Annotated in this window: 57 protein-coding genes, 1 tRNA gene and 1 pseudogene (2 of these 59 running past the window's edge); 27 read left to right on the forward strand and 32 right to left on the reverse strand. The window is 63.3% G+C overall.

The annotated features are described in order from the left end of the window. From cbiE to NKJ76_RS14320, 8 genes are all read left to right on the forward strand, one after another. A protein-coding gene (cbiE, locus tag NKJ76_RS14285; protein WP_352537704.1) for a precorrin-6y C5,15-methyltransferase (decarboxylating) subunit CbiE crosses the window boundary here: on the forward strand, positions 1–118 show its final stretch. 1,109 nt of this gene lie to the left of the window's left edge; 118 of the gene's 1,227 nt are visible here — the last part of the coding sequence; its start codon lies beyond the left edge, outside the window; its stop codon occupies positions 116–118. Beyond that, the gene (locus NKJ76_RS14290; RefSeq protein WP_023822155.1) at positions 115–501 is read left to right on the forward strand and encodes a cobalamin biosynthesis protein; all 387 of its coding nucleotides are present in this window, start codon (positions 115–117) and stop codon (positions 499–501) included. The genes cbiE and NKJ76_RS14290 overlap by 4 nt, the downstream gene beginning before the upstream one ends. Then, complete coding sequence (gene cobM, locus NKJ76_RS14295; RefSeq protein ID WP_023690316.1) at positions 498–1,262, forward strand: precorrin-4 C(11)-methyltransferase; 765 nt, start codon at positions 498–500, stop codon at positions 1,260–1,262. Before NKJ76_RS14290 ends, cobM begins: the two co-directional genes overlap by 4 nt. A gap of 26 nt (positions 1,263–1,288) precedes the next feature. After that, positions 1,289–2,071 (forward strand): uroporphyrinogen-III C-methyltransferase, encoded by a 783-nt coding sequence (gene cobA / locus NKJ76_RS14300; RefSeq protein ID WP_196813900.1) that lies wholly within the window; start codon positions 1,289–1,291, stop codon positions 2,069–2,071. Beyond that, positions 2,068–3,381 carry a cobyrinic acid a,c-diamide synthase CobB gene (locus NKJ76_RS14305; RefSeq protein ID WP_352537705.1) on the forward strand — a complete coding sequence of 438 codons (1,314 nt, stop codon included), beginning with the start codon at positions 2,068–2,070 and terminating at the stop codon, positions 3,379–3,381. The genes cobA and NKJ76_RS14305 overlap by 4 nt, the downstream gene beginning before the upstream one ends. After that, positions 3,378–4,145 carry an adenosylcobinamide-GDP ribazoletransferase gene (locus NKJ76_RS14310; protein ID WP_031197312.1) on the forward strand — a complete coding sequence of 256 codons (768 nt, stop codon included), beginning with the start codon at positions 3,378–3,380 and terminating at the stop codon, positions 4,143–4,145. The genes NKJ76_RS14305 and NKJ76_RS14310 overlap by 4 nt, the downstream gene beginning before the upstream one ends. A 24-nt stretch (positions 4,146–4,169) precedes the next feature. Then, complete coding sequence (gene cobT, locus NKJ76_RS14315) at positions 4,170–5,180, forward strand: nicotinate-nucleotide--dimethylbenzimidazole phosphoribosyltransferase (protein WP_023827324.1); 1,011 nt, start codon at positions 4,170–4,172, stop codon at positions 5,178–5,180. Positions 5,181–5,430: 250 nt separating this feature from the next. Next, on the forward strand, positions 5,431–5,703 hold the full coding sequence (locus tag NKJ76_RS14320) for a hypothetical protein (RefSeq protein ID WP_155922523.1): 273 nt from the start codon (positions 5,431–5,433) through the stop codon (positions 5,701–5,703). Between the two features lie 177 nt (positions 5,704–5,880). Here the strand turns inward: NKJ76_RS14320 and NKJ76_RS14325 are convergent. Then, positions 5,881–5,956: transfer RNA gene (locus NKJ76_RS14325), tRNA-Lys, on the reverse strand. Positions 5,957–6,062: 106 nt separating this feature from the next. Next, positions 6,063–6,971: a PhzF family phenazine biosynthesis protein gene (locus NKJ76_RS14330; protein ID WP_023685176.1), complete on the reverse strand. Its 909-nt coding sequence runs from the start codon at positions 6,969–6,971 to the stop codon at positions 6,063–6,065. Between the two features lie 113 nt (positions 6,972–7,084). Between NKJ76_RS14330 and NKJ76_RS14335 the strand changes: the two genes are divergently transcribed. The 4 genes from NKJ76_RS14335 to NKJ76_RS14350 all read left to right on the forward strand — a co-directional run bounded on the left by NKJ76_RS14335 (position 7,085) and on the right by NKJ76_RS14350 (position 10,666). Then, positions 7,085–8,371: an efflux RND transporter periplasmic adaptor subunit gene (locus NKJ76_RS14335; RefSeq protein WP_352537706.1), complete on the forward strand. Its 1,287-nt coding sequence runs from the start codon at positions 7,085–7,087 to the stop codon at positions 8,369–8,371. A gap of 4 nt (positions 8,372–8,375) precedes the next feature. Continuing rightward, positions 8,376–9,080: an ABC transporter ATP-binding protein gene (locus NKJ76_RS14340; RefSeq protein WP_352537707.1), complete on the forward strand. Its 705-nt coding sequence runs from the start codon at positions 8,376–8,378 to the stop codon at positions 9,078–9,080. Next, positions 9,077–10,294, forward strand: a complete 1,218-nt coding sequence (locus NKJ76_RS14345; RefSeq protein ID WP_352537708.1) for an ABC transporter permease — start codon at positions 9,077–9,079, stop codon at positions 10,292–10,294. Before NKJ76_RS14340 ends, NKJ76_RS14345 begins: the two co-directional genes overlap by 4 nt. Positions 10,295–10,423: 129 nt before the next feature. Continuing rightward, positions 10,424–10,666, forward strand: a complete 243-nt coding sequence (locus NKJ76_RS14350) for a hypothetical protein (RefSeq protein WP_352537709.1) — start codon at positions 10,424–10,426, stop codon at positions 10,664–10,666. Here the strand turns inward: NKJ76_RS14350 and NKJ76_RS14355 are convergent. Then, positions 10,663–11,382: an NUDIX hydrolase gene (locus NKJ76_RS14355; RefSeq protein ID WP_352537769.1), complete on the reverse strand. Its 720-nt coding sequence runs from the start codon at positions 11,380–11,382 to the stop codon at positions 10,663–10,665. The two genes, NKJ76_RS14350 and NKJ76_RS14355, sit on opposite strands and share 4 nt — an antisense overlap. A 5-nt stretch (positions 11,383–11,387) precedes the next feature. Beyond that, positions 11,388–12,500, reverse strand: coding sequence for an endonuclease/exonuclease/phosphatase family protein (locus NKJ76_RS14360; RefSeq protein WP_023744652.1), 1,113 nt, complete (start codon positions 12,498–12,500; stop codon positions 11,388–11,390). Positions 12,501–12,657: 157 nt separating this feature from the next. Between NKJ76_RS14360 and NKJ76_RS14365 the strand changes: the two genes are divergently transcribed. Together NKJ76_RS14365 and NKJ76_RS14370 are read left to right on the forward strand one after the other, a co-directional pair. Continuing rightward, positions 12,658–13,251, forward strand: a complete 594-nt coding sequence (locus NKJ76_RS14365) for a BA14K family protein (RefSeq protein WP_023731252.1) — start codon at positions 12,658–12,660, stop codon at positions 13,249–13,251. Positions 13,252–13,420: 169 nt separating this feature from the next. Further along, positions 13,421–13,705 (forward strand): PilZ domain-containing protein, encoded by a 285-nt coding sequence (locus NKJ76_RS14370; RefSeq protein WP_023685169.1) that lies wholly within the window; start codon positions 13,421–13,423, stop codon positions 13,703–13,705. A gap of 80 nt (positions 13,706–13,785) precedes the next feature. On the opposite strand, the gene ilvC is transcribed toward NKJ76_RS14370, so the two are convergent. The 3 genes from ilvC to NKJ76_RS14385 form a co-directional block, all read right to left on the reverse strand. Next, positions 13,786–14,805, reverse strand: coding sequence for a ketol-acid reductoisomerase (ilvC, locus tag NKJ76_RS14375; RefSeq protein ID WP_013531065.1), 1,020 nt, complete (start codon positions 14,803–14,805; stop codon positions 13,786–13,788). 23 nt (positions 14,806–14,828) lie between these two features. Then, complete coding sequence (locus tag NKJ76_RS14380; protein ID WP_352537710.1) at positions 14,829–15,494, reverse strand: TetR/AcrR family transcriptional regulator; 666 nt, start codon at positions 15,492–15,494, stop codon at positions 14,829–14,831. Between the two features lie 142 nt (positions 15,495–15,636). Continuing rightward, entirely contained in the window at positions 15,637–16,095 is a 459-nt protein-coding gene (locus NKJ76_RS14385) for a MarR family winged helix-turn-helix transcriptional regulator (protein ID WP_023805507.1), read from the reverse strand. A 96-nt stretch (positions 16,096–16,191) separates the two neighbouring features. Here NKJ76_RS14385 and NKJ76_RS14390 point away from each other — a divergent pair, with 96 nt between their 5' ends. Next, positions 16,192–16,497 carry a Rieske (2Fe-2S) protein gene (locus tag NKJ76_RS14390; RefSeq protein ID WP_352537711.1) on the forward strand — a complete coding sequence of 102 codons (306 nt, stop codon included), beginning with the start codon at positions 16,192–16,194 and terminating at the stop codon, positions 16,495–16,497. A 1-nt stretch (position 16,498) separates the two neighbouring features. Next, on the forward strand, positions 16,499–17,257 hold the full coding sequence (locus tag NKJ76_RS14395) for a glutathione S-transferase family protein (protein WP_023756373.1): 759 nt from the start codon (positions 16,499–16,501) through the stop codon (positions 17,255–17,257). Here the strand turns inward: NKJ76_RS14395 and NKJ76_RS14400 are convergent. Continuing rightward, positions 17,220–18,455: pseudogene (locus tag NKJ76_RS14400) on the reverse strand (FAD-dependent oxidoreductase); the annotation flags it as partial. The gene NKJ76_RS14395 and the pseudogene NKJ76_RS14400 sit on opposite strands and share 38 nt — an antisense overlap. Positions 18,456–18,530: 75 nt before the next feature. Then, a complete protein-coding gene (locus NKJ76_RS14405) occupies positions 18,531–18,938 on the reverse strand; it encodes a winged helix-turn-helix transcriptional regulator (protein WP_023690335.1) in 408 nt (135 codons plus the stop codon). A 138-nt stretch (positions 18,939–19,076) separates the two neighbouring features. Here NKJ76_RS14405 and NKJ76_RS14410 point away from each other — a divergent pair, with 138 nt between their 5' ends. Beyond that, on the forward strand, positions 19,077–19,967 hold the full coding sequence (locus NKJ76_RS14410) for an SDR family oxidoreductase (protein ID WP_352537712.1): 891 nt from the start codon (positions 19,077–19,079) through the stop codon (positions 19,965–19,967). A 50-nt stretch (positions 19,968–20,017) separates the two neighbouring features. Here the strand turns inward: NKJ76_RS14410 and NKJ76_RS14415 are convergent, their stop codons facing one another. The 4 genes from NKJ76_RS14415 to NKJ76_RS14430 all read right to left on the reverse strand — a co-directional run bounded on the left by NKJ76_RS14415 (position 20,018) and on the right by NKJ76_RS14430 (position 25,884). Further along, a complete protein-coding gene (locus tag NKJ76_RS14415) occupies positions 20,018–21,058 on the reverse strand; it encodes an SDR family oxidoreductase (RefSeq protein WP_352537713.1) in 1,041 nt (346 codons plus the stop codon). 35 nt (positions 21,059–21,093) lie between these two features. Continuing rightward, positions 21,094–23,013, reverse strand: a complete 1,920-nt coding sequence (locus tag NKJ76_RS14420) for a potassium transporter Kup (protein ID WP_286459217.1) — start codon at positions 23,011–23,013, stop codon at positions 21,094–21,096. Between the two features lie 139 nt (positions 23,014–23,152). After that, positions 23,153–25,066 carry a potassium transporter Kup gene (locus NKJ76_RS14425; RefSeq protein ID WP_023823130.1) on the reverse strand — a complete coding sequence of 638 codons (1,914 nt, stop codon included), beginning with the start codon at positions 25,064–25,066 and terminating at the stop codon, positions 23,153–23,155. A 77-nt stretch (positions 25,067–25,143) separates the two neighbouring features. Further along, entirely contained in the window at positions 25,144–25,884 is a 741-nt protein-coding gene (locus tag NKJ76_RS14430; protein ID WP_352537714.1) for a pyridoxine 5'-phosphate synthase, read from the reverse strand. A 112-nt stretch (positions 25,885–25,996) separates the two neighbouring features. Between NKJ76_RS14430 and NKJ76_RS14435 the strand changes: the two genes are divergently transcribed. Then, a complete protein-coding gene (locus NKJ76_RS14435; protein ID WP_023682069.1) occupies positions 25,997–26,416 on the forward strand; it encodes a SpoIIAA family protein in 420 nt (139 codons plus the stop codon). Between the two features lie 19 nt (positions 26,417–26,435). Here NKJ76_RS14435 and NKJ76_RS14440 read toward each other — a convergent pair whose 3' ends face one another. The 10 genes from NKJ76_RS14440 to NKJ76_RS14485 all read right to left on the reverse strand — a co-directional run bounded on the left by NKJ76_RS14440 (position 26,436) and on the right by NKJ76_RS14485 (position 38,697). Next, the gene (locus NKJ76_RS14440) at positions 26,436–27,563 is read right to left on the reverse strand and encodes an ATP-dependent DNA helicase (RefSeq protein ID WP_023668361.1); all 1,128 of its coding nucleotides are present in this window, start codon (positions 27,561–27,563) and stop codon (positions 26,436–26,438) included. A gap of 340 nt (positions 27,564–27,903) precedes the next feature. Then, positions 27,904–28,257: a nitrile hydratase accessory protein gene (locus tag NKJ76_RS14445; RefSeq protein WP_352537715.1), complete on the reverse strand. Its 354-nt coding sequence runs from the start codon at positions 28,255–28,257 to the stop codon at positions 27,904–27,906. Next, positions 28,244–28,903 (reverse strand): nitrile hydratase subunit beta, encoded by a 660-nt coding sequence (gene nthB / locus NKJ76_RS14450; RefSeq protein WP_352537716.1) that lies wholly within the window; start codon positions 28,901–28,903, stop codon positions 28,244–28,246. Before nthB ends, NKJ76_RS14445 begins: the two co-directional genes overlap by 14 nt. Further along, a complete protein-coding gene (gene nthA / locus NKJ76_RS14455; RefSeq protein WP_352537717.1) occupies positions 28,900–29,523 on the reverse strand; it encodes a nitrile hydratase subunit alpha in 624 nt (207 codons plus the stop codon). Before nthA ends, nthB begins: the two co-directional genes overlap by 4 nt. 64 nt (positions 29,524–29,587) lie before the next feature. Beyond that, positions 29,588–32,746 carry an efflux RND transporter permease subunit gene (locus tag NKJ76_RS14460; protein ID WP_352537718.1) on the reverse strand — a complete coding sequence of 1,053 codons (3,159 nt, stop codon included), beginning with the start codon at positions 32,744–32,746 and terminating at the stop codon, positions 29,588–29,590. Continuing rightward, positions 32,743–34,032: an efflux RND transporter periplasmic adaptor subunit gene (locus NKJ76_RS14465; RefSeq protein WP_352537719.1), complete on the reverse strand. Its 1,290-nt coding sequence runs from the start codon at positions 34,030–34,032 to the stop codon at positions 32,743–32,745. The genes NKJ76_RS14460 and NKJ76_RS14465 overlap by 4 nt, the downstream gene beginning before the upstream one ends. Before the next feature lie 225 nt (positions 34,033–34,257). Next, positions 34,258–34,854 carry a LysE family translocator gene (locus tag NKJ76_RS14470; RefSeq protein ID WP_352537720.1) on the reverse strand — a complete coding sequence of 199 codons (597 nt, stop codon included), beginning with the start codon at positions 34,852–34,854 and terminating at the stop codon, positions 34,258–34,260. 99 nt (positions 34,855–34,953) lie between these two features. Beyond that, positions 34,954–35,526: an acetolactate synthase small subunit gene (ilvN, locus tag NKJ76_RS14475; protein ID WP_023668352.1), complete on the reverse strand. Its 573-nt coding sequence runs from the start codon at positions 35,524–35,526 to the stop codon at positions 34,954–34,956. Positions 35,527–35,607: 81 nt separating this feature from the next. Further along, positions 35,608–37,404 carry an acetolactate synthase 3 large subunit gene (locus NKJ76_RS14480; RefSeq protein WP_352537721.1) on the reverse strand — a complete coding sequence of 599 codons (1,797 nt, stop codon included), beginning with the start codon at positions 37,402–37,404 and terminating at the stop codon, positions 35,608–35,610. A gap of 330 nt (positions 37,405–37,734) precedes the next feature. Then, positions 37,735–38,697, reverse strand: coding sequence for a DUF1236 domain-containing protein (locus NKJ76_RS14485; protein ID WP_023668350.1), 963 nt, complete (start codon positions 38,695–38,697; stop codon positions 37,735–37,737). Positions 38,698–39,274: 577 nt separating this feature from the next. Between NKJ76_RS14485 and NKJ76_RS14490 the strand changes: the two genes are divergently transcribed. The 3 genes from NKJ76_RS14490 to NKJ76_RS14500 all read left to right on the forward strand — a co-directional run bounded on the left by NKJ76_RS14490 (position 39,275) and on the right by NKJ76_RS14500 (position 41,776). Continuing rightward, on the forward strand, positions 39,275–39,577 hold the full coding sequence (locus tag NKJ76_RS14490; RefSeq protein WP_023731684.1) for a DUF1236 domain-containing protein: 303 nt from the start codon (positions 39,275–39,277) through the stop codon (positions 39,575–39,577). 163 nt (positions 39,578–39,740) lie between these two features. Further along, entirely contained in the window at positions 39,741–41,132 is a 1,392-nt protein-coding gene (locus NKJ76_RS14495; protein WP_023690914.1) for a sensor histidine kinase, read from the forward strand. Further along, a complete protein-coding gene (locus NKJ76_RS14500) occupies positions 41,129–41,776 on the forward strand; it encodes a LuxR C-terminal-related transcriptional regulator (protein WP_023668347.1) in 648 nt (215 codons plus the stop codon). Before NKJ76_RS14495 ends, NKJ76_RS14500 begins: the two co-directional genes overlap by 4 nt. Positions 41,777–41,825: 49 nt before the next feature. Here the strand turns inward: NKJ76_RS14500 and NKJ76_RS14505 are convergent, their stop codons facing one another. The 3 genes from NKJ76_RS14505 to tmpA all read right to left on the reverse strand — a co-directional run bounded on the left by NKJ76_RS14505 (position 41,826) and on the right by tmpA (position 44,381). Then, a complete protein-coding gene (locus NKJ76_RS14505; protein ID WP_023731683.1) occupies positions 41,826–42,254 on the reverse strand; it encodes a hypothetical protein in 429 nt (142 codons plus the stop codon). 394 nt (positions 42,255–42,648) lie between these two features. Beyond that, a complete protein-coding gene (gene tmpB / locus NKJ76_RS14510; RefSeq protein WP_023707734.1) occupies positions 42,649–43,233 on the reverse strand; it encodes a (R)-1-hydroxy-2-trimethylaminoethylphosphonate oxygenase in 585 nt (194 codons plus the stop codon). Then, positions 43,230–44,381 carry a 2-trimethylaminoethylphosphonate dioxygenase gene (tmpA, locus tag NKJ76_RS14515; protein ID WP_352537722.1) on the reverse strand — a complete coding sequence of 384 codons (1,152 nt, stop codon included), beginning with the start codon at positions 44,379–44,381 and terminating at the stop codon, positions 43,230–43,232. The genes tmpB and tmpA overlap by 4 nt, the downstream gene beginning before the upstream one ends. 121 nt (positions 44,382–44,502) lie before the next feature. On the opposite strand from tmpA, the gene NKJ76_RS14520 reads away from it, so the two are divergent. The 3 genes from NKJ76_RS14520 to NKJ76_RS14530 all read left to right on the forward strand — a co-directional run bounded on the left by NKJ76_RS14520 (position 44,503) and on the right by NKJ76_RS14530 (position 47,333). Next, on the forward strand, positions 44,503–45,126 hold the full coding sequence (locus tag NKJ76_RS14520) for a LysR family transcriptional regulator (protein WP_352537723.1): 624 nt from the start codon (positions 44,503–44,505) through the stop codon (positions 45,124–45,126). Beyond that, entirely contained in the window at positions 45,060–45,392 is a 333-nt protein-coding gene (locus tag NKJ76_RS14525) for a LysR substrate-binding domain-containing protein (RefSeq protein WP_352537724.1), read from the forward strand. Before NKJ76_RS14520 ends, NKJ76_RS14525 begins: the two co-directional genes overlap by 67 nt. Before the next feature lie 138 nt (positions 45,393–45,530). Continuing rightward, positions 45,531–47,333, forward strand: coding sequence for an NAD(P)-binding domain-containing protein (locus tag NKJ76_RS14530; protein WP_352537725.1), 1,803 nt, complete (start codon positions 45,531–45,533; stop codon positions 47,331–47,333). Here the strand turns inward: NKJ76_RS14530 and NKJ76_RS14535 are convergent. From NKJ76_RS14535 to NKJ76_RS14545, 3 genes are read right to left on the reverse strand one after another with little or no spacing between them, the layout of a single operon-like run. Beyond that, complete coding sequence (locus tag NKJ76_RS14535) at positions 47,330–47,851, reverse strand: GNAT family N-acetyltransferase (protein ID WP_023668341.1); 522 nt, start codon at positions 47,849–47,851, stop codon at positions 47,330–47,332. The genes NKJ76_RS14530 and NKJ76_RS14535 overlap by 4 nt on opposite strands. A gap of 15 nt (positions 47,852–47,866) precedes the next feature. After that, positions 47,867–48,175: a hypothetical protein gene (locus tag NKJ76_RS14540; protein ID WP_023668340.1), complete on the reverse strand. Its 309-nt coding sequence runs from the start codon at positions 48,173–48,175 to the stop codon at positions 47,867–47,869. A 4-nt stretch (positions 48,176–48,179) separates the two neighbouring features. Next, complete coding sequence (locus NKJ76_RS14545) at positions 48,180–48,746, reverse strand: helix-turn-helix domain-containing protein (protein ID WP_023668339.1); 567 nt, start codon at positions 48,744–48,746, stop codon at positions 48,180–48,182. Between the two features lie 152 nt (positions 48,747–48,898). On the opposite strand from NKJ76_RS14545, the gene NKJ76_RS14550 reads away from it, so the two are divergent. Next, positions 48,899–50,731 carry an ATP-binding protein gene (locus NKJ76_RS14550; RefSeq protein WP_023668338.1) on the forward strand — a complete coding sequence of 611 codons (1,833 nt, stop codon included), beginning with the start codon at positions 48,899–48,901 and terminating at the stop codon, positions 50,729–50,731. A gap of 288 nt (positions 50,732–51,019) precedes the next feature. Here the strand turns inward: NKJ76_RS14550 and NKJ76_RS14555 are convergent, their stop codons facing one another. Further along, the gene (locus NKJ76_RS14555; RefSeq protein WP_023690907.1) at positions 51,020–51,811 is read right to left on the reverse strand and encodes a GGDEF domain-containing protein; all 792 of its coding nucleotides are present in this window, start codon (positions 51,809–51,811) and stop codon (positions 51,020–51,022) included. Between the two features lie 131 nt (positions 51,812–51,942). Continuing rightward, the gene (gene miaA / locus NKJ76_RS14560; protein ID WP_352537770.1) at positions 51,943–52,926 is read right to left on the reverse strand and encodes a tRNA (adenosine(37)-N6)-dimethylallyltransferase MiaA; all 984 of its coding nucleotides are present in this window, start codon (positions 52,924–52,926) and stop codon (positions 51,943–51,945) included. On the opposite strand from miaA, the gene serB reads away from it, so the two are divergent. Together serB and NKJ76_RS14570 are read left to right on the forward strand one after the other, a co-directional pair. Continuing rightward, complete coding sequence (gene serB, locus NKJ76_RS14565) at positions 52,916–53,803, forward strand: phosphoserine phosphatase SerB (protein ID WP_352537726.1); 888 nt, start codon at positions 52,916–52,918, stop codon at positions 53,801–53,803. The genes miaA and serB overlap by 11 nt on opposite strands. Then, on the forward strand, positions 53,800–54,372 hold the full coding sequence (locus NKJ76_RS14570; protein WP_023740245.1) for a GNAT family N-acetyltransferase: 573 nt from the start codon (positions 53,800–53,802) through the stop codon (positions 54,370–54,372). The genes serB and NKJ76_RS14570 overlap by 4 nt, the downstream gene beginning before the upstream one ends. Positions 54,373–54,418: 46 nt before the next feature. Here NKJ76_RS14570 and NKJ76_RS14575 read toward each other — a convergent pair whose 3' ends face one another. After that, a protein-coding gene (locus NKJ76_RS14575) for a DegQ family serine endoprotease (RefSeq protein ID WP_023753511.1) crosses the window boundary here: on the reverse strand, positions 54,419–55,179 show its 3' portion. Its footprint extends 757 nt past the window's final position; only the last 761 of its 1,518 coding nucleotides appear in the window; its start codon lies beyond the right edge, outside the window; its stop codon occupies positions 54,419–54,421.

Here is a 55,179-nt window from a genome sequence, read left to right on the forward strand (position 1 = left end):
CATCAAGCGCGGCGGCGACCTTACCCGCATCACCATTTCCCGCGCTTCTCCTGTCGGTTCGATGCAGGCCTGGCGCCCGGCCATGCCGGTCACCCAGTGGAGCTGGGTGAAGCCATGATGGTGGCGGGCATCGGCAGCCGGAAGGGCGTGAGCGTCGAAGACGTGCTCGCGGCGATCGAAACCGCCCTCGAAGCGCACGGGCTGGCGAAAACGGCGCTGTCGGCCTTGGCGACCGCCGCGCTCAAGAAAGACGAAGAACCGATCTCTGCCGCTGGCCGCACGCTCAACCTTCCCGTCATCATCGTTGATGACGCAGCACTTCAGGCCGTCTCGTCGGAGGCACTCAGCAAATCCGATCTCTCGCAGGATCTCGCCGGCACGCCCTCCGTCTCAGAAGCCTCCGCCCTTGCCGTTGCCGGCCCCGGTGCAAAGCTGCTTGGTCCACGCACCGTGCTCGGCCCGGTCACCTGCGCCATCGCCATCAGCGGAGACGCGCCATGACCGTGCATTTCATCGGCGCCGGTCCCGGCGCCGCCGACCTCATCACACTGCGCGGCGCTAAGCTGCTGGCAAGCTGCCCGGTCTGTCTGCATGCCGGCTCGATCGTCGCGCCGGAATTGCTGCAACACTGCGCACCGGGGACCAAACTGATCGATACGGCGCCGATGTCACTCGACGAAATCGAGGTCGAATATGTGACAGCCCACCAGGCCGGCCACGATGTCGCCCGCCTGCATTCCGGCGACCTCTCGGTGTGGAGCGCCGTGGCCGAGCAGATCCGCCGGCTGGAAAAACACGGCATTCCTTACACGCTGACGCCGGGCGTTCCCTCTTTCGCCGCCGCAGCCGCAGCCCTTCGCCGCGAACTGACCATTCCCGAGGTGGCGCAAAGCCTGGTGCTGACCCGCGTCTCCGGCCGCGCCTCGAAAATGCCGCCGGGCGAAACGCTGGCCGGCTTCGGCCGCACCGGCGCCACACTGGCCATTCATCTCGCCATCCACGCCATCGATCGCGTCGTCGCCGAATTGTCGCCGCATTATGGCGGCGATTGCCCGGTGGCGATCGTCTTTCGCGCTTCATGGCCGGACGAGCGCGTGCTGACCGGCACGCTAGCGACCATCGAGGCGCTGCTCGCCGCCGATCCCATGGAGCGCACGGCGATCATCTTCGTCGGCCGCTCGCTGGCAGCGGAAGGTTTTGGCGAGAGTTCATTGTACGACGCCCACTACCAGCGGCGTTTTCGCGGGCGGGACGGATTGTGAGCGGCAAGACCAAAAGCGAAAACCCGATGCTCGAACAGGCGCTTGCACGGCTGAACTTCAAGCCGCGCCGGCTTGAGCCGGGCCATGTCTGGCTGGCCGGCGCCGGTCCCGGCGATCCCGGCTGCCTGACGCTGGAAGTGCTGGCGGCATTGGCCGAGGCCGACGCTGTGGTCTATGACGCGCTGGTCTCCTCTGACGTTGTCGCCGTTGCGGACAATGCCCAGCTGTTCTTTGCGGGAAAGCGCGGCGGCAAGCCGTCGATGAAGCAGGACGACATCACCGCTTTGCTGGTGCGGCTGGCACGCGAGGGCCGCCGCGTCGTCCGGCTGAAGGGCGGCGATCCCTATATTTTCGGCCGCGGCGGCGAAGAGGCGCTGGCGCTGGCGCGCGAAAAAATCCCTTTCCGCGTCATGCCCGGCCTGACATCGGGGCTGAGCGCGCTGGCCGCCACCGGCATTCCCGCAACCATGCGCGGCATCAACAAGGCGATCATCCTGGCGACAGGTCATGCCGCCGGCACAGATGACGATCTCGACTGGGGCGCGATCGCCCGCACCGGCCAGCCGGTGGTCATCTATATGGGCATGGCCAATCTGCCTGTTATCGCCGCGTCGCTGCTCGAAGGCGGGCTGGCGCCGTCGACGCCGGCGGCTGTCATCGTTTCGGCGACGACACCGCAGGAGCGGACCGTCGTCGCGACACTCGCCACCATTTCCGAAGCGGCCGCCGCGGCGGAATTGGCCTCGCCGGCCCTCATTGTCGTCGGCGGCATCGTCGCCATGCGCGCAGCGCTGGCGGGTAACGCATGACCCGCGCCATCATCATCGGCGCGCCGCGTTCCGGCTCCGGCAAGACCAGCGTCACCATCGGCATTTTGCGCGCGCTCGCCCGGCGCGGCATCAAGGTGCGCGGCGCCAAGTCCGGCCCCGACTATATCGATCCGGGTTTTCATACCGCCGCCACTGGCCTGTCCGGCGTCAACCTGGACAGCTGGGCGATGTCGCCTGACCTGCTCAACGCGTTGGCCGGCAATGCCACCGAGGACGCCGATTTTATCTTCCTCGAAAGCGCCATGGGCCTGTTCGACGGCATCCCGGCCGGACAAGGCCGCACCGGCTCGGCCGCCGATCTGGCGCGGCTCTACCACCTGCCGGTGCTTTTGGTGCTCGACGTCTCGGGACAGTCGACGACGGCGGCCGCCGTCGCGAAGGGTTTTGCCACCTACGACCCGGATGTGCGCATGGCCGGAATCGTGCTCAACCGTCTCGGCAGCGAGCGCCACCGCAAGCTGTGCAGCGAGGCGATCGAAACGCTCGGCCTGCCGGTCGTCGGCGCCATCCTGCGCGATCCCACGCTCAATTTGCCGGAGCGCCATCTCGGCCTCGTCCAGGCCGGCGAATATGCCGACCTGATGACGCATCTCGACCGCCTCGCCGACATGGTCGAGAAATCCCTCGACCTTGACGCCATCATGGCGCTGGCCGCGCCGTTTTCGCCGGCATCAGGCAGTTTCGAACATGCCTTGCAGCCGCCCGGCCAGCGCATCGCACTCGCCGAAGATGCCGCTTTCACCTTCCTCTATCCGCACGTCGCCGCCCACTGGCGTCAGGCCGGCGCCGAGATCGTGCCGTTCTCGCCGCTCGCCGACGAAGCACCGGCGCAGGATTGCGATGTCTGCTGGCTGCCCGGCGGCTATCCCGAGCTTCACGCCGGCCGCCTCGCGGCGGCGACCAATTTCCGAGCTGGCATGGCAAGGTTTGCCGAGACCAAACCCATCCATGGCGAGTGCGGCGGCTTCATGGTGCTGGGCGAAGCGCTGGAGGACGCGGCCGGCGAGACGCACGCCATGCTTGGCCTGCTCGGCCATTCCACCAGCTTTGCCAAGCGCAAGATGAACCTCGGCTACCGCGAGGCACGCCTGCGCGCCGCCTGTCCGCTGGGGCCGCAAGGCGCGCTGATCCGTGGCCATGAATTCCACTATGCGCAGATGATCGCCACCGGCAATGATGAGCCGCTGGCCGACCTCGCCGACGGCCAGGGCAATCCACTCGGCGCCTCCGGCTATCGCCGCGGCCATGTGAGCGGCACCTTCTTCCACGCCATTGCGAGGGGCGCATGACCTCCGTGCCCTCGCCCCGGCAAGCGCTCGACGACGCCGCGCTTTGCCTCGTCTTCTTCACCCGCCTGCCGCTGCCGGTCTTCGACCTTCGTGGCCGCAGCCTGGCCGATGCGATCTGGGCGGCGCCTGTCGCCGGCCTCGCCGTCGCTTTGGTCGGCGCTGTCGTCTACGCTATCGGGATTAAGCTCGGCCTCGCCGCCGGTCCGGCGGCCGCCCTTGCGCTTGCAGCAACCCTGCTCGCCACGGGCTGCCTGCATGAGGATGGGCTGTCGGATGTCGCAGATGGCTTTGGCGGCGGCAAGACGCGCGATAAAAAACTGGAGATCATGCGCGACAGCCGCATCGGCGCCTATGGCGCAGCAGCTCTTGGCCTGTCGATGCTCATCCGCTGGAGCGCGCTGTGGCAACTGGCCAATCCGACAGGCGTGCTCTTCGCGCTGATCGCCGCCAACGCCGCATCGCGCGGCCTGCTCGGCGCGTTCATGCATCTGGCGCCGGCGGCGCGCAGTGACGGCCTGTCTGCCGGCGCCGGGACCGTCTCGACCCAGACAGCTGTTCTCGGCGCCGTGCTCGGCGCCATCCCGCTTCTGACCCTGGGGCTCGGCGGCGCCTTTGCCGCACTGATCCTGCTCGCTCTCGTGTTCAGCGCCTTGCGCGCGCTCTGCCTCAACCAGATCGGCGGCCACACCGGCGACACGATCGGCGCCCTGCAGCAGCTGGGCGAGATCACTGTCCTGCTCGTCGCTTCCGTTTCCCTGTCCTGATCCTTCCCCGGAGATTCCTTCCCCATGCCCTTCAAATCATTCGACCAACTGCGCGCCGCCTGTCTCGATCTGCCTGCCGGCAGCGATACCGCCGCCAATGCCGTCGCCCGCCGCCAGGACACGCTGACCAAGCCGCATGGCAGCCTGGGCCGGCTGGAAACCCTCGCCGCCTGGCTGGCGCGCTGGCAGGGCCGCGACATGCCGAAACTCGATCGCGTCAAAGTCTTCGTATTCGCCGGCAATCACGGCGTCACCGCGCAGGGCGTGTCGGCCTTCCCGTCGGAAGTGACCGTGCAGATGGTGGCGAATTTTGCCGGCGGCGGCGCCGCCATCAACCAGCTTGCCCGCATCGCCGGCGCGGAACTCGACGTCATCCCGCTCGATCTCGATCATCCGACCGGCGACTTCACTGACGTGCCGGCAATGGACGAAAAAAACTACCTCGCCGCCGTTTCGGCCGGCTATGACGCGGTGACGAACGACCTCGACCTCGTCTGTTTCGGCGAGATGGGCATCGGCAACACCACGCCGGCGGCCGCCATCTCGACCGCCCTGTTCGGCGGCGGCGCTGAAAAATGGACCGGGCGCGGCACCGGCGTCGACGATGCCGGGCTGAAGCGCAAGGTCACCGCCATTGAATCCGGCCTCAAGCGCCATGCCGACGCGCTGTCCGACCCGCTGAAGATCGCCGCCGCCCTTGGCGGCCGCGAACTCGCCGCCATCTTCGGCGCCACGCTCGCCGCCCGCCGCAAGAACGTCCCGGTGCTGCTCGACGGCTTCGTCTGCACGGCAGCGGCAGCGCCCCTGGCGCGACTGCACCCCTCAGGCCTCGCCCACACCATCGCCGCCCATGTCTCGGCCGAATCCGGCCACCGCCGCCTGCTCGAAGCGCTCGGCCTGCCGCCGCTGCTCGACCTCGGCATGCGGCTCGGCGAAGGCTCCGGCGCCTGCCTCGCCGTCAACATCGTCCGCTCGGCACTGGAATGCCATGCGAGGATGGCGAGTTTTGCCGAGGCTGGCGTGTCAGAGAAGTAGCTAGAGCGATTTGACGGGAGGGCGCCGGCCCGAACCTTCACTGACCATCGTCGGGCCGGTCACTGGCATTCCAGGCTGGTGGCTCGAACAGCACGGCCGCTGAAAGATTCCCCACCTGGGGGTTGGCCCGCTGCTTCTGTGGTGGGCTCTTTTTACTGGCACTATTCGCCGCCGTTGCCGACAAAATGTGATTGACGTAACGGTGACCAGGCGCAATCATTACGGATTGTGCAGGGTGAGGGCGTTTTCAATGAAACTCGTTGTCTTTGGCGTAGCAATAGTATTGGCCGCTACCGGAGCAGCTGTTGCGAAAGAGAAGAAAAAGGTGGCCACCGCTCAGGCTACAACCTCGTGTTCTACAGCTCATAAGAAGGCTGGCAGCAAGCCGACCGCGAAACCGGATTGCAAATCGACAGGCACCGTGGTTGCGCGACCGTCAAATAGGGCCGAAAACTTCCTGGATCATTATAATCCGCGCTTAGGGTATGACACCAGTCCGTGGTTTCAAACTGGCTTTAATTGATGGCGGCTTCGGCTTCCGGGCTTTTCTTAATCCAGCGCGGCCTTCACTCCTTCGCCAAATAGCGCACCGGCTTACCGGCCGCCGAGTTTAAGGCAAACCTGCCCCATGATTGAGGCATGTCGAGGCGCGTCAACGCGTCCGGCATTCCAAGGTCTTCCACCAACTCTTCTAGAAATTTGGTGGGTGCGCACAGGATTGAACTGTGGACCCGCTGATTAAGAGTCAGCTGCTCTACCAACTGAGCTACGCACCCACTCGACCGGTAAAACCGGCGTTGGCGGGCATATAGCCGCCGATACCGGTCCTGTCCAGCCCTGCCGGAATCATTTCCCGACAAATCGCTGAACTGCCGCAGGCGGTCACACGAACAGCCTGCCTTCCGCCACCTTGATGGCATGGCCGCCGATGCGCGCGGAGGCCAGTTTTCCGCCTTCGACAGTGAGTTCCAAGCGGATACGTGACGGGCGGCCCATCTCCAGCCCCTGCTCGATCCACAGCTGCGAAATGCCGTCGGTGGGCGCATCGAAATGCATGATGGCGCCGGCAAAGGCCGCCGCAGCCGACCCGGTCGCCGGGTCTTCATAGGACGGCGTGCCCGGCACGATCATGCGGACATGGAAGGCGCTGTCATGGTTCACCGTCTGGCGGCAATAGACATACGGGCTGGCGAAGGCCCATTCGCTCTTGCGCGGCGCCAGTTCCGACCAGGCCTGGTTGTCGAGCTTGATCCGGCCGGCAGCCTCCAGATTGGCAACCGGAATGGTGACGTAAGGCACGCCTGCCGACCAGAACGACACCAGGTGATTCTCGAAGCCGATCTCGTGCGGCGCCAGCCCGAGGGCGGCGCCGATCGCCTCCGGGTCGGCATCGAGCTTCAGCGGCTCCGGCAGCTTCGCCAGGTCGAACTCGGCAAAGGTGGCGCCATCGTGCCGGCTGACGGCGCAGCGCACCGGGCCGATATTCTCCTCCAGCACGAAGATGCCGGCTTCGCCCTCGCCTGTCAGTTCGGCCAGCGCGATCGCGGCGCCAACTGTCGGATGTCCGGCGAACGGCATCTCATAGTCGGGCGTGAAAATGCGGATGCGGTTGCGATGTTTTGGATTGTCCGGCGGCAGTACGAAGACCGATTCGGACAGGTTGAACTCGCGCGCAATGGCCTGCATGGCGGCTGTATCCAGCCCTTGGCTGTCGAGCACGACAGCCAGCGGATTGCCGGCCAGCCGCTCCGTCGTAAACACATCGTAGAGCAAGTAATTGCGGGTCTGCATCTTGAAAAACCTTCCGCCTCAATCCGAACATGGCCGAAATTTAATTTGATATTCGAACCACCAAGCCTGATCTGTGCACAACTAGGGACATTACGCTTTCATAGGGGTCCGGCGTGGACCAGCTTGTCAATCTGCCAAAGACGGAATCGGATTCCGCCATCGAGGCGGCGCTTGGGCTTGACCAGAGTGGTGTGCGCAAGACGCGCCGTCGTGGCTGGCTTTACGCGCTGCTGGCGCTGATCGCACTTGCCGGCGGCCTCGCCGGCTACCAATGGTATGCCGGCTCCCCGGCCAAGATCGACTACACCACAACGCCGGCCACCATTGCCGACCTCACCGTCGCGGTATCGGCGACCGGCACGCTGCAGCCCCTTACCCAGGTCGACATTTCAAGCGAACTGTCCGGCATCATCCGCTCGGTGTCGGCCGAAGAGAACCAGCAGGTCAAGAAGGGCGATGTGCTGGCGACGCTAGACACGGTGAAACTTGAGGTCCAGATCGAACGCGCCGAAGCCTCGGCCAAGGCCGCTGCCGCCAATGTCGAGGACGCCACGGTAACCCTGAAGGAGAACGAAAGCGCCCTCACCCGCGCGGCCGAACTGACCAGGCGTGGCATGGCGACCGATCAGTCGCTCGAGGCGGCGACTGCCACGCGCGACCGCTCCAAGGCGGCGCTCGATAGTGCGCAGGCCAATCTCGCCATCGCCCAGGCCGATCTCAAGGCGCAGCAGACCGACCTTGCCAAGAGCACCATCTATGCGCCGATCGACGGCATCGTTTTGACGCGTTCCGTCGACCCCGGCCAGACGGTCGCCTCCTCGCTGCAGGCGCCGGTTCTGTTCATCATCGCCGCCGATTTGAGGAACATGGAATTGGTGGCGGCGGTCGACGAGGCCGATATCGGCGCGGTCAAACCAGGCCAGCATGCACGCTTCACCGTCGATGCCTTTCCGGAGCGGCCGTTCGACGCCGAGATCCGCGACATCTCCTACGCCTCGGTCACCACCGACGGCGTCGTCACCTACAATGCACGGTTGGAAGTCAACAATAACGAGCTTTTGCTGCGGCCCGGCATGACCGCCACGGTTTCGGTCGTCACCAGGCAGGCCAAGAGCGTGCTCACGGTGCCGTCCACCGCTTTCCGCTACCGCCCGGCGCAGCAGGCCGCGCGCGCGTGGAGCCTCAGCGATCTGTTCACCGGCCGCATGGGCCGTGGCGGCAACCGCCGCCAGCCGGTGAAGGCGCCCACCGACGGCTCACGCACGCTCTATGTGCTGGAGAACGGCCGGCCGCATCCGGTCAACGTCAAGATCGGCTCTACCGACGGCGAACTGACCGAGATCACCTCCGGGCTGGACGAAGGTGCAGAGGTTATCACGGCCTCGCAGCTGCGGAGCTGACGCCATGGCCGCGGGCCTCATCGGTTTCGACACGGTCTGGAAGAGCTATGGCCAGGGCGAAGCCAAGGTCCATGCGCTGGCCGGCGTCGACCTCGCCATCCAGCGCGGCGAATTCGTCGCCATCATGGGCCCGTCCGGTTCGGGCAAATCGACTGCCATGAACATCATCGGTTGCCTCGACACACCGACGGCCGGAACGTACTCCTTCATGGGCATCGACGCCGGGCGGCTCGACCGCAACCGCCGGGCGCTGCTGCGCAATCTCTATATCGGCTTCGTCTTCCAGGGCTACAATTTGTTGCCGCGCACCACGGCGGCGGAAAATGTCGAGCTGCCGCTGATCTATCGCGGCGCGCCTGCCCGCGAGCGCCGAGGCCTTGCCATGCAGGCGCTGGCCGAGGTCGGCCTGGTCGGACGCGAGCACCACACGCCGGCCGAGCTCTCCGGCGGCCAGCAGCAGCGCGTGGCGATCGCGCGCGCCATCGTCACCAGGCCGACATTGCTCGTCGCCGACGAGCCGACCGGCAATCTCGACACCGCCCGCACGCATGAGATCATGGAACTGTTGACGCGGCTGAACTGCGAGCTTGGCCTGACCATCGCCATGGTCACCCACGAGGCCGATGTGGCCGATTATGCCGAGCGCACCATCCGCTTCCTCGACGGCCACGTCGCGTCCGACACGGCCAAGTCGGAGTTGGCGTCATGATCTGGGAAACCGTCCGCCTCTCACTGCGCTCCATCCGCCGCAATGTGCTGCGCTCGTTCCTGACGCTGCTCGGCATCGTCATCGGTGTCGCCGCCGTCATCGCCATGCTGACCATCGGCTCGGGCACCACGGCCAAGGTCAAGTCGGACATCGCCAAGCTCGGCTCGAACCTGCTCGTCGTCCGTTCCGGCCGCCCGGCAGGCAGCGGCGGACCAGGCGGGCTCGACCAGGCGGTACGGCCTCTGGCCGACAAGGATGTAGCCGCGCTCGTCGCACATCTGGCTGGGGCGCGCGCCATTGCGCCGGCGTCGCAGAAACACGTCCGCGTCATTTTCGGCACCGAGAGCCTGACCTCGGGCGTCACCGGCACCGACAGCGCCTATCTCGACGCCCGCGACTGGAAGCTGGTGTCGGGCCGCCCGTTCTCGGATTCGGAAACACGCTCCGGCACCGGCGTGTGCCTGATCGGCGAAACGGTGCGCCAGCAGTTCTTCGGCGCCGGCGAACCCGAGGGCGAGATCATCCGCGTCAACCGCACCTCGTGCAAGATCATCGGCCTGCTCGAACCCAAGGGCTATACCGGCTTCGGCCAGGACCAGGACAATGTCGTCTTGATGCCGCTTGCCGCCTATCAGCGCCGCATCGCCGGCAACCGCGACATCGACAACATCTACGTCGCCGCCGACGACCGCACCTCGACCACCGAATTGCAGCCGCGAGTCGAGGACATTTTGCGCGACACCCGCCGCATCACGCCGGACCGCGAAGACGATTTCTCGATCCGCGACATGACCCAGATCGCCGACGCCATGGCCAGCGCCACCACCACCATGACCGGCATGCTGGGCGCCGTTGCGGGCGTCAGCCTGCTGGTCGGCGGCATCGGCATCATGAACATCATGCTGGTCTCGGTCACTGAGCGCACCCGCGAGATCGGCATCAGGCTCGCCATCGGCGCGCATGAAAAGCACATCCTCATCCAGTTCCTGGTCGAGGCGACGGTGCTGTCGCTGCTCGGCGGCATTATCGGCATCCTGATCGGCCTGGCGCTGGCCGGCCTCGCCTCGGCAACGCTGGCCATACCGTTTGCGCCGAGCCCGGCGGTCATCCTGCTCGCCGTCGGTTTTTCGGCGCTGATCGGCATGGTGTTCGGCTTCTTCCCGGCGCTGCGCGGCGCCAGGCTCGACCCGATCGACGCGCTGCGCCACGAATAAGCGCCAGATCAGCTCCACCGCAACCAACCGCTATCCACAAGCATGGGTGCTTGTCGACGTCGGCAATACTTGTTGTCGTCCGGTCTGCGATGCTAATTTTAGAGCAAAGCATCTGGTCAAGGAGTGGCAATGAGCAAGAAGGCGCGGCTGATTCTGACGATGGTGATCATCGAAGGCGCCCTTGCGGGACTTTGGTGGTATCTCGCCCGCTACGGCATGACCAATCCCGATCGTGTCACCGCCGATTTTCAGGCAGTCGTCGGCCAGACGATGGGCATGGTCATTGGTGGATTGCTGGGCATCGGCGTCATCCTGTTCCTCGTCGCCGCCCGCAACGACCGCAAGGCTGCGCAGAACAATCCGCGCCGTTAGCCCCCGCCACCGCCAAAATGCCACTCGACCAGCGGCTTCATATGCGGCGCCAGCCCTTCCGGCAGGTCGGCGGCGTGGCGGATGATCACCGGCCCCTCGATCTCCGGCTCGGTCTCGGTCGCGAGGAAGGTGCCGATGCGCCGCGCAATCTCGTCGGCCGGCGCATCGACGTGGTAGCGGCGGAAGAGGACCGTGCCGGTCGAAGTCGACAGCGCATGGTAGCGCTTGCCGCGCGCGGCGCCTGTCAGGTCAAGCCCGGTCTCCTCGCGCACTTCGCGGATCATGTTGAAATCGACATCGACGCGGCCATCGCGAAAATCGATCGGCTCGAACGAGCCGGCAGCGAAGTAGACACTGCCGGCCGGGACCGTGTGCGCGCCCATGCGGATCGCCACCAGGGCGTTGTCGCCGGCGACCAGCATGGCGTGGCCATAGGCATGCTCGGCGCCCGTCCCCTGCCGGTTCTTTCGCCACAGCAGGAAGGTCGAGTACTTCACAGCGTGACAACGCCCGACGATCCGGTTGTCGCGCCAGGCGAGCGCCGAGAGCAGCACCACCGTGCCGTCGAACAACGCCGGATTGGCCGTGACCTCGCGCCGCCAGTTGTCAGTGATCGCCTGCGCGTTGTCGCGCTCGAACGGATGCGGGCCGGGGTCGAGCCGGACGTCGATTTCGTCGACGGGCAGGATGACGTTGCGCGGCAGGTCGAAGCTCACCGTGCTCAAGCCATGTCCAGGGTAATTGCGACGGGACAATGGTCCGACGCCTTCGGCCGGTCCCAGCCGGCGCGCGGAAAGCGCTCCACCGCCTGTCCCGCCGGAAAGATGGTGCGCCAGGGCTGGCCGTTGCGGATGATGTCGGGAACCGCCGTCGCATTCTTCGCCGCCAGCCCTTTCGACAGCAGGATGTAGTCGAGCTGGCACAGATGCCGCTCCTTCGGCCCGCGCGTGTGGTAGAAACTCCAGCGGTCCATCTCCGGCCGCCGCTCGACGACATTCTCGCAAAAGCCGCCGGCGGTGAGCACATCGATACAGGACTGGCTCTCGTCGATCACCTGGAAGCGGTAGCCGTCGATAGCGTCGCCCTCGATCTTCACCCGCTGGCGGTAGTCGTTCATGTCGCCGCAGATCGCCCAGTTTTTATCGGCTGCGTGCTCTTTGCCGAAGCGCTCCTCGATGATGCGGCGCACGGCTTGCGCCTCGGCGATGCGCACCGGCATCGTCGCCTCGCGTCCGTCGAGCCCGTTGCGCGGCGAGCCCATCGATTTGAAATGGACGAGGTAAAGCGTCAGCGGCACGCCGCCGACCTTGATGTCGACCTCCAGGCAGTCGCGCCGGAAGATGCGTTCATTGGCCAGGTTGCCGAGCGCCTCGAGTTCAGGCGTGTGCAATCCGAACTGCTCGAACGTGACATAGGCATGGCTGGTCATGCGCACGAACTCGATCGGCTGACCTTGCGCGGTCTCGTTGCGCATCATCACGGCAACGTCGATGCCGCGCGAATCATTGCCGGCGGTGGTGTATTTCTGCCGGTAACCCTCGCCCACCATCTTGAAGAGATAGCCGTACTCGAAGGCCTTCAGCGCCTCGATGTTGTCGACCTCCTGCATGCAGATGATGTCCGCACGGGTGGCGGCAATGGCGAGCGCGGTCAACTGGCGCGTATCGTCGGATTGCGCGATGGCGCGCGCCTGCTCCAGCATCCGGTATTCGGCTTCGCTCTGGATGTCGAAAAGCGCCAGCGTGCGGTCTTCGTTGAGCTGGTTGCGGAAGCCCGAGTAATCGAACCTGTTCATCAGGTTTTCGACATTGAAAGTGGCGAGGCGCAGCGACATGGACTGACCTTTGCCCGCAAGCGCCCATGAAAACAAGGGCTGCTCGTCATGGCTGATGGAACCTTTCCGTTCATCCTCCGTTCAGACGCCAAGGTCCATCAATAGGCCACTTCCCTGGGGTATCCGGGCGTGGGGCCTGTATCACTTGGAGAGTGCAATGAGCTCGCTCTTTTCGTCCACAGTCAAATCCGGGCTGTTAGCGCTCGGTCTTTTCTCGGGTCTCACGGCGCCATCCGCCGCGGGCCCGATCCTGCAGCCGGACTTGTCGGTGCCGGCAAGCACCGCATTGTCTGACATCACACCGGTTCGCGACAGCTGGGCGGGCGGCAATGACCGCCGCTCCTTCAACGATTGGCAGTGGCGCCGCCACGACAGCCGTCGCTTTGCCCGGTCAGGCAACTGGAACAACGGCAATTGGAATGGCGGCAACTGGAACGGCGGCGACAACTGGCGCTGGCGCCATCACCGCCACCATCGCGGCCGTGATTTTGACAGCGGCGCCGCAGCGGTTCTCGGCCTCGGCCTGGGTCTCGGCCTCGGCAGCATCTACAACAACGGCTACTACAATAACGGCTATTACAATGACGGCTACTACGTGCAGCCGGCGCCCCGGCGCTATTACCGCACGCAGCGTCTGTCCAGCGCCCATGTCCAGTGGTGCTACGACCGATATCGGTCCTATCGGGCCTGGGACAACACGTTCCAGCCCTATGGTGGCCCGCGCCAGCAATGCTGGTCGCCCTACAGCTGAACTATAAACGACAATACACGACGGCGCCGCCCCATCGCGGCGCCGTTTTCATTTGGGAAAGACGGCTGGTCTCGGTCACCGCTAACCATATGTTTATCGGCTCAGCCTATCCGTGATATCGTGCCCCATCTGACGATCGCGCCGATCCGGTCGCGAAGGACGTGCCGTCATGGCCGACAACGAATTGCGAAACAAACACCGGCAGCGCGTGCTGAAAGGCGCGACGATTCTGACCGGCCTCACCAATTCCGAGGTCAAGTGCACGGTGCGCAACATGCATGCCGGCGGCGCCGAACTGAAAGTCTCGATAGACGCGCGCGTGCCGGACGAGTTCCTGCTCTATGTGCCGGTCGACGGCATCGGCTACAAGGCCATCGTGCGCTGGCGCCGCGACGACCGCATCGGCGTCGAGTTCACCGGCACCGAGCCGAAGCCGCATTGGCACTATGGCTGAGCATCCTGATCGATAAACCGGCATAAAAAGCCGGCGGATCGCTCCGCCGGCTCTTTGCTCCCAATCCCGACGACTGCGGGTTAGTTCTTGGCCTTGTCGACCAGCTTGTTCTTGGAAATCCAGGGCATCATGGCGCGCAGCTTGGCGCCGACTTCCTCGATCTGGTGGCTGTCATTGTTGCGGCGGATGCCCTTGAAGCGCGACATGCCGGCGCGGTATTCCTGCATCCACTCCGAGGTGAATTTTCCGGTCTGGATGTCCTTCAGCACGCGCTTCATCTCGGCCTTGGTCTCGGCGGTGATAATGCGCGGGCCAGAGACATATTCGCCCCATTCGGCTGTGTTCGAGATCGAGTAGTTCATGTTGGCGATGCCCCCTTCATAGATCAGGTCGACGATCAGCTTGACCTCGTGCAGGCACTCGAAATAGGCCATTTCGGGCGCATAGCCGGCTTCCACCAGCGTCTCGAAACCGGCGCGGATCAGTTCGACCAGGCCGCCGCAGAGCACGACCTGCTCGCCGAACAGATCGGTCTCGCATTCCTCGCGGAAATTGGTCTCGATGATGCCCGAACGGCCGCCGCCGACGCCGCAGGCGTAGGACAGAGCGAGATCGAGCGCGTTGCCGGAAGCATCCTGGTTGACGGCGACCAGGCACGGCACGCCGCCGCCCTTCTGGTATTCGCCGCGCACCGTGTGGCCGGGGCCTTTCGGCGCGATCATGACGACATCGACGGTCGACTTCGGCTCGATGAGGCCGAAATGCACGTTGAGGCCGTGCGCGAAGGCAATCGCGGCGCCGTCACGAATGTTTGGCGCGATTTCGTTTTTGTAGATGTCGGCCTGCAGCTCGTCAGGCGTCGCCATCATCATCAAATCGGCCCATTTGGCAGCGTCCGCCACGCTCATCACCTTGAGCCCGTCAGCCTCGACCTTCTTGGCGGTCGCCGATCCCGCCTTGAGGCCGATGGCGATTTCCTTGGCGCCGGAATCCTTGAGGTTGAGCGCGTGCGCCCGGCCCTGGCTGCCATAGCCGATAATGGCGACCTTCTTGCCCTTGATCAGATTGAGATCGGCGTCGCGATCGTAATAGACACGCATCTTTTGCTTCCTTCCCGTAGAGATTAGAGGCCTTGCGGCCCGGTTTTTGCTCCATAAAGAGCGAGAAACTGCTGCGTCGCCCGGGCGGCATCGCCGCCGATCGCCGCTTCAGTCAATTCCAGTCTGTCGCCGAGCAGGAGACGGATCTGCACGTCGCGGGCGACCAGCCCGAAAAAGGTCCGGAACGCCATTTCGGCGTCCGTAAAGTCGAGCAGCCCGGCCTGCTTGCCGGCAAGCAGCACCGGCTTCAGCCGTCTGGCCAGCGCGAAACGGCCATTCTCCAGCACGATGGCGCCGAGATCGTCCTTTCCGGATCCGGCATGGCCGACCGCGACGCGGTTCAGCGCGATCGAGGTATCGCTCGAAATCACCTTTAGCCAGTCCGAGGCGAAGCCTTCCAGGCTTGCCGTCAGCGAGGCAAGATCGAGCCGCTCACCGTCGAGCGGCACCACGCGCACTTTCGATGCCTGCCACTGCACGGTCGCCGTCAGCAATCCGTCGCGGTCGCCGAACCATTTGTAGAGCGTTTCCTTCGAGCAGCTGGCGCGCCGCGCCACCGCCGTCATGGTCAGATTGTCGCCCTCCTCGACCAGCAGCCGCAAAGCCGCGTCCAGGACGGCCTTTTGCCGCTCTGTCAGCACTTCGCTGGTATCGATCTCGGCGCTTGCCTGCAACAATTTCCTGCCCATTCGGTGAGGTAGCCGGGCCGCCTCAAAGGCGTACCGTACGTTACGGTTCGGCATATTGCGCAATCCTGTGCTCGACGCAAGGGGCTAGGTAGAAAAATCGTTGACTTGAGAGCCGCCGAGCAAACGGCGAGGTTCTGACGGATCAATCATCGGCAGGTGGATGGCGCAACTCTCCAAGCAGGCTTGCCAGTATCTTCAGCTCCTCCGTCGAGAGTTTGTCACCGACCAATTCCGCAATCGAGCGTCCGTAGACCGCCCACATCCGCCGCCTGGTCTCACGGCCCTTGGCCGAGATGCGGATGGTCTGGCCGCGGCCGTCATCGGCAACCCTGAGCTTCTCGACCAGTCCGTCGGCCTCGAGCCGCGCCAGGAGCCGCGAGATGTTGTACTGCGCAAACAGTGTGCGCTCGGTCAGCTGGAATGGCCGCAGCCCGCCCTCACCCGCCTCGGCGAGTTCATGCAGCACGTCATACCAGTCGAGCGGCGGCAAGCCGCTGGTCTTCAAAGCCTCTTCCGCCTTTTCGATGAGCTGGCGCGAAACCCGCATCAGGCGGGCCCAGGCCTTGACGGCTTCGGGCGAAGGCGTGGTTGTTTTGGTCATGACCACATCCTAGGCAATAGATGCAATTGCATCAAGCTTGACGATCAATGCACATGCATCTATATGCATGCAATTGCATCAATCTGGGAAAAATCCATGAAACACGAAATCTGCAAAGTCGCCGACGTCCCGCAGACGGGCAGCCTGATCGCGCCATTCTTCGGCCGCGAGGTCCATGTCTGGCGCAGCGGCGAGCGGATCCGCGCCGCCGCCAATGTCTGCCTGCATTTCGGCGGGCCGCTCGACTGCAAGGACGGCAAGCTGGTCTGCCAATGGCACGGCGCCGCCTTCGACATGACATCAGGCGACCGGATCGAAGGTCCGGCGCCAAAAGCGTCGCGACTGATGTTCCTGTCGACGCGCGTCGAGGACGGCGCGTTGAACTATGTCTGGGGAGAGTGACATGCCTGAGAAGAATGAAATGCCTGAGAAGAATGAAATGACTGGCAAGCTCATTCTCGTCAGCCATCATCTGTGCCCCTATGTCCAGCGCGCCGCGATCTCGCTGGCCGAGAAAGGCGTGCCGTTCGAACGCGTCACCATCGACCTCGCCAACAAGCCGGACTGGTTCAAGGCGATTTCGCCGCTGGGCAAGGTGCCGCTGCTGATCGTCCACGCGAATGGCGAGGAGACAGTGATCTTCGAATCCGCCGTCATTCTCGAATTCCTCGAGGAGACGCAAGCCAATCCTCTGCATCCGGCCGACGCCTACGCCCGTGCCCGGCATCGCGCCTGGATCGAGTTCGGCTCGGCGACATTGAACACCATCGGCCGGTTCTACACGGCTTCGACGGAGGCCGCCTTCCTGGCAGAGTCCACGGCACTTTCGGCCATGTTCGATCGTCTGGAGGACGAACTGGCCGACCAGGCCGGACCGTGGTTCAACGGCGAGTGCTTTTGCCTCGTCGATGCCGTCTACGGCCCGGTCTTCCGCTATCTCGACGCCTTCGACCGGATCGGCAATTTCGGCATTCTGGACGGCAAGCCATTGGTCCAGGCCTGGCGCAAGGCGTTGAGCGAACGCGCCTCGATCAAGGGTGCCGTGGCGCCGGACTATCCGCAGCGGCTGCGTCTATTCCTGCGTGCGAGAAATTCGCTTCTCTCGACCCTGATCCCGCCGGATGATCTGGCCAGTGCACCTCCTCTAGCCCGATCCGCCTGAACGGATCGATCAGCGTGCCGGCCACCATCGAGGCAAGCACGCTTGGCACTGGCGGGATTTTGGCGATGGTTGCCACCAGCCTGTCGCGGAAGAAGGGCAGCATCGTGCCGTCCGACTGGTAGAACGGCGTCAGCGCCAGCGACAGCAGCTGGAAGATTCGGACATGCCATCGCCGCGCCCGGGCGTAGCTTTCCAGCGCTGCCTCGACGTTGCCCGTTTGTGCCAAGGCATGGCTGAGTGCTGCCGCGTCGAGCAACGCCATGTTGGCGCCTTGCCCGAGCTGCGGGCTGGTCGAATGCGCGGCATCGCCGATCACGGCCAGCCTGCGGCCGGCCGGCAGCTTCATCGTGTGGTGGCCGTAGCGCGCCAGCGACAGCTGGTCGAAGCTGTCGATCTGGCTGGTGAACGCCTCGCACTGCGGCCACAGCGAGACCAGTCTCGCCTTCCAGGCGTCGAGCCCTGCCGCGCGCACGTTTTCGGCATCCGCCGGCTTCAGGCTCCAGAAGAACGCCGCCATCTTTTCCCCGCCCGGTTCCGGTCGGCCGATCGGCAGGACGCCGATCATCACGCTGGCCTTGTCGTAGCGCTGCAGCAGCGCATTTTCGTCGAAGCCTTGGCGCCAGCCGAGCGAGGCCCAGAACGCGCCGTAAGTGAGCTGCCGCGGCTGGGCCGGATCGTTGAGGCACCGGCGCAGCTTCGAACGCGAGCCGCTGGCGTCGACCACGAGGTCGAACGGCCCTGCTCCGCGGCCCCCCACCGTTCGGTTCTGGTCGAAGATCAGGATTGCCCGCTCACCGACGTCCAGCGCCTCGATCTCGACACCGGTTTCGATGGCGATACCTTGGCGCTGCGCGGCGCGGAACAACACGTTGAACAACGCCGCCCGGTGCACCGCCAGCCCGAAACGGCCGCCAGGCTGCGCATCGTAGCGCACGGCGAGCACGGTGCGGCCGGTCGAGGCATCGGCGCCATGCAGACGCTCGATGCGGCTCCCGAGCGCCAGAATGTCGTCGAGCAGGCCGAGATCGGCGAGCACGCTCAGCCCGGTCGGCTGCAGGATCAGCCCGGAACCGACGGGCTTGGGTTCCTCGAAACGTTCGAAGATGGTGACGTTATGGCCCGCGCGCTTGAGATAGAGCGCGGTAGCGAGCCCCGCCGGGCCGGCGCCCGCAATCGCGATGTCGAGAGATTTTTCCATTGCCCGCCCAACCACTGGCCGGACAATCCTTCAGCGCCATTGTCAAATCAAGCCATTGCTGCATGGACCAAAATATCAGCCACCAGCGTCGAAGGCAGCGCGCGCCTTGCGCACCGCACCATGGTTGAGTTCGGCCCACAGGATCAGTTGATGCAAGGCGCCGAACATCGAACGGCCGAGATCGGTCAGGCTGTATTCGACGCTTGGCGGCTTGGTCGGGAACACTTCGCGATGAACAAAGCCGTCGCGCTGCAGATCGTGGAGCGTCTGGGTCAGCATGCGCTGCGAGATGTCGGGCACCAGGCGCCGCAACTCGCCGAAACGATAGGGCTGCTCGGCGAGCGCCGCCATCAGCAGCGAACTCCATTTGCCGTTCACACCCTGCATCACGTCGCGAACCGGGCAATCGGCAATGTTTGCGCCATCGCTGGTGGCTTTGAATATATTGAGCTTGGTTCTCAGATTGACGACCTTGCCGTCCATGGCTGCTGGTTCCCTGCCGGTGCCTACCTCCCTAAAAACTGCCTTCTTTACGGTGGCGGGTCAATCCCTATTTTAGTGCTGGTCTCTTTTTGAGACTGTCAGAAGCACCCGCCACCCGGCACAATTTCAGGATCCCCCATGACCGCAACCCTTCTCGTCACCGGCGCTTCCGGCCAGCTTGGCCGCGGCGTCATCAACCACCTGCTGGACACATTAAAGATCCCCGCAAACCGCATCATCGCCACCACCCGTACACCCGCCAACCTTGCCGATCTGGCGGTGCGCGGCGTCGTCGTCAGAGCCGCTGACTTCAACGACCCGCAATCGCTTGCCGAGGTCTTCGCGGGAGCCGACCGGGCACTCGTCATCTCGACCAACGAACTTGAGGTACAGGGGAAGCGGCGCGAGCAGCAGCTTGCGGCGGTGACGGCGGCCAAACAGGCTGGCGTCGGCCACCTGCTGTACACCTCGATGCCCAACCCCGAGCCTGGTTCGCCGGTTGTTTTCGCGCCCGACCACTACGACACCGAACAGGCGATCAAGGCGAGCGGGATCCCCTACACGATATTCCGCAATGGCTGGTATAACGAGAACCTGTTCATGGCGTTGCCGCAGGTTCTGGCGTCGGGTCAGTGGTACACCTCCGCCGGCGACGGCGCCATTTCCTACGGCACGCGCGACGATTTCGCGGCGGCGATCGCAGCGGGGCTCGCCTCGGACAGCAGCGAAAGCGCGACTTACACGCTCACCGGCCCCAGTGCGTATACGGCTGCCGAAGTGGCGGCGTTGGTCACCGAGGTCACCAGCAAGCCCATCAAGGTCATCCAGCTTTCCGACGAAGCCCTGACCGAGGGAATGAAGTCGGCCGGCCTGCCTGAACCCTTCGCCAAGGTGCTGGTTTCATTCGACGCCGCCGCCCGCGCCGGTGACCTCGGCATGGTGACCGACGCGGTCGAAAAACTCTCCGGCCGAAAGTCGGTGCCGCTGAAGCAGTTTCTGGAGACGAACAAGGCTGCACTGGCCGGCTGAAAGCTGCCATTGCGGGACGCCGAGCCCTTAAGGTTCGGCCTCCCGCACAATTACTTACGTCGCTTGACCAGTCCCAGCCGGATCACGCTTTCGCCCGTGGCAATCAAAGCATCTTCGCGCGAGCGTGGCGCCCAGCCGAGCACGCGCACCGCCTTGGCGTTGGTGGCGTTCTTGATCTTGCCCAGTTCCGTTGCGAGTTGTGCCGCTTCCGGATTGAACAGCCCGATGATGCGCACCAGCCAATCGGGAAACTCCCGCGTCGAGACGCGCGACGCCGCCGGCCCGAGCCGCGTCTTCAGGGTCTGCGCGATCTCGCGCACCGTCATGAAATCGCCGGCGATAGCCAGGAACCGCTCGCCCTTGGCGGCGGCGTGGGTCATGGCGCGAACATGCAGATCCGCCACGTCGCGCGCATCGACGACGCCGAAGGACAGGCGCGGCAGCCCAGGCACGGCGCCGTTCAGCATGCGCTGGACAAATTCGGTCGAGGTCGAATGGTCCGCGCCGAGCACCGGTCCAAAGATGCCAACGGGATTGACGACCGCAAGCTCCAGCGCGCCGCCCTGCTCGGCGATGAAATCCCAGGCCGCGCGCTCGGCGAGCGTCTTGGACTTCACATAGGCGCTGACCTTGCCTGCCGGATCGGTCCAGTTTTCCTCGTTGAAAGGCTGCCCATCCGCGCGCATCTTGCCATAGCCGACGGCCGCGAAGGATGAGGTGAGCACGACGCGCCTGACGCCGGCATCCCGCGCCGCCCGCAGCACGCGCAACGCGCCCTCGCGCGCCGGATGGATCAGGTCATCCTCATGCGTGGGCACGCCGGTGGGAAAAGGCGATGCGACATGCAGCACGTAATCGCAGCCGGCCACCGCCGCCGGCCAGCCTGCGCCGGCCATCAGATCGGCATGGGCGAATGAAAGGGCGTCACCGGGCTCCGTGCCACCTGCCTTGAGCATGGCGAGCACATCGGCTTCGCGCCTGGCCGATCGCACGGAGGTGCGGACGCGGTAGCCGGCCTTCAACAGTTCGAGGATGCAGTGAGCGCCGAGGAAGCCGGACCCGCCGGTGACCAGCACCAATTCGCCGCTCATATTAGCCTCCTCGACGATTTATCCGTTCGAGACCCTCAGATCGCCACCTGCGTGCCGATCTCGACCACACGTCCGGTCGGGATCTGGAAATACTCCGTCGCATCGGCCGCCGAGCGGGCGAGCCCGATGAACAGCTTGTCCTGCCACACCGGCATGCCGGAATTGGGCGATGCCTTGAGCGAGCGCCGCGACAGGAAGAACGACGTCGTCATGATGTCGAACTTCCAGCCCTGCTTGCGGCAGATCGCCAGCGCGCGCGGAATGTTGGGCTGCTCCATATAGCCGAAGGTCAGCGTCACCCGCATGAACAACTCGTTGACTGTCTCCATCTTGACCCGCTCGCTGTCGGGCACCAGCGGCTGCGGTGCGGTGACCACCGACAGAATGACGTTCTGCTCGTGCAGCACCTTGTAGTGCTTCAGGCTGTGCATCAGCGCTGTCGGCGCGCTTTGCGGATCGCTGGTCAGGAACACGGCGGTGCCGGACACCAGCTGCGGCTTCTTCTTCAGCAGATTGCCGGCGAGGAAATCGAGCGGGATTTCGTTGCGCCGGGTCTTGTCGAACAGATAGCGGCTGCCGCGCACCCAGGTCCACATCGCCAGAACGATGGTGAAGGCCACCGCAAGCGACGCCCAGCCGCCCTCGAACACCTTCACGATGTTGGAGGCGAAGAAGCCGATGTCGATGAAGCCGAACAGCGCCGTCATGGCGACCGCCACCCACAGCCGCCATTTCCAGATGCGGGTCATGACGACGAACAGCAGCACCGTCGTCACCAACATGTTGCCGGTCACCGAGATGCCATAGGCGGAGGCGAGCTTGCTCGATTCGCCGAAACCGACGACCAGCAACATCACCGCCAACGCCAGCAAAACATTGACGCGCGGCATGTAGATCTGGCCCGACTGCCGTTCCGACGTGTGCAGGATTTCGAGGCGCGGCAGCATATTGAGCTGCACCGCCTGCCTGGTCAGCGAGAAGGCGCCCGATATGACCGCCTGGCTGGCGATGACCGTCGCCGCGGTTGCCAATACCACCATCGGGATCAGCGTCCAGCCTTCGTTCATCTCGAAGAATGGATGGCCGACGTGACCGTTCTTCGCCAGCACGAAAGCGCCCTGCCCGGCATAGTTTAGCAGTAGGCAGGGAAACACGATGGCCAGCCAGGCGAGCACGATGGGCTTGCGGCCGAAATGGCCGAGATCGGCATAAAGCGCTTCGGCGCCGGTGACGGCGAGGAAGATGGCGCCGATGGTGACGAAGGCGACATCGGGCGAATTGATCAGGAAGGCGACGATGTAGTGCGGGCTGACCGCCCACAGGATTTCGGGATCGGCGATGATGTGGTTCAAGCCCGAAAGACCGATAGCCAGGAACCAGACCGCCGTGATCGGCCCGAAGATCAGCGCCACACCGCCGGTCCCGAAGCGCTGCACCGAAAACAGGATCGCCAGGATGACCAGCGTCAGCGGCACGACGTAGGGCTGGAAGGTCGGGGTAACGACATTCATGCCTTCAACCGCCGAAAGCACCGAGATTGCCGGCGTGATGACGGCGTCACCGAAGAACAATGACGCGCCGACAATACCGATGGCCAGGATGATCGCCGAGCGGGTCGGGAAACTGCCGCGCGCCAGCGCCATCAGCGACAGCACGCCGCCCTCGCCTCGGTTGTCGGCTCTGAGCACAAACATGATGTATTTGATGGTGACGATAATCGTCAACGACCAGATGATCAGCGACAGCACGCCCAGAATATCGCCGCGCTCGGCGATTTCGCCGCCGGAGGACGCAACAAGCGCTTCCCGGAAGGCGTAGATCGGGCTGGTGCCGATGTCGCCATAGACCACGCCGAGCGCGCCCAGCATCAGAACTTTGGTGCTGTGCTGTTCGATTTCGGGATGGCTCGATTGTTCGACGGGTTCTGCCTCAATACCAGCATTGGTAAGGGCCATGGACGACACTCCGATAAGCGCGCGGTGCTCTACGCTTGCTGCGATGCAATATCAAGTGCCGTGACGGTAGGGCTACCATGTTCCCAGCGCAGGGCTTGCCCCGCAATGACCGGTGCGTGGCGTCAAAGGCTGCCGGAACCTAGATCGCCACCTGCGTGCCGATCTCGACCACACGTCCGGTCGGGATCTGGAAATACTCCGTCGCATCGGCCGCCGAGCGGGCGAGCCCGATGAACAGCTTGTCCTGCCACACCGGCATGCCGGAATTGGGCGATGCCTTGAGCGAGCGCCGCGACAGGAAGAACGACGTCGTCATGATGTCGAACTTCCAGCCCTGCTTGCGGCAGATCGCCAGCGCGCGCGGAATGTTGGGCTGCTCCATATAGCCGAAGGTCAGCGTCACCCGCATGAACAACTCGTTGACTGTCTCCATCTTGACCCGCTCGCTGTCGGGCACCAGCGGCTGCGGTGCGGTGACCACCGACAGAATGACGTTCTGCTCGTGCAGCACCTTGTAGTGCTTCAGGCTGTGCATCAGCGCTGTCGGCGCGCTTTGCGGATCGCTGGTCAGGAACACGGCGGTGCCGGACACCAGCTGCGGCTTCTTCTTCAGCAGATTGCCGGCGAGGAAATCGAGCGGGATTTCGTTGCGCCGGGTCTTGTCGAACAGATAGCGGCTGCCGCGTATCCAGGTGGTCATGATCAGCCCCATGAGGCAGGCAACGGATATTGACACCCATCCGCCTTCCACGATCTTGACGACATTCGCCAGGAAGAAACCCATGTCGATGGTGCCGAACAGCAGCGCCAATGCCAGGGCGAGCCCAAGCTGCCATTTCCACAAATTGCGCATGACAACGAACAGCAGAATGGTTGTCATCAGCATCTCGCCGGTTACCGAAATTCCGTAAGCGGAAGCCAGCGAACTCGAGCTGCCGAAGCCGACAACCAGCAGCATCACTCCCAGGGCGATGAGCAGGTTGACGCGCGGCATATAAATCTGGCCGCTCTGCATTTCGGACGTGTGCTGCACCTCGATGCGGGGCAGCAGGTTGAGTTGCACTGCCTGACGTGCCAGCGAAAAAGCACCCGAGATCACCGCCTGACTGGCGATCACGGTGGCGGCCGTTGCCAAGCCGACCATTGGCATCAGCGCCCAATCCGGCAACATCTCGAAGAATGGATTGGTCGGCCTGCCGCCATTCGCCAAAACAAAGGCGCCCTGGCCGAAGTAGTTGAGCAGCAGGCAAGGAAACACCACGGAAAACCACGCGAGCACGATCGGCTTGCGCCCGAAATGTCCAAGGTCGACATAAAGCGCCTCGGCCCCCGTTACCGCCAGGAACACTGCACCAACGGTCACGAAAGCGGCGGTCGGCGTGCCGGCTAAGTAGGCGATCGCATAATACGGGTTGATCGCCAACAGCACCGAAGGATCATCCATCAGGTGGTAGAGCCCGGAAACGCCGATGGCCAGGAACCATAGCGCCGTCACCGGCCCGAATACTGCCGCCACCTTCCCCGTGCCGAAGCGCTGCACGGAGAACAGAAATGCCAGGATGACCAAGGTGATCGGAACGACATAGGCCTCCAGCGTCGGTGTCACCACTTCCAGGCCCTCAACTGCCGACAGCACGGAAATGGCCGGAGTTATGATAGCGTCTCCGAAAAAAAGCGACGCCCCGCAAAGTCCGATGCCGAGGATAAGCTTGGCGCCTTTTGGATAGGCGCTGCGCGCCAGCGCCATTAGGGACAGCGTGCCGCCCTCGCCCTTGTTGTCGGCGCGAAGCACGAAAGCGACGTATTTTATGGTGACGATAATCGTCAGCGCCCAGACGATCAGCGACAGCACGCCCAGGACATCTATGCGCGTGTCGGTACCAGGCGAAGCGTGAAGCGCCTCGCGGAAGGCATAGATCGGGCTGGTGCCGATATCGCCATAGACGACGCCAAGCGCGCCCAGCATCAGAACTTTGGTGCTGTGCTGTTCAGTGTGGGAGTGGTTCGGTTGTTCGACGGGTTCAGCCTCGCTACCGATGCTGGAAAGAGCCATCGACTACTCCCCGATCATCGTGCGGTGCGCCTTGCTTGCTGTCATGCGATATCACCTTCGACACGAGCCTTCCACCGCTACCAACCGCAAGCCTTCAGAAACCGCCCCACCGTGCCGGCCATGCCATACTCCAACGCATCGGCTGTCAACCCGTGTCCGATAGACACTTCGGCCAATGCCGGAATGCGCTTTGCCAATGCCGGAAGGTTGTTCACCACCAGATCGTGCCCGGCATTGACCTGGAGCCCGGCGGCGAGTGCGGCATCCGCGGTTTTTCCCAATCTTTCCAGCTCCTTCCGCGCCTTGGCGGAATCGGAATGGTAGCTGCCGTAGGGCCCGGTATAGAGCTCGATGCGGTCGGCGCCGGTATCGCGCGCGGCATTGACGCCGGTGGGATCCGGATCGGAAAACAGCGACACGCGGAAGCCCCCTTTTTTCAGACGCTTGACGATCGGGATAAGGAACGCCGCCTCGGCGGCAAAGTTCCAGCCATGGTCCGATGTCGCCTGCGCCGGATCGTCGGGCACCAGCGTCACCTGCTCCGGCTGGTGCCTTTCCACAAGCGCCAGAAAATCCTCGGTCGGGTAGCCCTCGATGTTGAACTCCGCCTTGGGAAACTGGTCGTCGATCAGCGCCCGGATCTCCGGCAGGTCGGAATGCCTGGTGTGGCGCTCGTCGGGCCGCGGATGAACCGTCAGCCCGTGCGCGCCGGCCGCCAGCGCCAGGCGGCCGAGCCCGGTGACGCTCGGCCACGGCAGGTCGCGGCGGTTGCGCAGCATGGCGATGGCGTTGAGATTGACCGAGAGTTTCGCGGGCATGGCGTGAGGTCCGGCTGTTTGTGCAGCGCATCTATACTGCCTTTGATGGGAACAGACAGGGGCTTTCGGGTGTTCCAGTGATGACATCTGCTCGCAAGGGGGAACCCAGCCAATGAATTTTCTCCAATCCGTGCCCGCGATCCGCCGCCTCGAAACCGACCGTGAGGACCTTTTCGCCATCGACGTCGTCGGCCATGTATCGGCCGCCGACGGCGAAAATCTGTTCGGATTGCTGGAGGCTGCCTACGCGCTGCACCCGAGGATCGATGTCTTGGTGCGGCTGGTTGATCATGAGGGCGTCGACTGGATCGATATGGACGACGAGACGCTGAAACAGGGCACGGTGCACGCCCTGGAGCATATCGCCCGGTGCGCGACGATCGGTGAGCCCGACTGGATAGCGGATGCGCGGAACTTCCTTCCGGCTTCGCCACCCATCGAGTTCAGGCACTTCGCGGCCGAGGATGAAGCGGATGCCTGGCAATGGCTGGGCGCGACGCCACTCAGCCCTGCTGCGCCGGCTGCTACCTGACGCCGCTATCTAACGCCAGCTATCTAACAATCGTCAGCCGCTCTGCCGCCCGCGTGATGGCAGTATAAAGCCAGCGCTGGCGGGTTTCCTTGAATGCCCAGCTCTCGTCGAATAGAACGACGTCGTTCCACTGCGAACCCTGCGCCTTGTGCACGGTCAGCGCGTAGCCATAGTCGAAATCGTCAAAGCGCTTCTTCTGCTGCCAGGGGATATCGGCGTCCGGATCCTCGAAAGCCGACTTGAGCAGCTTGATCTTGGCGACGCCGCGGTCGGGATCGTCCTCCTCGGGCGAGACCAGAAGGTTGATGCCCGGCTTCACCGTCTCGCGCGACGAGGTCATCACCTTCCACAGCGAACCGTTGAGCAGGCCCTTGGCGGGGTCGTTGCGCAGGCAGACCAGCTTGTCGCCGGCCTGCGGATAATCGGCATTGAAACCCTTCAGCTCGCGCAGGCGCTGATTGTAGCGGCGGCGTGTGCGGTTGGTGCCGACCAACACCTGGTCCGCCTTCAGCACCAGCTCCTGGGTGACGTCCTCCTTGCCGATCACCTGCGCGGTGCCGTAGTCGCCGCGCATGAACTCGCGGCCCTCGCGCACGTCGAGCGCCAGCTGGATGATCGGATTGTCGCGCGCCTGGCGGTGGATTTCGGTCAAGAGCACATCCGGCTCATGCTCGGTGAAGAAGCCGCCGCCCGAGATCGGCGGCAGCTGCGCCGGATCGCCAAGCACCAGGATCGGCGTGCCAAAACTCAGAAGGTCGCGGCCAAGCTGCTCGTCGACCATCGAGCATTCGTCGATGACCACCAGCTTCGCCCGTGAAATAGGGCTTTGCCGGTTGAGCGAGAAGGTCGGCGACATCGAGGTCTTGCCGGTCACCTCGTCCGACACCGATTCCTCGCCCTTCGGCCGGTAGATCAACGAATGGATGGTGCGGGCATTGACCGCGCCCTTGGAACGCAGCACCTGCGCCGCCTTGCCGGTGAAGGCGGCGAACTGCACCTGGCCGTCGACATGTTCGGCAAAATAGCGCGCCAGCGTGGTCTTGCCGGTGCCGGCATAGCCGAACAGCCGGAAGACCTGCGGCCGGCCCTCTTTCAGCCAGCGCGCCACCGCCTTCAACGCCTCATCCTGTTGGGGAGAGAATTCCATCAGCGCGAGAGACCGGATTCGCAAGGGAAAGACAAGGCCGCCACCATCAATGCCGGAGGCGCTCAGGCTAACAGCGCCGAAACCGAACGTAAAGGGAACAAGCATTGAGAACGGAGGGCAATCGCTTCAGATAATGACAAACCGCCAGCGCTGCCCCTCATTGCCCTGCCGGGCATTTCTCCCCGTATACTGACCGGGAGAAAAAGGCTGGCCGCAGCCTCGGCGCCATCATGAGATGCTTGAGATTGGCGAAACCATGGACGCGAGCGACCCTCTCCCCGTCGTACGGGGAGAGGATGCCGGCAGGCAGGTGAGGGGCGGCGCAAACATCGCGAGGACTTCATCCCTCACCAATCCCCGGATCGTTCTCCAACAAAATCGGCTTGCCGTGCGGGGTTGCATGCGCGGCGCGTTCCCAGGCGGCGGCGAGCGTGTCGACATCGTTTTTGCCGGCGACGCCCTTGGTCGCCAGCAGCGTTTCCAGCGCTGCCAGCCAGTGCTCGTAATAGTCGTGGCCGTCGCTTGCGGCGCCCGGCTTCTTCACTTGCGCCGACAGCGCATCGGCCCATTCGCTCCACGAAAACAAGCCCTTGTCATGCAGCGCCACCGTCATGGCGAAGGCTTCGGCCTGCCAGGGTTCGGCGAATACCGGTTCGTCCAGACCCGCCGGCAATGCACCTTCAGGCCGGCTCAAGATAGCTCTCCCAGGCATCGATCGAGACGGTCAGCGTCGAGTCGGCGCCCTCGCCCCAGATTTCCAAGCCATCGAAGACCACGGTATAGACCCATTGCGGGTTTTCACCGTTGCCACGCGCGTTGCTGTCAGGAAAGACGAAGCCGTCACGCACGGCCTCGATGATTCCGTGCTTGCCGCGCGCATAACGCGGCAGCCTTGTGTGGGCGGTGGGATTGAAATTCCTTGTCCGCACCGGATCGCCGGCCTTGAAGAGCGGCGCCGTCTCGACCGGCCGGTCGCAGGGACTGCCCTTGGCCAGCACCGCCGGCACGTTTTCGGCCTTCAGCACCCTTTTGGGAGTCGCAGCCGGATCGACCGCCCGACCCTCCGTCAGATCGCGCTCGCTGACGAAGCCATGGCGCTTCAGCAGCACCTCGAGCGCTTTGATCCATATCTGGTAGTAGCTTGAGGAATAATAGACGGCCGGATGCAGCGATTCCCTGGCGTGCCGGCTCTCGTCGATGTTCCAGGCGCCCATGGCGCCGGCGGTCAGCGTCACGCCCAGCGCCCGCCGCTCCCAGTCGGCATGGAAGTAAGGCTCGTCCTTCTCCGGCGCCACCGGCCCGAAGCCCATCTGCCCGCCGAGATCCTGCGGTCCATTCATGCCGGAACCTTCTTTGTCCCGGGTTCCTTGGCCACCGCCGTGCCGATCATCGCATCGCGGCTGACCAGTCCGGCGAGCTGGTCCTCGCTCCAGCCCTCGGTGCCTTCGGGACGCATCGGCACCACGAGATAGCGCAGTTCGGCAGTCGAATCCCAGACGCGGATCTTTTTCTCCGCCGGCAAGGTCAGCCCGAACTCCTCCAGCACGCCGCGCGGATCGATAACCGCCCGCGACCGATAGGGCGGCGCCTTGTACCAGACCGGCGGCAGCCCAAGTACCGACCACGGATAGCAGGAGCACAGCGTGCAGACGACGAGGTTGTGCGTCTCGTCCGTGTTGAACACCGCCTGCATGTGCTCGCCCTGGCGACCGCTATAGCTCAGCGACGCGATCGCTCCCGTCGCATCGCGCTTCAGCCATTCGGCATAGACCGGATCGCTCCAGGCTTTCGCCACCACCCTGGCGCCGTTGCGGGGTCCGATCTTGGTCTCATAGGTGTCGACGATGACGTCGATTGCGGCCGGATCGATCAGGCCTTTTTCGGTGAGGATGGTCTCCAGCGCGCGCACGCGCGCCGCAAACGGGTCGAGCTCATTGTCGTGGTCATGATCATGGGACATGACCTCAGATTAGGATCGGCGGCACGCGGCCGCAAGCATGACAGCTTGGGCCACGGGCTATCGCCTATTCGGCGGCGGCCTTTTGCGGCTCGAGCCGATCCTCGGGAGCGAACAGCGCCTGCTCGCCGCTCTCGACCGCATGCAGCTCCGGCCTGTTCTTTTTCGAAGAGAAGAAGCTCACCAGCCAGCCGGAGAAATTCTCGAAATAGACATAGATGACAGGGGTGACGAACAGCGTCAGCGCCTGGGAAGCGAGCAGCCCGCCAACCACCGCGACACCGAGCGGCTGGCGCAGCTCAGCACTGGCGCCGGTGCCGAGCGCGATCGGGAACGTGCCCATCAGCGCCGCCAACGTCGTCATCATGATCGGCCTGAAACGCATCAGGCACGCCTTGTGTATGGATTCCTTGGCCGACATGCCTTCTCGTCGCAGCTCCAGCGCGACGTCGACCATCATGATGCCGTTCTTCTTGACGATGCCGATCAGCATCAGGATGCCGATCACCGCGATCACCGACAGGTCCATGCCGGCAAAGCGCAGCGCGACCACCGCGCCCAGCACCGCCGAAGGCAGGCCGGTCAGAATGGTCAGCGGATGGATAAAGCTCTCATAGAGGATGCCGAGTACGATATAGATGGTCAGAATGGCGCCGCCGATCAGCAGGCCCTGATTGGCCAGCGAATCCTGGAAGGTCTTGGCGGTGCCGGCAAAGCTGGTCGAAATCGCCGGCGGCATGCCGATCTGCTCCTTCAGCGCGGCGATGCGGGCCGTGCTGTCGCCCAGCGCCACGCCTTGCGGCAGGTTGTAGGAGATGGTCACCGCCGGCAGCTGGCCGAGCTGGTTGACCGTCAGCGCGCCGGCGGTGCGGTCGACGCGGGCAAAGGCGCCGAGCGGCACCAGGCTGCCGCTTGCCGTCCTGACCTGGATGGCCAGCATGCGCTCGGGCGACCATTCGATGTTGGGATCGAGCTCCATGATGACTTCGTAGCTGTCGGCCGAGCCGAAGATCGTCGAGACCTGCTCCGTGCCGAAGCCGCCATAGAGGCTGGAGCGCAGCGTGTCGGTGTCGATGCCGAGCGACGCCGCCTTGTCGCGATCGACCACCAGCGTCGCCTGCAATGAATTGTTCTGCAAATCGCTGGTGACGTCGGTGAAATTCGCATGATCGGCCGCCATCGCATCGTTGAGCTTTTGCGCCCATGTGTCGGTCAGGCCGGTATCGAGGCCCTGAACGACGAGCTGGTAGGCGCTGGCGGAAGAACGCGCGCCAAGCCGCAGGTTCTGCACCGGCTGCATATAGGCATCGATCCCCGGCACAGTGGCCAGTTGCCGCCGCAGATCCGACAGCACCTTGTCGATGTCGGGGCGCTGGCTCTTGTCCTTCAGCTGCACATAGAGCTGGCCCTGGTTCAGCGCATTGTTGCCGCCGCCGGCTGACCAGGCGACATGCGAGACATAGGGCGAATGCGAGAAGACACTTGCCGCCTGGTTCTGCAGCTTGACCATGGCGTCGTAGGAGATGTCCTGCCTGGCGATCGTCGTAACCGAGATCTGGCCGATATCCTCTTGCGGGAAAAAGCCTTTCGGCGAGACCTCGATCAGCCAGACCGACCCTGCCGCCGTGCCGGCGAAGACGAGGAACACCAGAAAAGTGTGGCGCAGGCAGAAGGTCAAAAGCCGGTCATAGCCGCGGGTGACGATATCCTGCTTGTGGCCGGGGGCATGCTTGTCGCGATCGGCCTTGGTCACCGACAGCAAGCGCGAACACAGCATTGGCGTCAGTGTCAGCGACACGAACATCGAAGCCAGGATGGCGACCGTCACCACGACGGCGAATTCGTTGAAGATGCGGCCGATGACGCCGCCCATTAGAAGCACGGGGATGAACACCGCCACCAGCGAGATCGAGATCGAGATGATGGTGAACCCGATTTCGCGCGCGCCCTTCAGCGAGGCATCGAAGGCCGAGAGACCGTCCTCCTCAATGTGGCGAAAGATGTTTTCCAGCATGACGATGGCGTCGTCGACGACGAGGCCGACTGCGAGCGTCAGGCCCATCAGCGAGATGTTGTCGATGGAGAAGCCGAACAGGAACATGGCGCCGAGCGTCGCGATCAACGAGATCGGCACCGCCACGGCCGGAATGATGGTTGCAGTCACCCGGCGCAGGAAGACGAAGATCACCATCACCACCAAAGCGATGGTCAGAAGCAGCGTGAACTGGACGTCGTTGACGGCCTGGCGGATCGAGGTCGAACGGTCGTTGAGCAGCTTGATGTCGGCGGCGGCCGGCATTTGGTCCTTGAACGACGGCAGCATCGCCTTGACCTTGTCGACGACGTCGACCGTGTTGGCGTCGGGCTGGCGCTGCACCGCCAGGATGATGGCGCGCGTGCCGTCATACCAGCTTGCAGTCGTCGTGGTCTCGACCGAGTCGATGACGCGCGTCACCTCGCCCAGCCGCACCGGATGGCCGTTCTTGGTGGCGATGATGAGGTTGGAGAACCCGGCGGCATCGGTGAGCTGCGTATTGGCCGTGATGGTCAGCTGCTGCTTGTCGTTCTGCAAGACGCCGAGCGGCGTGTTGGAGTTGGCCGACGCGATTGCCGTCTGCAGCTGGTCGATCGAAATGCCGCGCGCCGCCAGCGCCGTCGGGTCGATCTGCACGCGCACCGCATATTTCTGCTGGCCGAAGATCGACACCTGCGCCACGCCGTCGATGGTCGACAGCGAGGGCGAGATGACGTTTTCGGCGAAGGCGTCGAGGTCGGTGAGCGGAACCGTGTCGCTGACCAGCGACATCAGAAGGATCGGCGCGTCGGCCGGATTGACCTTGCGATAGCTCGGCGGCGCTGTCATCTCGGGCGGCAGTTGCCGCTGCGTGCGCGCGATCGCCGCCTGCACGTCGGCGGCCGCCGCGTCGATATCCCGGTTGAGCACGAACTGGATGGCAATGGACGTGCGTCCCAGCGAATTGCTGGTCGAGATGGAATCGATGCCGGCAATGGTGGCGAACTGCTTGATCAGCGGCGTCGCCACCGAAGTGGCCATGGTTTCGGGTGACGCGCCGGCCAGGTTGGCCGAGACATTGACGACCGGGAATTCGGCGCTCGGCAGCGCCGCCACCGGCAGGAACTTGTAGGCAAACAGCCCGCCCAGCACGAGGGCGAACGACATCAGCAGCGTGGCGACAGGCCTTCTTATGCAGAATTCGGAAATCATTGGGCAGCCGCCTTGCCGGCTTCGGCGACCTTGGGCGCGGCCTGGTCGCCGCCTGCCGCCTTGCCTTCGTGAATGGCAGCGCCCTCCTTCAGCCTGGTCTGGCCCTCGACGACCACCTTCTCGCCTGCCTTGACGCCTTGGCTGATGGCGCTGTTTTCGCCTTCGGTCAGCGCCACCTGAACGGGGCGCATCTCGACCGTGTTGTCGGGCTTGACGACATAGACGAACGGCCCCTTCTGGCTGGGTTGCACGGCAACGGTCGGAACCGAGGTCATCTGCGGCATGATGCCGGCGTCGAGCACGACATTCACATATTGCCCGGGCCACAGTGAAAGATCGGCATTGGGGATGCTGGCCCGCGTCGCGATGGTGCCGGAGGCGGTGTCGACGCTGGAATCGACGAAGTCGAGCGTGCCCTTGCCGATCGGCGTCGGGTCGCCGTCCTTGGTCAGCGTCACCGCGCCTTGCTGCGGGTTGGCCAGCGCCTTGTGCAGCAGCGCCAGATTGCTTTCCGGCAGATTGAAATTGACCTGCAGCGGATCCATCTCGGTGATCGTCACCAGCGGCGTAGCCGTGCTCGAGTTGCCGTTGCTTAACGTGACGAGGTCGCCGACCGAAACGCTGACCGCGCCGAGCCGGCCGGCAATCGGTGCCTTGATGCTGGCGAAGCCGAGCTGGACATTGTCGGCATCGATCGTCGCCTTGTCGGCATCGACGGTCGCCGCAGCAGCCTTCTGCGCCGCCACCGCCTGATCGTAGGTCTGTTGCGTGCCCGCCTGCTTGGCAACGAGGTCCTTGGCGCGCTGGAGGTCGGAGCCCGAACTGGTGAGCAGCGCCTGGTCCTTGGCCAGCGTCGCCTGATCCTTGCCCAGCTGCGCCTTGAGCGCGCGATCGTCGAGCGAGAACAAAAGGTCGCCGGCCTTCACCATCTGGCCGTCCTTGACGTCGATCGACACGATCTGGCTGGACACGCGGGCATTGATGTTGACCACGGCCGGCGAAGACACGAAGCCGATGGCGTAACGGCGGATCGGAAAATCGGCCATTGTCGCGGTGGCCGAGACGATCGAGGCCGAACGGGCGGCATTGCCGCCGGCGCCGGATTTGCCCCCAGCCTTGTCGGCCGAAGCCTTGTACGATCCAGCCGGCTTGTCCGCTGCTGCCGTCTGCCTGGCGCCCGGCAGCATCTGCTGCAGACTGCTCATTGCCGCCGGCGAAAAATAGACCCATGCCGCGGCGACACAGGCCGCTGCCACCACCACTGCCAGAACGACTTTTCCGCGCATCGACTAAAAGCCCTATGATCCGACACGCCGAACCCGGTGGTCTCATTCTACCCAATCACGGCGCCTTGCCGCGATCTCGCCGAAGTAGATAGGACGCTCATTTGTCGGAAAAGGGCCAAAACACGGCATTACGAAGATTTAATGTGCACTGCACAATGACTATGCAGCCGGCTCAGCAGTCGGAAAACCAGCCAGGATGCGGTTGAGATTTCAGGCCGGATGCGTCTATTTCAGCATCGGCCAGAGCGTCGCCGCCAAGAGCACGCCCATGGCGATGTTGAACCATTTCAGCCGCACCGGATCCGACAGGAACCCGCGCAACGCTGTGCCGACACCGGCCCACATCGAGACGCTCGGCAGGTTGACGACGGTGAAGGCCATCGCGATCAGCGCCACCGACAGGAACGGGTGGTCCGGATTGGAGTAGACGGCCATGGCGGTGATCGCCATCACCCAGGCTTTCGCATTGACCCACTGGAATGCGGCTGCCTCGATGAAGCGCATCGGCCGTGCCTCCGTCTCACCCTTGCTGGACAGCGAGCGCGACATGGCGATCTTCCAGGCGAGATAGAGCAGATAGGCAGCGCCGGCGATCTTCAATCCGGTGTGCAAGGCCGGAAACGCCGTAAGCACCGCGCCCAGGCCAACGCCGACAGCAAGCAACAGCACCAGGAAACCCATGCTGATGCCCAGCATATGGGGAATGGTTCTGACCAGGCCGAAATTCACGCCCGACGCCAAGAGCATGAGGTTGTTCGGCCCCGGCGTGATCGAGGTCACGAAGGCGTAGACCAAAAGGGCAAGGAAAGCGTCGAGGGTCATGACGGCTCACAAAGGTCAGCAATGCTGACTTAAGTCGACAGGGCGTTGGACGCAACCTCATTCCATTGGTCCAAAGCGCCCCGCCGCGCGCATGAAGGCCTACATCCCCTGCGGGCCCCGGTTCATCGCCGCCACGCCGGTGCGGCAGATCTCGACCAGGCCGAGCGGCTTCATGATGGCGATGAACTGGTCGAGCTTCGAACCCTTGCCGGTAATCTCGAAGATGAAGTGCTCGGTGTTGGCGTCGATGACCGACGCGCGAAAAGCATCCGCCAGACGCAGCGCCTCGACGCGGGCTTCGCCAGTGCCGGCGACCTTGACCAGCGCCAGCTCGCGTTCCAGCGGCCGCTCCTGGCCGAACTCGTGCGAGCGCACGGTGAGATCGACGACGCGGTGCACCGGCACGATGCGCTCGAGCTGATGCTTGATCTGCTCCAGCACATGCGGCGTGCCGCGCGTCACGATGGTGATGCGCGACAGGTGCTTCTCGTGTTCGGTCTCGGAGACGGTGAGGCTCTCGATGTTATAACCGCGGCCGGAAAACAGGCCGATGACCCGGGCAAGCACGCCGGGCTCATTGTCGACCAGCACGGAGAGCGTGTGGTTCTCCGGCTTTTCCGTTTCCTTGGCGATGAAATAGGCGGAGCCGGTCGGTTGAAGCTGTGCGTTCATGACATGAATCTCGTTTTCAGACTTTGAGCTAATTCTCTGTTTGCGCACGGCTTCTCGCGACAGCCCTGCCCCGGCTTGGACCTAGACCAGTTCCCTGCCCTTGGCGTCGATGGCGTTGGCCACGGCTTCGTCGGTCGCCTCGTCGGGCAGGAGCATTTCATTATGCGCCTTGCCCGACGGGATCATCGGGAAGCAGTTGGCGAGCGTCGCCACCCGGCAATCGAACAGCACCGGCTTCTTCACCGCGATCATCTCCTTGATCGCATCGTCCAACTCGTCCGGCTTCTCGCAACGAATGCCGTGGCCGCCATAGGCGTCAGCCAGCTTGACGAAGTCGGGCATCGCCTCGGTGTAGGAATGCGACAGACGGTTGCCGTGCAGCAATTGCTGCCACTGGCGCACCATGCCCATATACTGGTTGTTGAGGATGAAGACCTTGATCGGCGCATTGTGCTGCACCGCCGCGCTCATCTCCTGCATCGTCATCTGCACCGAGGCATCGCCTGCGATGTCAATGACCAGCGCATCCGGGTGCGCGATCTGTACGCCGAGCGCAGCCGGCAGACCGTAGCCCATCGTGCCCAACCCGCCCGACGTCATCCAGCGGTTCGGCTTCTCGAAATGATAGTGCTGCGCCGCCCACATCTGGTGCTGGCCGACCTCGGTGGTGATGTAGGTGTCCATGTCCTTGGTCAGTTCGTAGAGCCGCTGGATGGCATATTGCGGCATGATCACATCGTGGTTCATCTTGAACGCGAGCGAGTCACGCGCGCGCCATTTGGCGATCTGCTCCCACCAGGGATGGAGCGCCTTCTTGTCGGCCTTGGCGCTCGCCCGCCACAGCCGCACCATGTCCTCCAGCACCCGGCCGACATCGCCGATGATGGGCACTTCCGTGTGCACGTTCTTGTTGATCGACGATGGATCGATGTCGATGTGGATCTTCTTCGAGTTGGGCGAGAAGGCGGTCAGCCGTCCGGTGATGCGGTCGTCGAAGCGCGCGCCGATGCAGATCATCACGTCGCAATCATGCATCGCCATATTGGCTTCATAAGTGCCGTGCATGCCCAGCATGCCCATCCAGTTCTTGCCCGATGCCGGATAGGCGCCGAGGCCCATCAGCGTCGAGGTGATCGGGAAGCCGGTGAGGTCGACCAGTTCGCGCAGCAGATGGCTGGCCTCCGGACCGGAGTTGATGACGCCGCCGCCCGAATAGATGATCGGCTTCTTGGCGCCGGCCATCAGTTCGACGGCGGCCTTGATCTTTTCCAGGTCGCCCTGGACCTTCGGCTGGTAGCTGGTGCGCGGCGCCGCCTGCGGCGGCACATAGATGCCTTTGGCGAACTGCACATCCTTCGGAATGTCGACCACCACCGGGCCGGGGCGGCCGGTCGTCGCGACATGGAAGGCCTCATGGATGGTGGCGGCCAATTCGTTGACGTCCTTCACCAGCCAGTTGTGCTTGGTGCAGGGGCGCGTGATGCCGACCGTGTCGCACTCCTGGAACGCGTCGGAGCCGATCAGCGAAGTCGGCACCTGCCCGGTCAGGCAGACCAGCGGGATCGAATCCATCAGCGCATCCTGCAGCGGCGTCACCGCATTGGTGGCGCCCGGGCCGGAGGTCACCAGCATGACGCCGGCCTTGCCGGTCGAGCGGGCATAGCCTTCGGCCGCATGCCCTGCGCCTTGCTCGTGGCGGACGAGGATGTGCTCGACCTCGTCCTGCTGGAAGATTTCGTCATAGATCGGAAGCACCGCGCCGCCGGGATAACCGAAGACATGCTTGACGCCATTGTCCTTCAGCGCCTGCACCACCATTTCGGCGCCAGTCATTTCCCTGTTTGGTATTTCGCGCCGTTCGTTCTGTCCGTTGCTCATCGGTCTGGTCCCGTACTTCTAGCCATGAGGCGATTGCTGGTCGTTTAGTCGTGTTTCGGGCAATAAAAAAGGCCCCCGATGGGAGCCTGTGTGTTGCGCATGGGAGGTTTTCGCCCGGCGGTTACACCGCCTTGCCCACGCGCTTTCCTACGAGAATGAGTGCCTTTTTCATCGTGGCGGACACTACGAGGGTGAAAGGCAAGGTGTCAACGGGAAAAACGCGCGATGCGAAAGACAAAGCAAGTGGCCCGCCGCCTCTGGTCGGCGGGCCACCGCGGCGCATACGATACCCCTAATCGCACCGCGCCGGGAACAAGAGTCACTGCCGTGTCACGTCAGGATCAGCACGATCTTGTACGTATCCGGGTCGACGATGACGATGCGCCCGTCGGCCAGCACGAAGTACTCATAGGATTCGTAGGCCGGGACGATCTTGACAATGCGCGCCGGCAGACGGTGCAGGCGCACTTTGTGCCGCGGCACCTCGATGCCGACCGAAATGTCGAAGTCGACGTTCTTCACCGGCTCAACCCTGGTCTCGTGGATGATCTGCGTGACCTGCGTCTTCTGCTCGACTGTCACGTTGTTGATCGAGGCCGTATTGCCCTGGTCGGTCTGGACGTTTGTGTTGCCCTGAGCGTTCTGCTCGGTGGTGGTCCCGGCCTTGCCCTGGGCCTGCTGGTCCGTGCTGGTGCCGGTCTGGCCCTGAGCGTTCTGCTCGGTGCTGGTCCCGGCTTTGCCCTGAGCCTGCTTCTCGGTGCTGGTGCCGGTCTGGCCCTGAGCGTTCTGCTCGGTGCTGGTCCCGGCCTTGCCTTGGGCCTGTTCATCCGTCTTGAGCTTGGCCTTGCCCTGAGCCTGCTTCTCGGTGCTGGTGCCGGTCTGGCCCTGAGCATTCTGCTCGGTGCTGGTCCCGGCCTTGCCCTGGGCCTGTTCATCCGTCTTGAGCTTGGCCTTGCCCTGAGCCTGCTGATCGGTCGTGGCGCCGGCCTGACCCTGAGCATTCTGCTCGGTACTGGTCCCGGCCTTGCCCTGTGCCTGTTCATCCGTCTTGAGCTTGGCTTTGCCCTGAGCCTGCTGATCGGTCGTGGCGCCAGCCTGGCCCTGTGCATTCTGATCGGTCTGTGACTTCATCTTGCCTTGCGCCTGTTCGCCGGCCTTGCCGCCCTTCTGGCAATCGGCCGCGCCGGCGGCGCAGTTGTCGCCACCGCTCGGCTGCACGGCCTGGGTCTGGGCGATCGCGGCGCCGCACCCGACGCCAAGCGCAATCATGCTCGTGATCAACACATGTTTCATCTGCTTTCTCCTTAAAGAGTCGGTCCCTCAGCCTAGCCAACTCTGCCAAAAATACTTTGTTCCACATTTTGTGAATAAAATCGGGCTTCTAAGAAGACCAATGAATGTTGGCAGTAATTTTGCAACAATCACCTACAAATTGCATCAAACAATTAATGCAACGCAACATTTTGTTTTTTCCTGAGCTTGTGATCCCATAGCGATGACACCAGCCTCACAAGCTTAGAAGTACTCCCGTCGTCATGACCAGGATGGCTACCCCGAAAACAGGCAAGAGCAACCATCGTGCCTGATGGACGCTGTTGTCCATTAACGCCTCCCACAAGTGCTGATCTCAACGATGCCGAGAACCCTGTGTTCCGCCCTGAGGAGGCTCTAGGACCTCTACAGCCTGGCACCAGACTTTGGTCCCTCTCCCTATAGTCCATTGGCCCGATGACGCCCGGACCGAAGCCCCACGCGGGAACGCAGCCGCGAAAAGCCCGTTCGGCTTGCGGTGTGCATCAACCTCACCAACAACCACCGTATCGGAATCGAGCTCGCGCAAGATGCATGAGCGTTGATGAAGGAGAGAATCATGACGACCATGTACCAGTCGACCGCAATTGCCGGATTCTTGCTGCTCGCGAGCGCGGGCGTAGTTGCCGCTCAAGACGTCATCATCGCGCCGGAGCAGGAAACGGTTGTGCGCGAATACGTGAAAAAGCAGCCCCTTGCGTCGGTGAAGATTCCAGGTGTCGAATTGAACGTGGGGACCGCCATTCCCGACACGGTGGAACTGCATGAAGTGCCGAGCGTCAAGTATCGCTACGTTGTGGTCGACGGGCGAACCGTGCTGGTCGACCCCGGCACGCGGAAGATCGTCAAGATCATACAGTAACGCTGATCCCACCGCCGTTCCCCGCGGGTGGCGGTGGGATCATGCCCTGAAATTGCGGTTTCCCCGGCAATTCAACCTAGCGCTTGCTCGCACCATCGACCGTTCTAGATGTAGGATGGCTTAGGCATTTTGGCGCGGCCAAAGTCGCGGGGTCGGTTGAGACGTGCGCTACATTGATAGTCTCTATCAAAACTGGAACAGGCTATCGTTGGCTTGGCAGTTCATCATAGTCGGAAGCATTGGGCTGCTGTCGCTGATGCTGGTCGTCGGCCTATGGGTCACCTCGCAAATACGAGATGGAGTGATCCGCAACTCTGCAAGCACGACCGCGCTTTACGTCGACAGTGTCATCGCGCCAATCCTGCCGGATATGCGCAAAAGCCAGCAGCTCAGCGACACCGTTAAACGGGCGCTCGATGAAACCCTGGACCAGGGTGCTCTCGGCAAAAAACTGGCGTCGTTCGTGCTTTGGCGGCGTGATGGCAAGGTGCTGTACGCCAAAGACGCGGCTCTTATCGGCCAGACCTTCGAGCCAAATGCGAACTTGCTGCATGCGTTCGGTGGAAACGTGGTGGCGCAATTCAATGATCTGGACGAAAATGAAAGGAAGGAACGGAAGAGCCCCACCGCCTCGCTGCTCGAGATCTACAATCCGGTTCGAGAGCCGTGGTCGGGCGATGTTGTGGCCGTTTCCGAGTTCTACGAGATAGCCGACGATCTTCAGGGCACTTTAAACTCGGCACTATGGTCGAGCTGGCTGCTCGTGGCTGGCGCGACCGCGGTCGCCTTGGCGATGCTCTCGGGAATCGTGCTTCGCGGCAGCAGCACTATCGAAACGCAGCGTTCAGCACTTGAGACACAAGTGGCCGAACTTCAGTTGCTTTTGGAGCAGAATTCCGCTTTGCGGGAGCGCGTCCAGCAGGCGTCGCGCCGCGCAACGGCAATCAACGAGCGTTACTTGCGTCGCATCGGGTCTGATTTGCATGACGGTCCAGCTCAGCTGGTCGCACTGGCTGCGCTGCGCATGGACAGCCCTCTGCTGCTCGATCCCGCCGCATCCCCAAGCCACCGGAAGACCGAGATCGCCGATATCCATCATACGTTGGACGAGGCGATGCGGGAGATCCGCGCCATCTGCACCGGCCTCGTGCTGCCACAGATCGAAGCTTCGACAGTCGCGGAGATATTGCGGCTTGCGGTTGCCGAACATGAACGCCGGACGGCCTCCTCCGTATCGCTTTCACTGCCATCTCGCCTGCCCGACCTGGGGACGTCCGAGAAAATAAGCATCTTTCGCTTCGCGCAGGAGGGGCTGAACAATGCCTGGCGACACGGTCTGGGCAAGGGGCAGGCTGTCAAGGCGAGAGTGACGCAGGGCAAGCTCCTCATTCAAGTGCTTGATCACGGCCCTGGATTCCAGTCGGGATCGTGTGAAGGACTTGGACTCGCCGGTATGAGGGAACGTATCGAAAGTATCGGAGGTCACTTCGAGACCTTTTCGAGCCCCAGGGGGACCCGGCTGACCATAACGCTCAACATCGAGGACCAGAAATGACCGCTCCCATAAGGATTGCCATTGTTGATGATCATCCGCTGTTTCGCGAGGGTGTGGCTCGCAGCCTCGCCGAAATCGGCGGCTTCGAAGTCGTTGGTGCGGGCGAAACCGCGACGGATGCCGAACAGCTTGCGGCCTTGGCAAATCCCGACATATTGCTGCTAGACATCAGTTTGCCGGGAGGGGGTCTGGCGGCAGCGGAAAATATTCTTGCAACTCAGCCTGACTGCAAGATCGTCATGCTCACCGTCTCGGAGGCGAACGCCGATTTGGCAACGGCGCTCAGGCTGGGCGTACGCGGATATGTGCTAAAAGGGATTGGGGCGGCATCGCTGGCCGAGGTGCTGACTTATATAGCCGCAGGAAAAAAATATGTTTCGCCGACCCTGTCAGCGCAGCTTTTGAATGAACTGATCCGGCCGGAAAAGCGCACAACCGATCTCGTTGCCAATCTCTCGGGACGCGAGCTTGGGATAATCTCCTTGGTAGGCGAAGGACTGAGCAATAAAGAAGTCGCCAAACGTCTCAACCTGCAGGAGAAAACGGTAAAACACCACATGACTCGGATATTTCAAAAGCTAAAGGTGCGAAACCGCACCGAAGCAGCCATTCTTATGCACGCGCCCAAAACGGGTCTTGTATAGGGAGATCGGGGCTTGTCTGAAGGTCGGATGCTGGTTGGCGAACCAACAGTTACAGCCCTTTCAGACGAGCAATGTCGGAGGCCCTTACGGCGCGTTCGACAATTGTCCTTCCAAGCGGATCCTTCATAGTGAAGCGGCCGGCCTCGATGCTTTCGCTGAATCCATCGCGATGCACGACCTGGATTTTGGCGCCCTGTACCGTCACCGTGTCGCCAGCGGCATTGACTTGGCTACTGGGAGCTTGGCTACCGGCGGCGTTGTCGCCGGCACCATTTTTTCCCTTTCCGTTGGCGTTGCCATTCCCGGCGTTGCCGCCTGAGCCATTACCGTTACCACTACCGTTGCCACCACCGTTACCATTGCCATTGTTTCCGCTCTTGGCGCTGGCAGCGGCGAATTCGATCTTGTAACCGTCGACATGGCTCAACCGCAGACCAAGCACCGGCATCGTCACCGCAACCGCCGCGAATACGCGCAAGCTAAAGTACGCCCGGCGACGCACGGATGAAAACAGGGGCTGCCTTTCTCCATTCATGCCACCATCACATCATGATGTGTCACGGTATTCAAGAATGAACAGCCCAAAATTGCGGCTCACAAACGCTGAGGAAACTCTCCTTTCGTGCTTGCAGCTCGATTCTCAGACCTTCGTCTGAGTCAAATATACACCGAAGTCTGACCTACTGATCTTGGGCCGCGCCGACGGATGTCGCAATAAAATCCGCGGTGACAAGGCTCGTCACCGGTAGGGATCGGCAGCGAGGCGCGAGCGCCTGCGCACGCAGACGCTCGCGGCAAGTCTGCGGCGGCATACGGTTAGCGCATGTTTGCCGTCGAAACGGTGCATATGCCGTTCCTTCCCCGGATTGCGATCAGGCGCGATTGGCGAAGTCGCGGACAACCCGCTGCAGCAGCGGCATGTAGTCGCGAAATGCCCGGGTCTTCATGTTGGCGATCTTGCCGGCCTCGTCCCAGATGCGAACCCGCACCGCTTCCTCGTGGAACGGGTTCTTGCGGAACTCGGCCACCTCTTCGGCATTCATCGGCCCGCCTTGCAGCGACAGCGTGTGGACCGAGGCCTGCGACAGCCTGCCGAAATAGGTGGGGTCGGTAGCGCAGAGGTAGCGCTTGGCCGCGACATGCAGCCTGACGCATTCGACGATCACCGGTGGAAAGAACGGCGCCAGCACCTCGCCGCCGGCTTCGTCATGATGCTTGTCCTCGACATCGTCGGGCGAATAGGTGCCGAACTCGCTGGTGTAGTGGCCGATATCGTGCAGCAGTGCTGCCGCCACCAGCACATCGGGCGCGCCGTCCTTTTCGGCGAACCAGGCGCCCTGCAACATGTGCTCCGACATGGTGACGGGTTCGCCGAGATAGGATTCAGCCCCTCGGCGTTCGAAAATATCGGCGATGAATTCGACGATGTTGCTCGCGTTCAAATCCTGGCTGCTCATTCCGCTGCTTCCTTGAATTCGTGTTCGATCGCCGACAGCGTCGACAAAAGGCCATCCTTGTCGGCGTAGCAGCCCTGCAGCCAGCGCTTGCCGGCGCCGGAGAACTGCTTGCGGGCATGCATGACGCGGGTGTTGTCGACGATGAAGGCCTGGCCCGCCTCGAGCTTGAAGGTCACTTCGAAGGACGGATCCTCGATCAGTTCGGCAAACCGGCGATAGGCGGCGTAGTAGGCCTCCATCTCCGCGAACGGCACATCGACGGTCGGCGCCAGCGAGCGGTTGTTGAAGCGGATGGCGATGAGTTCGCCATCCGGCCCGAGCTCGATCATCGGCCGCTTGGCCTGCAATCGCACGCCCGACGAGCCGGCATATTCGAAGCGCGCCCGGTATGAACTCAACAGCCGGAAGCCTTCGGGGTTTTCGGCCTGCAGCGCGGCCGCCACGGCAAAACCATCGACGACGCTGGATTCGCCGCCCTCGACCGTGTTTTCGATACACGACAGGATCTGCAAGGTCGGCACCGGATCACGATAGGGGTTGTCGGTATGCGCCTGCAGGCCAAGATTGGTGTAGGCCAGATTGGTTGGATTGACCTCGGCGCGCACCTCGAACCAGCGGCCGTAATTGGTCTCCCTGATATAGCCGAACAGATCGGACACTTTGCACAGCGCCCCGGATTCGGCCGGCAGATCGTCCATCACCGCGAAGCCGTAGGTCTTCACCGCCGACAGCCATTGCCGCAAGACGGCGCGGTCGCGGCTGGCCGCGACATAGCCGGCGCGCGGCACCGAATTCTGCATAGAGGCCCTGGTCCATCGCACGGTGCCCTCGCCTGTCCAGCCGGGCTGTCGGGCGGCATCGCGGTCATAGGCATTGGCGCTCAGCCATGCCGCAGGAAAGCGCACCGTCTTTCCCTCCGGTTCGAAACTGACTTCAAGCGCATCGCCCTTGATCGCGGCTGCGCCGATCCGCGTTTGCGCCGGAATGTCGAGAATGGTGATCAGCCGCTGGCCGTTGCCGGCGCTGCGCGTCTTGTCGTCGAGCGCATTGTCGCGCAACCACATGGCGTGAAAGCGAGTGCGCGCGCCGTCCTTCCAACCGAGGTCGATCGTTCTTCCTTCGTCGCCGATCAGCGCCTGGGTAAGCATGGAGATCCGTTCCTGTCCGCTGCGCCCCGCAGCCAACTCCGCAGGGTTTCCGGTTGCATCGTGATGATGTCGAAGGCATAACTCAAATTATCATTTTGCGGCCAAAGGCCATAAACGGTTTATGCCTCAAACAACCCTGCCCTTGCCGCCGCTCGACTGGCTGCGGAGTTTCGAGGCCGCCGCGCGGCTGTCGAATTTCACCGCCGCCGCGGCCGAGCTTGGCCTGACCCAGGCTGCGGTCAGCCAGCACATCCGTTCTCTCGAAGAGCGGTTGAAGCAGCCGCTGTTCATCCGCCTGGCGCGCGGCGTCGAATTGACGCCGGAGGGTGCCGCCTACCTGCCGCATCTGCAATCGGCCTTTGCCGTGATCGCCAACAGCACGCGCGAGCTGTTCGAACCCAAGACCGTCCAGAGCGTGACGATCCGCTCGCCGATTTCCTTTGCCGTGCTGATGATCGCGCCAAAGCTGCCGCAAATGGCCAAGGACCTGCCCTTCGTCCAGCTGCAGATCGAGACCATCCACACACCGGCCGATTACGGCGAGCGCTTTGTGGGTCTCGACATCCGATTCGGCATTGGCTCCGGCTCCTTTGCCGGACGGCAGGCCGACCGCCTCACCCGCGAAACCTTGACGCCGATGGCGTCGCCAAATGTCGCCAAGGCCAAGGATTGGACAGGATGCCGAGACTTACAGTGGTCGGCGCGCGGGAAATGTGGGGCGAGTGGTTCGCCGTCGCCCGGATGAAGCCGGCGCTCGGGCCCACGCACAAATTCGACAGTTTCGTTACCGCGTTGGAGGCGGCGAAGCACGGCGCCGGCATGGTGCTGGGATCGCGACCGTTGGCCGACGCGGCACTGCGCGAAGGATCTCTCGTTACCCTGTCCGGCTTTACGCTGTCGAGCGGTGCCGGCCACTATCTGACCGCACCTTCGGGCGCGCATCTGAGCCCGGCCGAAGAAGCGGTCCGCCGCTGGTTCGCAACGGTCTTCGGCGTCCCGATTTCCCGATAAGCCCCTGAATACGCGGCAAACTATTGAACGACGTGACGCGGCGCATAATTTGCCGCGATACTGCGCCAGGCCGGACGTCAAGCTTCGGCAGGGTTCCGCTCGCTACAGGCGGCCAAGAAAAATCGCGGAGGAAATTCAATGCTCGACAAGGCCCCCAACAAGAAGCTTTCCGACCTGCTCGATCGCTTCGGCGCGGCACTCACCGCCGGCGACACCGACAAGGCGGTCGCCTGCTTCCAGGAGGATTGTTACTGGCGCGATCTCGTCACCTTCACCTGGAACATCAAGACGATGGAAGGCCGCGATCAGGTGCGCGACATGCTGGTCAGCCAGTTGGCCAGGACCAAACCGTCGAACTGGGCGATCGCCAAGGGCGAGGATGCCACGGAAAGCGACGGCGTGCTCGACGGCTGGATCAGTTTCGAAACGTCTGTCGCGCGCGGCTTCGGCCAAATCCGGCTGAAGGACGGCAAGATCTGGACGCTGCTCACCACCATGGTCGAGCTCAAGGGCCATGAGGAGCCGGCCGGTTTCGACCGCCCGCTCGGCGCCAAGCACGGCCATGGCAAGAACCGCCCGACCTGGAAGGAGGAGCGCGAGAAGGAAGCCGCCGAACTCGGCTTCAAGACGCAGCCCTATACGCTCATCATTGGCGGCGGCCAGGGCGGCATCGCGCTCGGCGCCCGGCTGCGGCAACTCGGCGTGCCCACCATCATCGTCGAGAAGAACGAGCGTGCCGGCGACAGCTGGCGCAAGCGCTACAAGTCGCTGTGCCTGCACGACCCGGTCTGGTACGACCATCTGCCCTATATCGACTTCCCCAAGAACTGGCCGGTCTTCGCGCCCAAGGACAAGATCGGCGACTGGCTGGAAATGTACGCCAAGGTAATGGAGCTGAACTACTGGTCGTCGACCGAGGCCATGAGCGCTGTCTATGACGACAGCAAGAAGGAATGGACGGTGGTGGTGCGCCGCGACGGCAAGGACATCACGCTGAAGCCGAAACAATTGGTGCTGGCCACGGGGCAATCCGGCAAGGCCAACATGCCGAACTTCAAGGGCATGGACACATTCAAGGGCGACCAGCATCACTCCTCGAAGCATCCGGGACCCGATGCCTATGTCGGCAGACAAGCTGTCGTCATCGGCTCGAACAACTCCGCCCACGACATTGCAGCAGCCCTTTGGGAGGCCGGCGCCGACGTCACCATGGTGCAGCGCTCGACCACGCACATCGTCAAGTCGGACACGCTGATGGAGATCGGCCTGGGCTCGCTCTATTCGGAAAAGGCGGTTGCGAGCGGCATGACCACAGCCAAGGCCGACCTCGTCTTCGCCTCCCTGCCCTACAAGATCCTGCACGAATTCCAGATTCCGGCCTATGCCGAGATGAAGAAGCGCGACGCCAACTTCTACAAAGGCCTGGAGAAGGCCGGCTTCATGCTCGACTGGGGCGACGACGGCTCCGGCCTTTTCATGAAATATCTGCGACGCGGCTCGGGCTATTACATCGATGTCGGCGCCTCCGACCTGATCATCGACGGGTCGATCAAGCTGAAAAGCGGTGTCGACGTGAAGGAGATCAAGGAGCATTCGGTCCTGCTCAGCGATGGATCGGAACTGCCGGCCGATCTCATCGTCTACGCCACCGGCTACGGTTCGATGAATGGCTGGGCGGCCGATTTGATCTCACGGGAGGTCGCCGACAAGGTCGGCAAATGCTGGGGCCTCGGCTCCAACACCACGAAGGACCCAGGCCCCTGGGAAGGCGAGCTGCGCAACATGTGGAAGCCGACGCAGCAGGAGGCGCTGTGGTTCCATGGCGGCAATTTGCACCAGTCGCGCCATTACTCCCAGTTCCTGGCGCTGCAGCTGAAGGCGCGCATGGAAGGCATCGCGACGCCGGTCTACGCGCTGCAAGAGGTTCACCACAAGGCTTAGGCAGCGCCGCCGATGCGCTTCCAGTAGATGAGCGTGCCGGTCAGCCCGCCATGCGGTTTCAGGGCAAAGTCCGGTATTTCGCCAGTGAGCGTGAAGCCGAGTTTTTCGTAAAGGCCGGAAGCGCCCTCCTCGGTTGCGGTGTCCAGCACCAGAAGCGTGCGGCCTTTCTCGACGGCGAGCGTTTCGGCCGCCCGCATCAGCCGGCTCGCTATGCCCTTGCCGCGGTGTTCGACGCGGGTCATGAGCTTGGCGATCTCGGCCCGGTGCGGCTGATTGACCGGAAAGTCGAGCAGCAAGGTGACGGTGCCGATCAACGCGTCGCCATACCAAGCACCCAGCACCGCTCTTTCACCTCTCTCTGCTGCCATCAACGAGTTGCTCCAGAAGGTTTCCGCCGCTTGCCTGGATAAGGGATGCATGAAGCTGACGGAGCCGCCGGCCGCGACCGTCTCGATCAGGAGGTCGGCCAGCATGTCGCGTGTTTCCGCAGTCAGCGACCTGATTTCGATGGGACTCACCTGCACTTTCCCTTGCTAATCCAGACGCGCGACGCGGCGCCGCTTTCGTCTCGCCTTGATCGCGGCGATGCGATCGGTGTCTTTCGGCTGCAGATGCAGCCCGCGTTCGAGGATTTCGAGCGTGTATTCCTCATAGGTCAGGCCAAGCCGCTCGGCCTTTTCCATGCGCATCAGCATCACGTCACGGCTTGGCGCCTTCCACGCCTTGGCATGCGCTGCCTGCCAGGCCAGGAAGATGTAGGGATCGCCCCTGCCCCATGGCGGACCCTTGTAATCATCGAGCGGCGGTCCGCCATTGTCGGAGCGCTTGGGACGTCTTGCCACGATTTCAGCCCCTGACCAGCGCAACCAGATAGTCGGCCGGCTGCGGTCCGACGGCATGGAACGTGCAGTCCGACGGCGCGCCGAGCGCCAGGCAGTCGCCGGGCTCGAGACTATGCACCATATCACCCTCGGTGAACTCAAGTCGCCCGGAGATCAGCCACATCTGCTGCTTGATGAAGGCATAGGACGCCGCCGGGAAACTCACACTGGCGCCAGCCGGCAGTTGCACCCGGATCAATTCGAGCGGCGTGTCGGAAACCGGCGACAGATGCCGGCGGACATAGCCCGTACCGGGGTCGCGCCAAACCGGCTGCTCACTCTCGCGCAGCAGGCCGCCACCTTGCTGCTCGGCGCGTGCAATCAGCGTCGACAGCGTCATGCCGAAAGCAGCGGCGATGCGCACCAGCAGCGCGGCCGTCGGGCTGGTCATGCCGCGCTCGATAGTGCTGAGCATGGCTTTGGAGACGCCGGAGCGATTCGCCAGGTCGGCCAACGACCAGTCCCGCAAGGCTCTTTCGGCGTGGATTCGTCTGCCTATCGTAGCCGACATGTCATTCGCTATATCAGTCATTCGTCCAATATATCGAATATTTAGATTCGGAAAAGAGGCCGGCTGGTTGAATTTTCGCTGACCGGTTAACCCCTGCTACACCATCCCGCATCACGCCACCTTAACCCCGTCTGTGTAGGATCGACGCTCCACGAGAATGGGGATCGGATCGTATGTTTGTCGAGCGCGAAGCCTCCGTCGGCGAACCGACCTCGCAGGAGCGCCGCCGCGCAGAGCAGAGCGACAAGCGCATTCTCGGCAACGTCGTGCAGTGCGACGGTGCGCGCGCCACCATCAGCGCCTATGCCGACGACATCGAAGGCGCGGTCACCGGCCTGTGGACCGTCGGCAAGATGATCTCCATCAATCTCGGGACATCGCGCACCGTTGGTCTGGTCTACGAAATCGGCAAGTCGGATCGCGCCTGGAGCAATGAGGGACAAAATCCCATCGAAGTCAGCGTCGAGCTGATCGGCGAAGTGCGCGACGGCGCCGAACCGGGGGCCAAACCGGTGTTCGACCGCGGCATCACCACCTATCCTCATATCGGCGCCATAGCGCACCGCATCCGTACCCGTGATCTGCAGGCGGTCTACGATCTCGCCGGGCGTCATTCGATCACCATCGGTACGCTGTCGCAGGATGAGTCGATCGACGCCAACATCGCCATCGACGACACGCTGGCGCGCCATTTTGCCGTTGTCGGCACAACCGGCGTCGGCAAATCCACCGCCATCTCGCTGCTGCTGCGCAAATCGATCGCCGCCCGGCCCGATCTGCGAATCCTCATTCTCGATCCGCACAATGAATTCGCGGCATCCCTGCCTGAGTTCTGCGTCCGGGTCGATTCCAAGACGCTTGATCTGCCGTTCTGGATGTTCAGGCTCGAAGAATTCGCCGAAGTGCTGTTTCGCGGCCGAGAGGTCGTGCCGGAAGAAGTCGATGTCCTGCGCGACCTGATCCCCGCCGCCAAGAACCTCTATCGCAATCCCAATTCAGGCTCTTACGTGCGCCGCGGCAGCGATGCGCTGACCGCCGACACGCCGGTGCCCTACCGCATGGTCGATCTCATCAAGCAGATCGACGAGCGCATGGGCCTCTTGGAAAGCAAGAACGACCGCCCGACGCTGAAATCGCTGAAGACGCGCATCGAGTCCGCCGCGTCCGACCCGCGCTATCGCTTCATGTTCAATTCGCGGCTGATCGAGGACACGATCCACGAGACGATCGGCAATATTTTCCGTGTGCCGCATCATGGCCGCCCGGTGACCTGTTTCGAGATGGCCGGCATGCCGTCCGAAGTGGTCAACTCCGTCTGTTCGGTGCTGGCGCGCCTGGCCTTCGACCTTGCGCTGTGGAGCGAGGGCCGGCTGAAGCTGCTGTTGCTGTGCGAGGAAGCGCACCGCTATATGCCGGCCGATCCGCGCCTAGGCTTCGCCCCGACAAGGCATGCACTGTCGCGCATCGCCAAGGAAGGCCGCAAATATGGCTGCTATCTCGGCGTCGTCACCCAGCGCCCGGGTGAACTCGATCCGACCATCCTGTCGCAATGCTCGACCTTCTTCGCCATGCGGCTGGCCAATGAGCAGGACCAGGCGATCATCCGCTCGGCGATCGCCGATTCCTCCGCCTCGACGCTGGCCTTCCTGTCCTCCATGGGCCAGCGCGAAGCCATCGCCTTCGGTGAAGGCGTGGCGACGACCATGCGGCTGAAGTTCGAGAAACTGGCGGAGAACCTGATCCCCGGCACCGCCAAGCGAGAGCAGGACGAGTTCTCGCAGGACGGCAACGACGTCGATCTCGCCGCCATCGTCGAGCGGCTGCGCAACGTCCCGAAGCCACAGCAGCAGATGGCCTTCGCCGAGGTCGTGGACTCCGGCCGCCAGGCCGGCGATCCCGATTACCGCAAGCCGGCCACCGCCCAGCGCGTCCAGCCCGACGACGATTTCGACCTGCGCTACGGCCTCAAGCCCACAACCTTCGGCATGCGCCCGCAGAACGATTGACCTTCAGCGTAGCGACTTTTTTGCCGGCCAATTGAGAAGCCGCCGGAGCGCCAGGGCTCGGCTTCGTTGGCCCGCTTGGGTAAATCACGCCAGAAAATTCGTCAGGCTGAGTCGGTTGGTGTCGACTTCGAGAACCGGAGCGGAGCGGACATTGAGTCCGTGAGCACCGGCCTACGCCGGCCGTAGCCATAGCTGCCGCCACCACCTCATGAGTGCTTCGGCCGGCGAAGGCCGGAAGCGCAGAAGACGGCATCAAACGGCCAGCCTCACGGATTTAATGCCGGGATTTTAGGCGCAAACGCGGTTGCGGCCTTGCCTCTTCGCCTCGTAGAGCTGGCGGTCGGCGCGGCGGTAGAATTCCTCGGCCGTTTCCTTCCGATCCCAGACGGCAAGACCGACACTGGTGGTGATCTTGAGGCGGACATTGCCCGACAGCACCGACATGTTGGCAATCGCCTTGCGGATGCGTTCGGCGAACTTCCCCAACAACTCCGCGTCCATGTTGGGGGTGACAACGGCGAACTCTTCGCCGCCGAGCCGCGCCACCACGTCGTGATAGCGCGTCATGCCTTTGAGGCAATTGGCGACTGCCCTCAGCACCTCGTCGCCGACATCGTGGCCATGCGTGTCGTTGACCTGCTTGAAATGATCGAGGTCGAGGATCATCAGCCCGACGGGCTTTTCGATGCGGCGGAATTCCTCGAGATATTCCTTCAGCGCATCGTCGAAATAGCGCCGGTTCTGCATGCCGGTAAGGCCGTCGGTCAATGCCGCATGCTGCAGCGTTTCCGAGCGGGCGCTGAGCGAAACCGTCATGGCGCGCAGCTTGCCCTCTTCCGTCGCCTGCCTACGGATCAACGGGTAGATGAAGAACACGCCGAAGAACAGCGCTGTCGCCAGCAGCACCCCGGTGACAAACAGCAGCGTGTTGAGATAAGCGATCCGCTCGACCCGGGAAGTCGTATCGTGACCGACCGCGATGGACTGCAATTGACCATAGGCATAAAGCGTCACCAGGCCTGCGGCCAGGATCACGAAAATAAAGACGAAAAATGCGGATTCCGCCTTGTGGAAACGCATCTGCTCCCCGTTGGAAAAGTACCCCCCGGATCTATGGCATGCCGGCGCCTTACGGACGGTTAATCCAGACAACCGGAGCGGGAATGTTCATTCCTACTTCTGTTTCTTTAATTGTATTAGCAGCACGAAAATCAAATCACGGCTTGCAGGCCGTCGCCGGGCTGCAATCGCAGCCATTCCGGTCCCAGCTGATGGCGAAACCACGTCGTTTGCCGTTTGGCATATTGCCGCGTCGCTGCCTTGCAGCGCTCGATGGCCTGAGGAAAGCTGATGTCACCGGCCATGGCGGCCGAAAGTTCGCGAACGCCGATCGCCTTCATCGCCGGCAGCTCGGGATCGAGGCCAAGCGCCGCAAGCCGTTTGACCTCATCGAGCGCGCCGAGATCGAGCATGCGGTCGAACCTTGTTTCGATCCGCTCGACAAGGGCGGCGCGGTCCGGCTCGATAACGAAGAACCGAGCGCTGTCGCGGTCGATCAGCGGCCGGCCGCGCGCTGCCTGCCATTCGAGGATGGAGCGGCCGGATGCATCGAGCACCTCCAGCGCCCGCACGATGCGCTGGCCGTCGGTCGGCTTCAGCTGCATGGCGACCGCCGAATCCTCATGCATCAGGATGCGGTGCAGCTTGGCTGCGCCTTGCTCCTTTAACTCGTAGCGCCAGCGGTCGCGTACCTGCTGCGGAATGTCGGGCATTTCCGAAATGCCCTCGGCAAGTGCGCGAAAATAGAGCCCGGTGCCGCCGACGAAAATCACCGGACGTTCAAAGGCGGCGTCGTCGGGCTGTCGGGCGAGCGTGCCGTCATCGATCAGCTTCATCGCGTCGCGCAGCCAGGCGCCGGTGGAATAGGCGGTGGAGGGATGCACATGGCCATAGAGAAAGTGCGGCGCGCGGCCGAGTTCGGCGGCGCTCGGCCGCGCCGTCAGCACATCGAGCACCGAATAGCCCTGCATGGAATCGGTGTTGACGATGACGCCGCCCTTGCGCTCGGCGAGATCGAGCGCCAGCGCCGACTTGCCGCTGGCTGTCGGCCCGGCTATCAGGATCGCGTTCTTCACGCGGCCCTCGCCCGCCTGCCCGCCCTCGCCTAGCTGCTTGGAAGTCTCGATGCCGCTCATTGCCACGCTTGTGTCCCACCCCCTCCGCCGCGCGATGTCGGCCTCGCTTGCGAATATCGCCTCACGGTCGGTCGGTGCAAGCGCTGTTCGCTGGCTGGGCGATGGCGTCGCCTGCGATCTGGTGTTGCCCGAGGGGGCAGAAGCCGCTGAGGCAAGTGCGGCCTTGCGCACAGCACTTGGTTCAGAGCCGGTCGACGTGATCGTTCAGCAGGCCGAAAGCCGCCGCAAGACAATCCTGCTTGCCGATATGGATTCAACCATGATCGACCAGGAATGCATCGACGAACTCGCCGACGAGATCGGCGTCAAGGACCGCGTTGCCGCCATCACGGCACGCTCGATGAACGGCGAGATCGCTTTCGAGCCGGCGCTGCGTGAACGCGTGGCGCTGCTGAAAGGCCTCGATGCCGCCGTCGTCGACCGCATCATCGCGAACCGCCTGACGCTGGCGTCGGGCGGCCGCGCTCTGGTGCAGACGATGCGCGCCAATGGCGCCTGGACGGCGCTTGTCTCCGGCGGCTTCGACGTCTTCACCAGCCGTGTCGCCGCCATGCTCGGCTTCGAGGAAAACCGTGCCAACCGCCTGATCGAGGAGAACGGGCGCTTTGCCGGCCTTGTCGCCGAGCCGATCCTCGGCCGTGCCGCCAAGGCCGATGCGCTGAACGATATCTCGGCCCGCCTCGGCCTGACCCCATTCGATGCGATTGCGGTCGGCGACGGCGCCAACGACCTCGACATGATCCGCCTGGCCGGCACCGGTGTCGCGCTCCACGCCAAGCCGGCCGTTGCTGCCGAAGCCAAGGTCCGCATCGACCATGGCGATCTCACCGCGCTGCTTTATCTCCAGGGCTACCGCCAGGAAGAGTTCGCCCAATGAAACCGATGCGCACCGAGCGCCTGATCCTGCGCAACTGGGAAGACCGTGATCGCGAACTCTTCCACCGCATCAATTCGGACGAGCGGGTGATGGAGTTCTTTCCATTTCGCCGCGACCGCGCCGAGACGGATGCCAAGATGGACGAGTTTCAGGGCTGGATCGCCGAGGACGGCTTTGGTTTTGCCGCCGCCGAGATCGCCGCGACTGGGGAATGCATCGGTTTCGTCGGCCTCTTAAAGACCGATCACGTGCCGTCCCTGCCCTCCGATACGATCGAGATCGGCTGGCGGTTGGCGCCCGAGTTCTGGGGCAAGGGCTACGTCACCGAGGCAGCCGAGGCATGGCTTTCTTATGGCTTCGAGACGCTTGACCGGGACGAGATCGTCTCCTTCGCCGTCGCGGCCAACCGCCGCTCGACGGCCGTCATGGAGCGTCTTGGCATGAGCCCTGACCCGGCTCGCGATTTCGACCACCCATCCATCCCTGACAGCCACCCGCACCTCAAGCGGCATGTCCTCTACACCCTGTCGCGCAAGGACTGGCAGGCAAGAAAAAGGGCGGCTAACTAGCCGCCCTTTTCATTTCGAAATCAGATCGTTGCAGGCCTGACCGGACTCAATCCATCCGGATCGTCACGAAGCGCAACTCGCCGGTCTTCGACGCCAGCATCAGAAGTGCATTCTTGCGGCCCTGCTCCTTCAGCGCGCCGATCCGGTCCATGACGTCCTTCGGGGTCGCGACCGATTCCTGGGCGATTTCGGTGATCACCTCGCCGGCCTGGATGCCGCGCTCGGCGGCGGCCGAATCCTTGGTGACGTCGGTGATGACGACGCCGGAGACGTCGGCCGCGATGCCGAATTTTTTCCGTGTGTCGTCATTGAGCTCGCCGACGGTCATGCCGAGCACCGAGGCCGTGGAGACCGCGGGCGCCTTGTCGCCGCCCTTGTCCTCATCGGTAGTGCCGTCCTCACCGGCAGCGACCTTCTCGCCGTCCTCAAGCCGGCCGAGCGTCACCTTCACCGTCTGCTCGACGCCCTTGCGCACGATGATCACGTCGACCGCCTTGCCGACCGGGCTTTCCGCCACGACGCGCGGCAGGTCGCGCATTTCATGGATGTCCTTGCCATCGAACTTGATGATGACGTCGCCGGCGAGAATTGTGCCGTTGTCGACCGGTCCGCCCTTGATGACGCCGGCCACCAGCGCGCCCTTGGCGGTCGCCATGCCGAGGCTCTCGGCGATGTCGTCGGTCACCGGCTGGATGCGCACGCCGAGCCAGCCGCGACGGGTCTCGCCGAACTGGCGCAGCTGGTCGACGACGCCCGAGGCAAGCTGCGAGGGGATGGAGAAACCGATGCCGATCGAGCCGCCCGACG

The organism is Mesorhizobium sp. M0029, from assembly GCF_040323735.1.
Lineage (GTDB): Bacteria > Pseudomonadota > Alphaproteobacteria > Rhizobiales > Rhizobiaceae > Mesorhizobium.

Coding starts and splice junctions, on each gene's coding strand:
- NKJ76_RS14290 (WP_023822155.1), top strand. CDS start 115: ATGATGGTGGCGGGCATCGGCAGCCGGAAGGGCGTGAGCGTCGAAGAC.
- cobM (WP_023690316.1), top strand. CDS start 498: ATGACCGTGCATTTCATCGGCGCCGGTCCCGGCGCCGCCGACCTCATC.
- cobA (WP_196813900.1), top strand. CDS start 1,289: ATGCTCGAACAGGCGCTTGCACGGCTGAACTTCAAGCCGCGCCGGCTT.
- NKJ76_RS14305 (WP_352537705.1), top strand. CDS start 2,068: ATGACCCGCGCCATCATCATCGGCGCGCCGCGTTCCGGCTCCGGCAAG.
- NKJ76_RS14310 (WP_031197312.1), top strand. CDS start 3,378: ATGACCTCCGTGCCCTCGCCCCGGCAAGCGCTCGACGACGCCGCGCTT.
- cobT (WP_023827324.1), top strand. CDS start 4,170: ATGCCCTTCAAATCATTCGACCAACTGCGCGCCGCCTGTCTCGATCTG.
- NKJ76_RS14320 (WP_155922523.1), top strand. CDS start 5,431: ATGAAACTCGTTGTCTTTGGCGTAGCAATAGTATTGGCCGCTACCGGA.
- NKJ76_RS14330 (WP_023685176.1), bottom strand. CDS start 6,971: ATGCAGACCCGCAATTACTTGCTCTACGATGTGTTTACGACGGAGCGG.
- NKJ76_RS14340 (WP_352537707.1), top strand. CDS start 8,376: ATGGCCGCGGGCCTCATCGGTTTCGACACGGTCTGGAAGAGCTATGGC.
- NKJ76_RS14345 (WP_352537708.1), top strand. CDS start 9,077: ATGATCTGGGAAACCGTCCGCCTCTCACTGCGCTCCATCCGCCGCAAT.
- NKJ76_RS14350 (WP_352537709.1), top strand. CDS start 10,424: ATGAGCAAGAAGGCGCGGCTGATTCTGACGATGGTGATCATCGAAGGC.
- NKJ76_RS14360 (WP_023744652.1), bottom strand. CDS start 12,500: ATGTCGCTGCGCCTCGCCACTTTCAATGTCGAAAACCTGATGAACAGG.
- NKJ76_RS14365 (WP_023731252.1), top strand. CDS start 12,658: ATGAGCTCGCTCTTTTCGTCCACAGTCAAATCCGGGCTGTTAGCGCTC.
- NKJ76_RS14370 (WP_023685169.1), top strand. CDS start 13,421: ATGGCCGACAACGAATTGCGAAACAAACACCGGCAGCGCGTGCTGAAA.
- ilvC (WP_013531065.1), bottom strand. CDS start 14,805: ATGCGTGTCTATTACGATCGCGACGCCGATCTCAATCTGATCAAGGGC.
- NKJ76_RS14380 (WP_352537710.1), bottom strand. CDS start 15,494: ATGGGCAGGAAATTGTTGCAGGCAAGCGCCGAGATCGATACCAGCGAA.
- NKJ76_RS14385 (WP_023805507.1), bottom strand. CDS start 16,095: ATGACCAAAACAACCACGCCTTCGCCCGAAGCCGTCAAGGCCTGGGCC.
- NKJ76_RS14390 (WP_352537711.1), top strand. CDS start 16,192: ATGAAACACGAAATCTGCAAAGTCGCCGACGTCCCGCAGACGGGCAGC.
- NKJ76_RS14395 (WP_023756373.1), top strand. CDS start 16,499: ATGCCTGAGAAGAATGAAATGCCTGAGAAGAATGAAATGACTGGCAAG.
- NKJ76_RS14405 (WP_023690335.1), bottom strand. CDS start 18,938: ATGGACGGCAAGGTCGTCAATCTGAGAACCAAGCTCAATATATTCAAA.
- NKJ76_RS14410 (WP_352537712.1), top strand. CDS start 19,077: ATGACCGCAACCCTTCTCGTCACCGGCGCTTCCGGCCAGCTTGGCCGC.
- NKJ76_RS14415 (WP_352537713.1), bottom strand. CDS start 21,058: ATGAGCGGCGAATTGGTGCTGGTCACCGGCGGGTCCGGCTTCCTCGGC.
- NKJ76_RS14420 (WP_286459217.1), bottom strand. CDS start 23,013: ATGGCCCTTACCAATGCTGGTATTGAGGCAGAACCCGTCGAACAATCG.
- NKJ76_RS14425 (WP_023823130.1), bottom strand. CDS start 25,066: ATGGCTCTTTCCAGCATCGGTAGCGAGGCTGAACCCGTCGAACAACCG.
- NKJ76_RS14430 (WP_352537714.1), bottom strand. CDS start 25,884: ATGCCCGCGAAACTCTCGGTCAATCTCAACGCCATCGCCATGCTGCGC.
- NKJ76_RS14435 (WP_023682069.1), top strand. CDS start 25,997: ATGAATTTTCTCCAATCCGTGCCCGCGATCCGCCGCCTCGAAACCGAC.
- NKJ76_RS14440 (WP_023668361.1), bottom strand. CDS start 27,563: ATGGAATTCTCTCCCCAACAGGATGAGGCGTTGAAGGCGGTGGCGCGC.
- nthB (WP_352537716.1), bottom strand. CDS start 28,903: ATGAATGGACCGCAGGATCTCGGCGGGCAGATGGGCTTCGGGCCGGTG.
- nthA (WP_352537717.1), bottom strand. CDS start 29,523: ATGTCCCATGATCATGACCACGACAATGAGCTCGACCCGTTTGCGGCG.
- NKJ76_RS14460 (WP_352537718.1), bottom strand. CDS start 32,746: ATGATTTCCGAATTCTGCATAAGAAGGCCTGTCGCCACGCTGCTGATG.
- NKJ76_RS14465 (WP_352537719.1), bottom strand. CDS start 34,032: ATGCGCGGAAAAGTCGTTCTGGCAGTGGTGGTGGCAGCGGCCTGTGTC.
- NKJ76_RS14470 (WP_352537720.1), bottom strand. CDS start 34,854: ATGACCCTCGACGCTTTCCTTGCCCTTTTGGTCTACGCCTTCGTGACC.
- ilvN (WP_023668352.1), bottom strand. CDS start 35,526: ATGAACGCACAGCTTCAACCGACCGGCTCCGCCTATTTCATCGCCAAG.
- NKJ76_RS14480 (WP_352537721.1), bottom strand. CDS start 37,404: ATGAGCAACGGACAGAACGAACGGCGCGAAATACCAAACAGGGAAATG.
- NKJ76_RS14485 (WP_023668350.1), bottom strand. CDS start 38,697: ATGAAACATGTGTTGATCACGAGCATGATTGCGCTTGGCGTCGGGTGC.
- NKJ76_RS14490 (WP_023731684.1), top strand. CDS start 39,275: ATGACGACCATGTACCAGTCGACCGCAATTGCCGGATTCTTGCTGCTC.
- NKJ76_RS14500 (WP_023668347.1), top strand. CDS start 41,129: ATGACCGCTCCCATAAGGATTGCCATTGTTGATGATCATCCGCTGTTT.
- tmpB (WP_023707734.1), bottom strand. CDS start 43,233: ATGAGCAGCCAGGATTTGAACGCGAGCAACATCGTCGAATTCATCGCC.
- tmpA (WP_352537722.1), bottom strand. CDS start 44,381: ATGCTTACCCAGGCGCTGATCGGCGACGAAGGAAGAACGATCGACCTC.
- NKJ76_RS14520 (WP_352537723.1), top strand. CDS start 44,503: ATGCCTCAAACAACCCTGCCCTTGCCGCCGCTCGACTGGCTGCGGAGT.
- NKJ76_RS14525 (WP_352537724.1), top strand. CDS start 45,060: ATGCCGAGACTTACAGTGGTCGGCGCGCGGGAAATGTGGGGCGAGTGG.
- NKJ76_RS14530 (WP_352537725.1), top strand. CDS start 45,531: ATGCTCGACAAGGCCCCCAACAAGAAGCTTTCCGACCTGCTCGATCGC.
- NKJ76_RS14545 (WP_023668339.1), bottom strand. CDS start 48,746: ATGACTGATATAGCGAATGACATGTCGGCTACGATAGGCAGACGAATC.
- NKJ76_RS14550 (WP_023668338.1), top strand. CDS start 48,899: ATGTTTGTCGAGCGCGAAGCCTCCGTCGGCGAACCGACCTCGCAGGAG.
- NKJ76_RS14555 (WP_023690907.1), bottom strand. CDS start 51,811: ATGCGTTTCCACAAGGCGGAATCCGCATTTTTCGTCTTTATTTTCGTG.
- serB (WP_352537726.1), top strand. CDS start 52,916: ATGCCGCTCATTGCCACGCTTGTGTCCCACCCCCTCCGCCGCGCGATG.
- miaA (WP_352537770.1), bottom strand. CDS start 52,926: ATGAGCGGCATCGAGACTTCCAAGCAGCTAGGCGAGGGCGGGCAGGCG.
- NKJ76_RS14570 (WP_023740245.1), top strand. CDS start 53,800: ATGAAACCGATGCGCACCGAGCGCCTGATCCTGCGCAACTGGGAAGAC.